46 protein-coding genes and 2 rRNA genes (2 of these 48 only partly in view) are annotated in these 57,671 nt (G+C 71.6%); 35 read left to right on the plus strand and 13 right to left on the minus strand.

Annotated features, from left to right (window positions below; genetic code table 11):
* The 12 genes from FHX82_RS16990 to FHX82_RS17045 all read left to right on the plus strand — a co-directional run.
* Window positions 1–2,478 (plus strand): 23S ribosomal RNA (locus FHX82_RS16990); it begins 633 nt to the left of the window's first position.
* A gap of 100 nt (window positions 2,479–2,578) precedes the next feature.
* Window positions 2,579–2,695, plus strand: a 5S ribosomal RNA gene (gene rrf / locus FHX82_RS16995).
* Window positions 2,696–2,796: 101 nt separating this feature from the next.
* A complete protein-coding gene (locus FHX82_RS37010) occupies window positions 2,797–5,805 on the plus strand; it encodes a hypothetical protein (RefSeq protein WP_229881577.1) in 3,009 nt (1,002 codons plus the stop codon).
* Complete coding sequence (locus FHX82_RS17005; RefSeq protein WP_145939274.1) at window positions 5,802–6,812, plus strand: HAD-IIA family hydrolase; 1,011 nt, start codon at window positions 5,802–5,804, stop codon at window positions 6,810–6,812. Before FHX82_RS37010 ends, FHX82_RS17005 begins: the two co-directional genes overlap by 4 nt.
* 13 nt (window positions 6,813–6,825) lie before the next feature.
* A complete protein-coding gene (locus FHX82_RS17010) occupies window positions 6,826–7,041 on the plus strand; it encodes a hypothetical protein (RefSeq protein ID WP_145939275.1) in 216 nt (71 codons plus the stop codon).
* A 3-nt stretch (window positions 7,042–7,044) separates the two neighbouring features.
* Window positions 7,045–7,854 (plus strand): TlyA family RNA methyltransferase, encoded by an 810-nt coding sequence (locus FHX82_RS17015; RefSeq protein WP_145939276.1) that lies wholly within the window; start codon window positions 7,045–7,047, stop codon window positions 7,852–7,854.
* Window positions 7,851–8,762, plus strand: coding sequence for an NAD kinase (locus FHX82_RS17020; protein WP_145939277.1), 912 nt, complete (start codon window positions 7,851–7,853; stop codon window positions 8,760–8,762). The genes FHX82_RS17015 and FHX82_RS17020 overlap by 4 nt, the downstream gene beginning before the upstream one ends.
* Before the next feature lie 38 nt (window positions 8,763–8,800).
* Window positions 8,801–10,594, plus strand: coding sequence for a DNA repair protein RecN (gene recN / locus FHX82_RS17025; protein WP_183176677.1), 1,794 nt, complete (start codon window positions 8,801–8,803; stop codon window positions 10,592–10,594).
* A gap of 257 nt (window positions 10,595–10,851) precedes the next feature.
* Entirely contained in the window at window positions 10,852–12,036 is a 1,185-nt protein-coding gene (gene steA / locus FHX82_RS17030) for a putative cytokinetic ring protein SteA (protein ID WP_183176678.1), read from the plus strand.
* A complete protein-coding gene (locus FHX82_RS17035) occupies window positions 12,033–12,980 on the plus strand; it encodes a copper transporter (RefSeq protein ID WP_145939169.1) in 948 nt (315 codons plus the stop codon). The genes steA and FHX82_RS17035 overlap by 4 nt, the downstream gene beginning before the upstream one ends.
* A 71-nt stretch (window positions 12,981–13,051) precedes the next feature.
* Window positions 13,052–13,402, plus strand: coding sequence for a nuclear transport factor 2 family protein (locus tag FHX82_RS17040; RefSeq protein WP_229881575.1), 351 nt, complete (start codon window positions 13,052–13,054; stop codon window positions 13,400–13,402).
* A gap of 26 nt (window positions 13,403–13,428) precedes the next feature.
* Window positions 13,429–16,485 (plus strand): UvrD-helicase domain-containing protein, encoded by a 3,057-nt coding sequence (locus tag FHX82_RS17045; protein ID WP_145939168.1) that lies wholly within the window; start codon window positions 13,429–13,431, stop codon window positions 16,483–16,485.
* Here the strand turns inward: FHX82_RS17045 and FHX82_RS17050 are convergent.
* Window positions 16,482–17,522, minus strand: a complete 1,041-nt coding sequence (locus tag FHX82_RS17050) for an SDR family oxidoreductase (RefSeq protein WP_145939167.1) — start codon at window positions 17,520–17,522, stop codon at window positions 16,482–16,484. The genes FHX82_RS17045 and FHX82_RS17050 overlap by 4 nt on opposite strands.
* Window positions 17,523–17,640: 118 nt before the next feature.
* On the opposite strand from FHX82_RS17050, the gene FHX82_RS36555 reads away from it, so the two are divergent.
* Window positions 17,641–18,207: a TetR family transcriptional regulator gene (locus FHX82_RS36555; RefSeq protein WP_145939166.1), complete on the plus strand. Its 567-nt coding sequence runs from the start codon at window positions 17,641–17,643 to the stop codon at window positions 18,205–18,207.
* Window positions 18,208–18,218: 11 nt separating this feature from the next.
* Here the strand turns inward: FHX82_RS36555 and FHX82_RS17060 are convergent, their stop codons facing one another.
* Window positions 18,219–19,061 carry an LLM class flavin-dependent oxidoreductase gene (locus FHX82_RS17060; RefSeq protein ID WP_145939165.1) on the minus strand — a complete coding sequence of 281 codons (843 nt, stop codon included), beginning with the start codon at window positions 19,059–19,061 and terminating at the stop codon, window positions 18,219–18,221.
* A 144-nt stretch (window positions 19,062–19,205) separates the two neighbouring features.
* On the opposite strand from FHX82_RS17060, the gene FHX82_RS17065 reads away from it, so the two are divergent.
* On the plus strand, window positions 19,206–20,051 hold the full coding sequence (locus FHX82_RS17065; RefSeq protein ID WP_145939164.1) for an LLM class flavin-dependent oxidoreductase: 846 nt from the start codon (window positions 19,206–19,208) through the stop codon (window positions 20,049–20,051).
* Here the strand turns inward: FHX82_RS17065 and aroA are convergent.
* Window positions 20,044–21,315 (minus strand): 3-phosphoshikimate 1-carboxyvinyltransferase, encoded by a 1,272-nt coding sequence (aroA, locus tag FHX82_RS17070; RefSeq protein WP_229881574.1) that lies wholly within the window; start codon window positions 21,313–21,315, stop codon window positions 20,044–20,046. The two genes, FHX82_RS17065 and aroA, sit on opposite strands and share 8 nt — an antisense overlap.
* 98 nt (window positions 21,316–21,413) lie before the next feature.
* Between aroA and pyrG the strand changes: the two genes are divergently transcribed.
* The 10 genes from pyrG (at window position 21,414) to FHX82_RS17120 (ending at window position 32,855) form a co-directional block, all read left to right on the plus strand.
* Window positions 21,414–23,111 carry a CTP synthase gene (pyrG, locus tag FHX82_RS17075; protein WP_145939162.1) on the plus strand — a complete coding sequence of 566 codons (1,698 nt, stop codon included), beginning with the start codon at window positions 21,414–21,416 and terminating at the stop codon, window positions 23,109–23,111.
* Window positions 23,108–23,740, plus strand: a complete 633-nt coding sequence (locus FHX82_RS17080) for an NUDIX domain-containing protein (protein WP_145939170.1) — start codon at window positions 23,108–23,110, stop codon at window positions 23,738–23,740. The genes pyrG and FHX82_RS17080 overlap by 4 nt, the downstream gene beginning before the upstream one ends.
* Window positions 23,741–23,803: 63 nt before the next feature.
* Window positions 23,804–24,706 (plus strand): site-specific tyrosine recombinase XerD, encoded by a 903-nt coding sequence (gene xerD, locus FHX82_RS17085; RefSeq protein WP_183176728.1) that lies wholly within the window; start codon window positions 23,804–23,806, stop codon window positions 24,704–24,706.
* 88 nt (window positions 24,707–24,794) lie between these two features.
* Window positions 24,795–25,763: a ParA family protein gene (locus tag FHX82_RS17090; protein WP_145939160.1), complete on the plus strand. Its 969-nt coding sequence runs from the start codon at window positions 24,795–24,797 to the stop codon at window positions 25,761–25,763.
* Complete coding sequence (locus tag FHX82_RS17095) at window positions 25,760–26,158, plus strand: cobyrinic acid a,c-diamide synthase (RefSeq protein ID WP_183176680.1); 399 nt, start codon at window positions 25,760–25,762, stop codon at window positions 26,156–26,158. The genes FHX82_RS17090 and FHX82_RS17095 overlap by 4 nt, the downstream gene beginning before the upstream one ends.
* Window positions 26,155–27,018, plus strand: a complete 864-nt coding sequence (locus tag FHX82_RS17100; RefSeq protein WP_183176681.1) for a segregation and condensation protein A — start codon at window positions 26,155–26,157, stop codon at window positions 27,016–27,018. The genes FHX82_RS17095 and FHX82_RS17100 overlap by 4 nt, the downstream gene beginning before the upstream one ends.
* Window positions 27,019–27,497: 479 nt before the next feature.
* Window positions 27,498–28,208, plus strand: coding sequence for an SMC-Scp complex subunit ScpB (gene scpB, locus FHX82_RS37725; protein WP_145933042.1), 711 nt, complete (start codon window positions 27,498–27,500; stop codon window positions 28,206–28,208).
* Entirely contained in the window at window positions 28,198–28,941 is a 744-nt protein-coding gene (locus FHX82_RS17110) for a pseudouridine synthase (RefSeq protein ID WP_145933021.1), read from the plus strand. Before scpB ends, FHX82_RS17110 begins: the two co-directional genes overlap by 11 nt.
* Before the next feature lie 28 nt (window positions 28,942–28,969).
* A complete protein-coding gene (recQ, locus tag FHX82_RS17115) occupies window positions 28,970–30,787 on the plus strand; it encodes a DNA helicase RecQ (protein WP_145933020.1) in 1,818 nt (605 codons plus the stop codon).
* Window positions 30,788–30,920: 133 nt separating this feature from the next.
* Window positions 30,921–32,855 (plus strand): LamG-like jellyroll fold domain-containing protein, encoded by a 1,935-nt coding sequence (locus FHX82_RS17120; RefSeq protein ID WP_145933019.1) that lies wholly within the window; start codon window positions 30,921–30,923, stop codon window positions 32,853–32,855.
* A gap of 24 nt (window positions 32,856–32,879) precedes the next feature.
* Here the strand turns inward: FHX82_RS17120 and FHX82_RS17125 are convergent, their stop codons facing one another.
* Both FHX82_RS17125 and FHX82_RS17130 read right to left on the minus strand, forming a co-directional pair.
* The gene (locus FHX82_RS17125) at window positions 32,880–34,070 is read right to left on the minus strand and encodes a cation:proton antiporter (RefSeq protein ID WP_145933018.1); all 1,191 of its coding nucleotides are present in this window, start codon (window positions 34,068–34,070) and stop codon (window positions 32,880–32,882) included.
* On the minus strand, window positions 34,071–34,553 hold the full coding sequence (locus FHX82_RS17130; RefSeq protein ID WP_145933017.1) for a cation:proton antiporter regulatory subunit: 483 nt from the start codon (window positions 34,551–34,553) through the stop codon (window positions 34,071–34,073).
* Window positions 34,554–34,686: 133 nt separating this feature from the next.
* Here FHX82_RS17130 and cmk point away from each other — a divergent pair, with 133 nt between their 5' ends.
* The 6 genes from cmk (at window position 34,687) to FHX82_RS17160 (ending at window position 43,485) form a co-directional block, all read left to right on the plus strand.
* Window positions 34,687–35,388, plus strand: coding sequence for a (d)CMP kinase (cmk, locus tag FHX82_RS17135; RefSeq protein ID WP_145933041.1), 702 nt, complete (start codon window positions 34,687–34,689; stop codon window positions 35,386–35,388).
* A complete protein-coding gene (locus FHX82_RS17140; protein WP_145933016.1) occupies window positions 35,385–36,044 on the plus strand; it encodes a lysophospholipid acyltransferase family protein in 660 nt (219 codons plus the stop codon). The genes cmk and FHX82_RS17140 overlap by 4 nt, the downstream gene beginning before the upstream one ends.
* A complete protein-coding gene (gene der / locus FHX82_RS17145; RefSeq protein ID WP_145933015.1) occupies window positions 36,041–37,465 on the plus strand; it encodes a ribosome biogenesis GTPase Der in 1,425 nt (474 codons plus the stop codon). The genes FHX82_RS17140 and der overlap by 4 nt, the downstream gene beginning before the upstream one ends.
* A gap of 120 nt (window positions 37,466–37,585) precedes the next feature.
* A complete protein-coding gene (locus tag FHX82_RS17150) occupies window positions 37,586–41,431 on the plus strand; it encodes a Pls/PosA family non-ribosomal peptide synthetase (RefSeq protein ID WP_145933014.1) in 3,846 nt (1,281 codons plus the stop codon).
* Window positions 41,428–42,696 carry a M1 family metallopeptidase gene (locus FHX82_RS17155; protein WP_229881099.1) on the plus strand — a complete coding sequence of 423 codons (1,269 nt, stop codon included), beginning with the start codon at window positions 41,428–41,430 and terminating at the stop codon, window positions 42,694–42,696. Before FHX82_RS17150 ends, FHX82_RS17155 begins: the two co-directional genes overlap by 4 nt.
* A gap of 111 nt (window positions 42,697–42,807) precedes the next feature.
* Window positions 42,808–43,485, plus strand: a complete 678-nt coding sequence (locus FHX82_RS17160) for a DUF4241 domain-containing protein (RefSeq protein WP_145933013.1) — start codon at window positions 42,808–42,810, stop codon at window positions 43,483–43,485.
* Here the strand turns inward: FHX82_RS17160 and FHX82_RS17165 are convergent.
* From FHX82_RS17165 to FHX82_RS17195, 8 genes are all read right to left on the minus strand, one after another.
* Window positions 43,424–43,681: a formate dehydrogenase subunit delta gene (locus FHX82_RS17165; protein ID WP_145933012.1), complete on the minus strand. Its 258-nt coding sequence runs from the start codon at window positions 43,679–43,681 to the stop codon at window positions 43,424–43,426. The genes FHX82_RS17160 and FHX82_RS17165 overlap by 62 nt on opposite strands.
* Window positions 43,681–46,491, minus strand: a complete 2,811-nt coding sequence (fdhF, locus tag FHX82_RS17170; RefSeq protein ID WP_145933011.1) for a formate dehydrogenase subunit alpha — start codon at window positions 46,489–46,491, stop codon at window positions 43,681–43,683. Before fdhF ends, FHX82_RS17165 begins: the two co-directional genes overlap by 1 nt.
* Window positions 46,488–47,969 (minus strand): formate dehydrogenase beta subunit, encoded by a 1,482-nt coding sequence (locus FHX82_RS17175; RefSeq protein WP_145933010.1) that lies wholly within the window; start codon window positions 47,967–47,969, stop codon window positions 46,488–46,490. Before FHX82_RS17175 ends, fdhF begins: the two co-directional genes overlap by 4 nt.
* Entirely contained in the window at window positions 47,966–48,430 is a 465-nt protein-coding gene (locus tag FHX82_RS17180; RefSeq protein WP_145933009.1) for a formate dehydrogenase subunit gamma, read from the minus strand. The genes FHX82_RS17175 and FHX82_RS17180 overlap by 4 nt, the downstream gene beginning before the upstream one ends.
* A gap of 143 nt (window positions 48,431–48,573) precedes the next feature.
* Entirely contained in the window at window positions 48,574–48,921 is a 348-nt protein-coding gene (locus FHX82_RS36560; protein ID WP_221216135.1) for a hypothetical protein, read from the minus strand.
* Window positions 48,879–49,685, minus strand: a complete 807-nt coding sequence (locus FHX82_RS17185) for a hypothetical protein (RefSeq protein ID WP_221216136.1) — start codon at window positions 49,683–49,685, stop codon at window positions 48,879–48,881. The genes FHX82_RS36560 and FHX82_RS17185 overlap by 43 nt, the downstream gene beginning before the upstream one ends.
* A 92-nt stretch (window positions 49,686–49,777) precedes the next feature.
* Complete coding sequence (locus FHX82_RS17190) at window positions 49,778–50,557, minus strand: NAD-dependent epimerase/dehydratase family protein (RefSeq protein ID WP_145933008.1); 780 nt, start codon at window positions 50,555–50,557, stop codon at window positions 49,778–49,780.
* 19 nt (window positions 50,558–50,576) lie between these two features.
* On the minus strand, window positions 50,577–51,365 hold the full coding sequence (locus FHX82_RS17195) for an IclR family transcriptional regulator (RefSeq protein ID WP_145933007.1): 789 nt from the start codon (window positions 51,363–51,365) through the stop codon (window positions 50,577–50,579).
* Between the two features lie 97 nt (window positions 51,366–51,462).
* On the opposite strand from FHX82_RS17195, the gene FHX82_RS17200 reads away from it, so the two are divergent.
* The 5 genes from FHX82_RS17200 to FHX82_RS17220 form a co-directional block, all read left to right on the plus strand.
* Entirely contained in the window at window positions 51,463–52,536 is a 1,074-nt protein-coding gene (locus FHX82_RS17200) for a hypothetical protein (protein ID WP_145933006.1), read from the plus strand.
* A 202-nt stretch (window positions 52,537–52,738) separates the two neighbouring features.
* On the plus strand, window positions 52,739–54,175 hold the full coding sequence (locus FHX82_RS17205; protein ID WP_145933005.1) for an aldehyde dehydrogenase (NADP(+)): 1,437 nt from the start codon (window positions 52,739–52,741) through the stop codon (window positions 54,173–54,175).
* Between the two features lie 53 nt (window positions 54,176–54,228).
* The gene (locus FHX82_RS17210) at window positions 54,229–54,828 is read left to right on the plus strand and encodes a sulfite oxidase-like oxidoreductase (protein ID WP_145933004.1); all 600 of its coding nucleotides are present in this window, start codon (window positions 54,229–54,231) and stop codon (window positions 54,826–54,828) included.
* Entirely contained in the window at window positions 54,798–55,541 is a 744-nt protein-coding gene (locus FHX82_RS17215; RefSeq protein ID WP_145933003.1) for a ferredoxin reductase, read from the plus strand. Before FHX82_RS17210 ends, FHX82_RS17215 begins: the two co-directional genes overlap by 31 nt.
* 29 nt (window positions 55,542–55,570) lie before the next feature.
* A protein-coding gene (locus tag FHX82_RS17220) for an ATP-binding protein (RefSeq protein ID WP_145933002.1) crosses the window boundary here: on the plus strand, window positions 55,571–57,671 show its 5' portion. It continues 986 nt past the right edge of the window; the window shows 2,101 of its 3,087 coding nt (coding positions 1–2,101); the start codon lies at window positions 55,571–55,573; the stop codon falls past the right edge of the window.

Here is a 57,671-nt window from a genome sequence, read left to right on the forward strand (position 1 = left end):
CCTCTTTGGAGGGGTGTTGGTGATGGCGTGCCTTTTGAAGAATGAGCCTGCGAGTTAGTGCTGCGTGGCGAGGTTAACCCGTGTGGGGTAGCCGTAGCGAAAGCGAGTCTGAACAGGGCGTTCGAGTCGCGTGGTCTAGACCCGAAGCGGAGTGATCTACCCATGGCCAGGCTGAAGCGCCGGTAAGACGGCGTGGAGGGCCGAACCCACCAGGGTTGAAAACCTGGGGGATGAGTTGTGGGTAGGGGTGAAAGGCCAATCAAACTCCGTGATAGCTGGTTCTCCCCGAAATGCATTTAGGTGCAGCGTCGCGTGTTTCCCATCCGGGGTAGAGCTACTGGATGGCCTAGGGGCCTTACCGGGTTACCGAAGTCAACCAAACTCCGAATACGGGTGGGTGAGAGCGTGGCAGTGAGACGGCGGGGGATAAGCTTCGTCGTCGAGAGGGAAACAGCCCAGAACACCGGCTAAGGCCCCGAAGTGTGTGCTCAGTGGGAAAGGATGTGGGATTGCCCAGACAACCAGGAGGTTGGCTTAGAAGCAGCCACCCTTGAAAGAGTGCGTAATAGCTCACTGGTCAAGTGGTCCTGCGCCGACAATGTAGCGGGGCTTAAGCACACCGCCGAAGCCGTGTCACTACAACATTAGGTCTAACGACTGTTGTGGTGGGTAGGGGAGCGTCCTGCGCCCAGTGAAGCCTCAGTGGAAACTAGGGGTGGAGGGTGTGGGAGTGAGAATGCAGGCATGAGTAGCGAATGCAGAGTGAGAACCTCTGCCGCCGGATGACCAAGGGTTCCTGGGTCAAGTTAATCTGCCCAGGGTGAGTCGGGACCTAAGGCGAGGCCGACAGGCGTAGTCGATGGACAACGGGTTGATATTCCCGTACCCGCGTATGTTCGCCCCTGACGAGGCGCATGAGACTAACCACCCAAAGCCATTGAGGCCTTCGGGTTGAGATGGTGGAGCGTGGGACCTGAGTGTGTAGTAGTCAAGCGATGGGGTGACGCAGGAAGGTAGCCCCGCCAGTGAGTGGTTGTACTGGTGTAAGCGTGTAGGCCGAGTGATAGGCAAATCCGTCACTCGTGAAGGCTGAGACGTGATGCGTAGCCGTTGTGGTGAAGTAGGGTGATCCTATGCTGCCGAGAAAAGCCTCTAGCGAGAACATGTGCGGCCCGTACCCCAAACCGACACAGGTGGTCAGGTAGAGAATACTAAGGCGATCGGGTGAACTGTGGTTAAGGAACTCGGCAAAATGCCCCCGTAACTTCGGGAGAAGGGGGGCCGAAGCACCTGAAGCCTCTTGCGGGCTAGGGTGAGTTGGCCGCAGAGACCAGCGGAAAGCGACTGTTTACTAAAAACACAGGTCCATGCGAAGTCGTAAGACGAGGTATATGGACTGACGCCTGCCCGGTGCTGGAACGTTAAGAGGACCGGTTAACCCTTTCGGGGGTGAAGCTGAGAATTTAAGCGCCAGTAAACGGCGGTGGTAACTATAACCATCCTAAGGTAGCGAAATTCCTTGTCGGGTAAGTTCCGACCTGCACGAATGGCGTAACGACTTTCCGGCTGTCTCAACCACAGGCCCGGCGAAATTGCATTACGAGTAAAGATGCTCGTTACGCGCGGCAGGACGGAAAGACCCCGGGACCTTTACTATAGCTTGGTATTGGTTTTCGGTTCGGTTTGTGTAGGATAGGTGGGAGACTGTGAAGCTGGCACGCTAGTGTTGGTGGAGTCGTTGTTGAAATACCACTCTGGCCGGATTGGGAATCTGAACCTCGGACCGTGAGCCGGTTCAGGGACAGTGCCTGGTGGGTAGTTTAACTGGGGCGGTTGCCTCCTAAAGAGTAACGGAGGCGCCCAAAGGTTCCCTCAGCCTGGTTGGCAATCAGGTGTTGAGTGTAAGTGCACAAGGGAGCTTGACTGTGAGACTGACGGGTCGAGCAGGGACGAAAGTCGGGACTAGTGATCCGGCACCTCCTGGTGGAAGGGGTGTCGCTCAACGGATAAAAGGTACCCCGGGGATAACAGGCTGATCTTGCCCAAGAGTCCATATCGACGGCATGGTTTGGCACCTCGATGTCGGCTCGTCGCATCCTGGGGCCGGAGTAGGTCCCAAGGGTTGGGCTGTTCGCCCATTAAAGCGGCACGCGAGCTGGGTTTAGAACGTCGTGAGACAGTTCGGTCCCTATCCGCCGCGCGCGTAGGAGACTTGAGGAAGGCTGTCCCTAGTACGAGAGGACCGGGACGGACGAACCTCTGGTATGCCAGTTGTTCCGCCAGGGGCATGGCTGGTTAGCTACGTTCGGAAGGGATAACCGCTGAAGGCATCTAAGCGGGAAGCCTGTTCCAAGATGAGGTCTCCCACCCCATGTGGGTTAAGGCCCCCGGAAGACGACCGGGTTGATAGGCCAGAAATGGACGCACAGTAATGTGTTTTCGAGTTGACTGGTACTAATAGGCCGAGGACTTGCCCACAAAGCTGCTACGCATCCGCTCTACGGTTCTGAAACACCACACCAGGTGATTCAGGATCAGATAACTGCATGACGGAACATCTGGTGTGTGATCAGAGTGTTTCGGTGGTCATGGCGGTAGGGAAACGCCCGGTCCCATTCCGAACCCGGAAGCTAAGCCTGCCAGCGCCGATGGTACTGCACTCGTGAGGGTGTGGGAGAGTAGGACACCGCCGAACTCCTTTTCCGAAGGGCCCGCTAGGATAGCCGTTTGGCTGCTCCTAGCGGGCCCTTTGTGCATGTTCAAGATCAGATTTTTTCGCAACACGAGGAGGAACAGGTGGCGGAGTTCGGACGGCGCGACGCAGACGAGGGCGCCGCGTCCGATCGCCCGCGACGCCGTGACTCGGGTCCCGACCAGCGCCGCTCCGGCGCTCCGCGTGGTGACAGGCGGGGGTTCGGCAGCGGTGGCTCGGGACAGCACGACCGCGATCGGGGCAACACCGGTCGCCCGCGTTTTCAGGACCGCGACAACGGCCGCGGCGGCCGGGACGACCGCCGGCACTCGGGCAACGAGCGTGGCGGTGACGACCGCCGTTTCTCCCCGCGTGGCGACAACCGCTCCGGCGGCAGGTTCGACGACCGGCGAGGTGACCGTCCCGGCCAGGGCGACCGCCGGTACTCGGGCGGCGAGCGTGGCGGCGATCGGTCCTCGTGGCAGAAGGACCGTGGCGACCGCCCCCGCTGGAACGACGCGCGCGGAGACAAGCCGAGCTGGAACCGCGACCGCCGCGACGACCGCGGTGGCCCCGGTGGAAGCAACCGGCGCTTCGAAGGACGCGACGACAACCGCCGGTCGAGCGACGGCGGGAACCGCTACGGCAACCGTGATGACCGCCGCCCGAACGACCGTGGCGGCGACCGTCGATTTGGTGACCGCGATGACCGCAGGTCCGACAACCGTGATGACCGCCGCCCGAACGACCGCGGCGGCGACCGCCGGTTCGGCGACCGCGAGCAGAACCGCCGGTCCGACAACCGCGATGACCGCCGTCCCAACGATCGCGGTGGCGACCGCCGATTTGGTGACCGCGACGACCGCAGGTCCGACAACCGCAGCGGCGAGCGCCGGTTCGACAATCGGGGCGGCGACCGTCGCTTCGGCAACGACAACCGGTCCGACAATCGGGGCGGCGGCAGCCGGTTCGACAACCGCGACGACCGTCGCTCGGACAATCGTGGCGGGGAACGCCGGTTCGACAACCGTGATGACCGTCGTCCGAACGACCGTGGTGGCGAGCGTCGCTTCGGTGACCGTGACGACCGCCGGTCGGACAGCCGTGGCGGCGGGCGCGGGTTCGGCGACCGCAATGACAATCGGGGCGGAGAGCGCCGGTTCGACAACCGTGATGACCGCCGCCCGAACGACCGGAGCGGGGACCGTCGCTTCGGCGACCGGAACGACCGCGGTAGTGACCGTCGGCCCAACGACCGGGGTGACCGCAAGTTCGGTGATCGCGACAACCGGGGCGGGGAGCGGCGTTTCGACCGCGACGACAACCGCCGGTCCGGTGCCGGCCGTGGAAGTGACGACCGTGGTGGGCGTCGGGAGTACAACAGCCGGAACGACGCTGCTCGCTCGGACCGTCCCCGTGACGACCGTCCTGAGTCGCGTGACGGGGGGCGCAAGTTCGAGCGCGGGCCGCAGCGGTCCTTCCCGTCGAAGCACTCCGACAAGCCACTCGACGACGCTGCCCTGGCGAAGGAACTGCTCGAAGCACCGGAGCTGCCGGAGGACATCGACTTCGAGGACCTCGACGAGGAGGCCCGCCGCGAGCTGCGGACCCTGCCGCGTGGGCTGGCGGAGACCGTCGGCAAGCACCTGGTCGCCGCGGGCGGTCTGATCGACGACGATCCGGAGGCGGCCCTGGAGCACGCCCGGTACGCGAAGGCGAAGGCTTCTCGGGTACCGATCGTGCGGGAGGCGCTCGGGCTGGTCGCCTACCACGCCGGGAACTGGGCGGAGGCGCTGTCGGAGCTGCGGGCGGTGCGCCGGATGACCCGCACCGACACGCATGTCGCCGTGATCGCCGACGCGGAGCGGGCCCTCGGGCGTCCTGAGCGGGCGCTGGACCTCGCCAAGGATGTGGCCGGCAGCAGCCTGCCGAAGGACGTCGAGGTCGAGCTGCGCATCGTCGCGGCGGGGGCGCGCCGGGACATGGGACAGCTCGACGCGGCGGTGGTTTCGCTGCAGGGGCCGGACCTCGACGAGCGCAAGCGTGACCCGTGGAGCGCGCGGCTGTTCTACGCCTACGCGGACAACCTCGCCGCGGCCGGTCGTCAGGAGGAGGCGATCCGCTGGTTCCTCATCGCGGCCGAGGCCGACGAGAACGAGGAGACCGACGCCGCCGACCGCGCCGCCCGCCTGGCCAACGGCGAGGATGACCCCGACGACGGTGCCGAGAACTCCGCCGACGAGGCGTTCGACGACGAGGATTCCGGCGCCGCTGCTGACGCCGACGACCTCGATCTGGACGACGAGGATGACGAGGAAGCCCCCGCACCGCTCGCCGAGGCCGACGACGACCTCGATCTGGATGGGGAAGGCGCCGGGGACGGTGCTGCCGATCTGGATAAGGAAGGCGCCGTTGGTTCGGAGGGGAAAGCCTCCGCAGGCGTGGGCGGTGGCGCCGTCGAAGCGGGCGCGTCCGACGACGCCGACGGTGAGCACAGTGGGCGTGCTGCCGACCTGAGTGCCGGTGCCGACGCCGGGGACGACATCGCCTCCGACATCGACGAGGGGGAGCCCGCGGCCGCCGAAGCCGCGAGCCCCGCTGCCGAAGGTACGAACGCTGGCCAGAACGACGCCACCGTCGCGGCCGCCGAAGGTGCGAAGCCCGCCGAGGGGCCGGAGGCCACCTCCGCTGCCGCAGGGGCGGCGGCCGGCCAGGACGACACCGTCAGCCCCGCGGACGCGGCGACGGCTGCCGAGGCGCGGGAGGCCACCCCTGCTGCCGCAGGGGTCACGGCTGACCAGGACGACACCGTCAGCCCCGCGGACGCGGCGACGGCTGCCGAGGGGCGAGAGGCCACCTCCGCTGTTGCAGGGGCGACGGCCGACCAGGACGACACCGTCACACCCACCGGCGAAGTGTCGACGGCTGCCGAGGCGCGGGAGGCCACCCCTGCTGCCGCAGGGGTGACGGCTGACCAGGACGACACCGCCAGCCCCGCGGACGCGGCGACGGCTGCCGAGGGGCGGGAGGCCACCACCTCCGCCGCCGAAGGTGCGAAAGACGACACCACCACCGAGGGGCGGGGCGGCGTGAAGGGCGACCAGGCCGAATGACCGACGGCGAGGGGCTCGCGGCCGGATACGACGTGTTGCTGTTCGACCTCGACGGCACCGTCTACCACGGCCCTCAGCCGATCCCTGGTGTGGCCGAGGCGATCCGCGGGCTGCGCGCCCGCGGTATCGCCGTCCGGTTCGTCACCAACAACGCCTCCCGCGCACCCGGGGACGTCGCCGCCACGCTTCGTGGCATGGAGATCGACGCCGAGACCGCCGAGGTCAGCACCAGCGCCCAAGCCGCCGCCAAGATCCTCGGCGATCGGCTGCCTCCCGCGGCCCAGGTGCTCGTCGTCGGTGCGCCCGCGCTCGAGGCCGAGGTCCAGGCCGCCGGGCTCACCCCCGTCCGCGAGGTGAGCCCGGACGTCGCCGCCGTCGTGCAGGGGCACTGGACCGAGACCGGCTGGAAGCACCTCGCCGAAGCGTGCCTCGCCATCCGCGCGGGCGCGCTGTGGGTCGCCTCCAACGTCGACGCCACCCTGCCCACCGAGCGCGGCCTGCTGCCCGGCAACGGCTCCATGGTCGCCGCACTCAAGACCGCCACCAACACCGAACCCGTCGTCGCCGGCAAGCCCGAGGCTCCGCTCTTCCACACCGCGACCCAGTCCGCCGGCGCCACGAAACCCCTGGCCATCGGCGACCGGCTCGACACCGACATCGCGGGCGCCAACACCGCGGGCGTCGACTCGCTGCTGGTGCTCACCGGCGTCTCCACCGCCGCCGACGTACTGGCCGCCGTGCCCGCCGAGCGCCCGACGTACCTCGCCGCCGACCTGGGCGCGCTCGACCAGCCCGCCGACGACCTCACCCCCGGTCCGCAGAAGGGCTGGCAGGTCGACGTCGACGGCGACACGCTCGTCGCGTCCGGCAAGGGCTCCTCGGACGCGTACGCGCTGCTGCGCGCGTTGTGTCACGAAGCGTGGCAATCCGGCGTGACCGATGTGCGCGCCCAGGACGATCTTGCCGCGAAAGCGCTGACGGAGCTGGGGCTTCCGTCGTCGCGATGACGGATCCGTTAGCGTGGTGACCGTGCAGCAACAACCCAGCCCGCAGCCCCGCCCGGTGCCCGGGCCGCCGCCCGGTCCGGCTCCGCAGGCGGACCCGCGCGCCCGGATCGACGAGGCCGTGGCGGGGCTCGACAACCTCGACCGGGTGCCGCTCTCCGAGCACGTCGAGCGCTTCGACGCGGTCCACTCCGAGCTCACGGCGGCCCTGTCCAGCATCGACAGGGTTTGACCGATGCCCCGTAGGGCCCGCCTCGACGCCGAACTCGTCCGCCGGGGCCTCGCCCGCTCCCGCGAGCACGCCAGCTCGCTGATCAGCGAGGGCAAGGTGACCGTGCACGGCATGGTCGCGAGCAAACCCGCCACCGGCGTGGAAACCGGCGCCGCGATCGTCGTGCGCGACGGCGACGACCCCAACTGGGCGTCCCGCGGCGCGTACAAGCTGCTCGGCGCGCTGGACGCGTTCGGCGAACAGGGACTGACCGTCGAGGGCAAACGCTGCCTCGACGCCGGCGCCTCCACCGGCGGGTTCACCGACGTCCTGCTGCGTCGCGGTGCGGCCACTGTCGTCGCCGCCGACGTCGGGCGCGGACTGCTCCACTGGCGGCTGCAGACCGACGACCGCGTGCTCGTGCTGGACAAGACCAACGTGCGCAGCCTGACGCCCGAGCAGACCGGCGGCCCCGTCGACCTCGTCGTCGGCGACCTGTCGTTCATCTCGCTGAAGCTCGTGCTGCCCGCGCTCCTCGCGTGCACGCGACCGGAAGCCGACCTGGTGCCGATGATCAAACCGCAGTTCGAGGTCGGCAAGGAACGGCTCGGCAGCGGCGGTGTCGTCCGCGATCCGGAGCTGCGCGTGCAGGCGGTGCTGGAGGTGCTCGCGGCCGCGGCCGAGCTCGGCCTGCACCCCCACGGCGTGGTCGCCAGCCCCCTGCCGGGACCGTCGGGCAACGTGGAGTACTTCGCCTGGCTGCGCCGGGACGAGTCCACAGTGGACAGCGTGGAGCGCTTGGTGCGCAAGGCTGTCGGAGAGGGTCCGCAGTGACCGGCGAGCGCGAGGTACTGCTGGTCGTGCACCCCGACCGCAACGCGACCCGGGACGCCGCCCGCAAGGTCGCGGCCAAGTTCGCGGCCGCGGGCATCGGGCTGCGCGTCACCGAGGAGGAGGTGCGCGACCTCATCGAGCAGGAGGGCGACGCGCCGCTGTGCAAGCTGGTCGCGCCGCACGACCACCCCGCCGCCGGCGCCGAGCTGGTGCTCGTGCTCGGCGGTGACGGCACGCTGCTGCGGGCGGCGGAGATCGCGCGGCCCGCGGGCGTGCCGGTGCTGGGCGTCAACCTCGGCCGGGTCGGGTTCCTCACCGAGGCCGACTCGGACGCGCTCGAAGAGACCGTGCACCAGGTCGTCGACCAGGACTACACGGTCGAGGAACGCATGACCATCGACGTCTCGGTGACCCTCAACGGCGAACCCGTCGCGGAGACGTGGGCGCTCAACGAGGCGAGCGTCGAGAAGAGCTCACGCGAACGGGTGCTCGACGCGCTGATCGAGGTGGACGGGCGACCGGTGTCCTCCTTCGGCTGCGACGGTGTGCTCTGTGCGACTCCGACCGGCTCCACGGCCTACGCGTTCTCCGCGGGCGGCCCGATCATCTGGCCGGACGTCGAGGCGCTGCTGGTCGTCCCGAGCAACGCACACGCGATGTTCGCCCGCCCGCTGGTCGTCTCGCGGGACTCGGTGATCGCCGTCGGCATCGACCCCGACGGCTCGTCCGCGGTGCTGACCTGCGACGGGCTGCGGCACATCGCGTTGCCGAAGGGGGCGCGGGTGCGGGTCGTGGCGGGGCGGGTCCCGGTGCGGCTCGCGCGCCTGTTCCCGGGGCCGTTCACCGACCGGCTGGTGCACAAGTTCGCGCTGCCGGTGAAGAGCTGGCGGGAACGACACCCAGGCTGAACGACAAAATGTCGGTGGGGGCCGCTACGGTGGGTCCCGTGCTGGCCGAGATGCGCATCCAGGGCCTCGGAGTGATCGAGGACGCCCTGCTCGAACTGCACCCGGGATTCACCGTGGTCACCGGCGAGACAGGGGCCGGCAAGACGATGGTGGTCACCGGGTTGCATCTGCTGTCCGGAGGCCGCGCAGAGGCCTCGAAAGTCCGCAACGGCTCCGGGAAGGCCGTCGTCGAAGGCCGTTTCGAGGGCGTGCTGGCCGAACACGTGGCGCGGATCGTCACCGACGCCGGCGGCGAGCCCGACGAGGACGGCAGCCTGCTGACCATGCGGTCGGTGAGCGCCGACGGGCGCTCGCGCGCGCACCTCGGCGGGCGGTCGGTGCCGGTGAGCGTGCTGTCCGACCTGGCCGACCGGTTGCTCGCCGTGCACGGGCAGAACGACCAGTTGCGCCTGCTGCGTCCCGGCGAGCAGCGTGACGTGCTCGACCGGTTCGCCGGCGAGTCGGTCGCCGAGCCCCTGGCGCGCTACCGCGAGGTCCGCGAGGAGTGGCAGTCGGTGGTGCACGAGCTGGCCGAGCGGCAGAGCCGGTCACGGGAGCTGGCGCAGCAGGCCGACCTGCTGCGGCACGGGCTCGACGAGATCGCGGCGGTCGACCCGCAGGCGGGCGAGGACGCGGAGCTGGCCGAGCAGATCAAGCGGCTCGCGGCGGCCGACGAGCTGCGGGCGGCGGCCAGCTGGGCGCAGAACGCGGTTTCGGGTGCGGCGGACGGCGACCCGGACCAGCCGGGCGCGCTCGGTCTCGTGGGGGAGGCGCGGCGGCGGCTCGCGGCCACCGAGGACCCGGTGCTGCGCGACCTCGAACCGCGGCTGGCCGAGGCCGCGGTGCTGCTGTCGGACGTGGGCGCCGAGCTGGGCGGCTACCTCGACGCGCTGGACGCCGACCCGGAGCGGCTGGAGCAGGTGCTCGCCCGGCAGTCGGACCTGAAGAAGCTCACCCGCAAGTACGCGGCGGACGTCGACGGCGTGCTCGCCTGGGCCGAGGACGCGCGCACGCGGCTGGCAGGGATGGACACGTCGGAGGAGGCGCTGGCGGAGCTGGCCGCCCGGCGGGACGAGCTGGCGGCGCGGCTCGCGGAGCACGCGTCGGCGCTGTCGAAGGCGCGGGCGGTGGCGGCGACGGAGCTGGCGGCCGCCGTCACGCAGGAGCTGGCCGGGCTCGCGATGGGGCAGGCGCAGATCGACGTCACCGTGCAGCGGCGCCCCGCCGAGGCCGGAGACGCGGCCGCGCTGGAGGTCGACGGCGAGCGGGTGCACGCGGGCGGCAGCGGCATCGACGAGGTGGAGCTGCTGCTGCGGGCGCACAACGCGGCGCCGCCGCTGCCGGTGCACAAAGCGGCGTCCGGCGGTGAGCTCTCGCGGGTCATGCTGGCCATCGAGGTGGTGCTCGCGCACGCCGACACGGTGCAGACGCTGGTGTTCGACGAGGTCGACGCCGGGGTCGGCGGCCGCGCGGCGGTCGAGATCGGGCGGCGGCTGGCCCGGCTGGCGCGCAGTCACCAGGTGCTGGTGGTGACGCACCTGCCGCAGGTGGCGGCGTTCGCCGACCGGCACCTGGTGGTGGACAAGGGCACCGCGGAGGGGGTCACGCGCAGCGGGGTGAAGACGCTGGAGCAGTCCGAGCGGGTGCTGGAGCTGGCGCGGATGCTCGCCGGGATGGAGGGCACCGAGACGGGCCGGGCACACGCCGAGGAGCTGCTCGCGGTGGCGGAGGCCGACAAGGCGGCCGCCGACCGCGGGAAGAAGAGCGGCGAGGGCCGGAAGCGGAAGAAGTGAGGATTTTCGGCCTGGTGGTGTGAGGCTCCGCGGGGCGGGGAGCCGGAAGCGCGAGAAGTGAGCGATTCCGGTCCGCCGCCGTGACCCTCCGGAGTGGACGGTCGCCCCCGAGTCCCTCGCGAGCGGGATTTTCCCGCCTCCACCTGCGGGTCGGGCCCTCGGGACCAGCGCAAACGGCGCGCCATCACGCTGGGAAACAATCGCCGCTACGGCGTGTTGTCCACGGCAACGGCCGCGGGTTTGTCACTATCGGTGGCATGAAGCTGACCGGACTGCTGACGCGCAACACGGAGACTCTCCCGGGGATCACCGGCGTCGCCCGGGTGGACCGGCGGACCCGGGAGCTTCTGCGCCGTATCGGACCTGGTGACGTCGTGGTGCTCGACCAGCTCGACCTCGACCGGGCGACCGCCGACGCGCTCGTCGAGGCCGAGGTCGCCGCGGTGGTCAACGCGTCGCCGTCGATCTCCGGGCGTTTTCCCAACCTCGGGCCGGAAGTCGTGGTCGGCGCGGGCATCCCGCTGATCGACGGCGTCGGCGGGGAGATCCTGCGCCGCCTCAAGGACGGCACCAAGGTGCGGCTCCACGAAGGCATCGTGTACGTCGGGGAGCGGCGCATCGCGTCCGGCGCCGAGCAGACCCGCGAGAGCATCGCCGACCAGATGATCGAGGCCAAGGCCGGGATGTCCACCCAGCTGGAAGCCTTCTCCGCCAACACGATCGAGTTCCTGCGCCGGGAACGCACGCTGATCCTCGACGGCGTCGGCGTGCCCGAGGTGCGCGTGCCGCTGCGGGACCGGCACGTGCTGGTCGTCGCGCCCGGCAAGGGCCACCTCGCGGACCTCAAGGCGCTCAAGAAGTACATCGCCGAGCACCGGCCCGTGCTGGTCGGCGTGGACGGCGGCGCCGACGCGCTGCGGGAGCTGAAGTACCAGCCGGACATCATCGTCGGCGACCCGACCGGCGTCGACGCCCAAACCCTCAAGTGCGGGGCCGAGGTCGTCGTGCCCGCGCAGCCCGACGGGCACGCGCCGGGTGTCACGCGGATCCAGGACCTGGGCATCGGCGCCGTCACCTTCCCCGCGTCCGGCAACGCCGAGGACCTCGCCCTGCTGCTGGCCGACGCTCACCAGGCGAGCCTGGTCGTCACTGTCGGCTTCCAGGCCACGCTGGCCGAGTTCCTCGACCACGGCCGCTCCGGCTCCAACCCGTCCACGTTCCTCACCCGCCTCAAGCTGGGCACGAAACTCGTGGACGGCAAGGCGGTCGCGGCGCTGCACCGCAGCCGCGTCTCGCTCGGCGCGGTCGTGCTGCTCGTGCTCGCCGCGCTCGTGGTGGTCGCCGTCGCGCTGCTGATGTCCGACGTCGGCAGCGTCTACCTCGACTGGATCCACCACACCTGGCACTCGTTCACCAGCTGGCTCAAGGGGCTTTTCGCGTGATTTCTCTGCGGTACCACATCGTCTCGATCGCGGCGGTGTTCCTCGCGCTCGCCGTCGGCGTGGTGCTCGGGTCGACGGCGCTGAGCGGGTCGTTGCTGTCCGGGCTCTCGAACGAGAAGGGCGAGCTCGCCAGCCAGGTGTCCGACCTGCAGGCACAGCGCACCGACCTGAACGCCCGCCTCGCCGACGCCGACGCGTTCGCCGGGTCGATGGGGCCGAAGGTCGTCGCGGGCGCGCTCGCGCAGCGTTCGGTCGTGCTGGTCACCACCGAGGACGCCAAACCCGCCGACCGCGACGCGCTCAAGCAGCTGATCGGCCAGGCCGGGGCCACCGTCACCGGCGAGCTGCAGCTGACCTCGTCCTTTGTGGACCCGGCGAAGGCGGACCAGCTGCGCCAGCTCGTGACACGTCTGCAGCCGGCCGGTTCGGTGTTCCCGACCGCCGGTGACCCCGGCACGCTCGCCGGGGCGCTCGTGGGCTCGGTGCTGTTGCTGAACAAGGACACCGCGCGGCCGCAGTCGACCCCCGACGAGCTGGCCGCGGCGATCGGAGGGCTCACCGACGGCGGTTTCGTCAAGGCCAGCCCCAGCATCGGGCCGGGGCAGCTGGCCGTGGTGCTCACCAGCGGGCAGGCGGACGGTGACGGTGCGGGCGACAAGGCCGCGACGCTGGCGCGGTTCGCCACGCAGCTGGACCGCTCGGGCGCCGGCACGGTGCTGGCCGGGGACCCCGCGTCGGCCGAGGGCACCGGCGCGGTCGGCGTGGTGCGGGCCGACACCTCCGCGACCTCGATCCTGTCCACTGTGGACAACGTGAACACGGCGGCCGGGCGCATCGCGACGGTGCTGGCGCTGCGCGAGCAGCTCGACGGCGCGGTGGGGCGGTACGGGATCGCGGGCAACGCGCAGGCGCCCGCGCCCGGCGTGAACGCCGCCGGGAGCTGAGCGCGGCAGGGCGCGTCACACCGCCACTGGCGTCCGGCGCCGGGATCGGAGATCACTAGCGTTCCGGCGCTGTGAGCTACCTCTCCGCGCAGGACCGGCGTCAGCGCGCGCACGGCGCCGTGGACCGCCTGCAGCGCTGCCTGCTCGCGCGGGGCTGGTGGAGCCTCGCGGAGATCTTCGCCATCAACGCGGTGCTGGAGTTCCCCCGGTCGACCCTGCGGGGCCGCGACGAGATCCGGGAACACCTGTTCGCCCGCGACGTCCGGCTCCCCGCGCTGGAGGCCCGGTTCCGGCACGAGACGGCCGACCCGGACGTGCTGGTCGTCGAGTGGCTGGCCGGCGACCACCGCTGGGCCGACGTCGTCCGCGTCGGGGCCGGGGGCATCGAGGTCCTGCGTTCCTACGGGCACCCCCTGGCCTAGAAAGCGCTCTCTGGCAGGATGCCGCGGTGCGCTTTGTTGCCGACCTGCACATCCACTCGAAGTACAGCCGCGCGTGCAGCAAGGACTGCGACCTCGAACACCTGACGTGGTGGGCGCGCCGCAAGGGCATCACCCTCGTCGGCACCGGTGACTTCACCCATCCGGCGTGGTTCGAGCACCTGCGGGAGAACCTCGAACCCGCCGAGCCCGGCCTGTTCCGGCTCCGGGAGGACCTCGACGCCGACATCCGGCGGCGGCTGCCCCCGGCGTGCTCCGCGAGCGAGGTCCGGTTCCTGCTGTCGGTCGAGATCTCGACGATCTACAAGCGGGCCGAGCGCACCCGCAAGGTGCACCACCTGGTCTATGTGCCGGACTTCGAGGCCGCCGAGAAGTTCAACGCCAAGCTCGGGCGCATCGGCAACCTCGGGTCCGACGGCCGCCCGATCCTCGGGCTCGACTCACGCGACCTGCTGGAGATCACGCTGGAGAGCGGCGAGGGGTCCTACCTCGTGCCCGCGCACGTGTGGACGCCGTGGTTCGCGGTGCTCGGGTCGAAGTCCGGGTTCGACGCGATCGAGGACTGCTACGCCGACCTCGCCGACCACGTGTTCGCGCTCGAAACCGGGTTGTCGAGCGACCCCGAGATGAACTGGCGGATCTCCGGGCTCGACAAGTACCGGCTGGTCAGCAACTCCGACGCGCACTCGCCGCCGATGCTCGGGCGCGAGGCGACCGTGTTCGACACCGGGCTGGACTACTTCGCCGTCAAGCGCGCGCTGGAGACCGGGCGCGGGCACGCCGGCTCGATCGAGTTCTTCCCCGAGGAGGGGAAGTACCACGTGGACGGGCACCGCAAGTGCGGCGTCCGGATGGAGCCGGAGGAGACGCGGGCGCACGGCGGGCTGTGCCCGGAGTGCGGCAAGCCGCTGACCGTCGGCGTGCTCAGCCGCGTCGAGGACCTGGCCGACCGGCCGGAGGCGGTGCGGCCCGAGGGTGCCGCGGAGTTCCGCAGCCTCGTGCCGCTGCCGGAGATCATGAGCGAGATCCTCGGTGTCGGCCCGAAGAGCAAGAAGGTGCTCGGGGAGATCGACAAGCTCACCGCGGAGTTCGGGCCGGAGCTGGGCATCCTGCAGGACGTGCCGGCCGAGGACCTGCGGACGCGCTCACCGTTGCTGGGGGAGGCCGTCGAGCGGCTGCGCCGGGGCGAGGTGATCCGCGACGGCGAGTACGGCGTGATCCGGCTGTTCGAGCCCGCGGAGCTGAAGCAGTCGACGACGATCGGGTTGTTCGACGAGGGGCTGTTCGCGGCTGCCGAGGAGCCCGCGAAGAAGCCCGCGCGGAAACCGGTTCCGGCGCCTGTCGCGGAAACCGTCGCGCCACACCGGAAGGCGGCAGGGAGTTCGCTGCTCGACGGGCTCGATCCCGACCAGCGGGCCGCGGCGGGCAGCGATGGCGGGCCGCTGCTCATCGTCGCGGGACCGGGCACCGGCAAGACCCGGACGCTGACCCACCGCCTCGCGCACCTGGTGTCCGAGCGGGACGTGCCGCCGCGGCAGTGCCTGGCGATCACCTTCACGCGGCGGGCGGCGGAGGAGATGGCGGAGCGGCTGACCGCGCTCGTGCCGGATCACGCTCCGGAGCTGATCATCGCCACGTTTCACTCGCTGGGCGTACGGATCCTGCGTGAGCAGCACGAACGGGTGGGCCTGAGCGCAGACTTCGGCATCGCCGACTCCGCGCGGCAGTTGGCCGTTCTCGCCGAGGTCACCGGTGACGAACCCGGTGCTCGCCGGGCGCTGGCGGAGCTGTCGCGCAGCCGCCGCACCGGCACGCCGGACGAGCTCGCCGAGCGCTACACGAAAGCCTTGCGGCAGCAGGATCTCGTGGACTTCGACGACCTCGTGGCGTTGCCGGTCGCGTTGCTGGAGGCCGACGCGGAACTGGTCGCCGCCTACCGCGAGCGGTACCGGTGGATCGCGGTCGACGAGTACCAGGACGTGGACGAGCAGCAGTACCGGCTGCTGCGGCTGCTCGCGCCGCCGGACGGCAACCTGACCGCGATCGGTGACCCGGACCAGGCGATCTACCGGTTCCGGGGGGCGGACGTCGGGTTCTTCCTGCGGTTCCGGCAGGACTTCGCGGGCGCGCGGACGGTGCAGCTGACCCGGAACTACCGCTCGAACCCGCACATCCTCGACGCCGCGTTGCGGGCGATCGAGCCGGGCACGCTCGTGCCCGGCCGCGAGCTGCACCCGATGGGGGAGCACGGGAACGCGCGGGTCGGCGTGCACCACGCGGCGGACGAGCGGGCCGAAGGCGCGTTCGTCGCGCGCACCATCGACCAGCTGCTCGGCGGCGCGTCGTTTCACTCGCTCGACAGCGGCCGCGTGGTCACCGAGGGCACGCAGGGGCTCGGGTTCTCCGACTTCGCGGTGCTGTACCGGACGGACCGGCAGGCACGGGCGGTGATGGACGCGCTCACCCAGGCGGGTCTGCCGTTCCAGAAGCGGTCACACGATCGGCTGGCCGAGCGTCCCGGCGTGGAGGAGATCCTCGCCGAGCTCGCGTACGCGGGCGGGACCGTGCTGGACCGGGTCCGGCGCGCGGCGGACGTGGTGCTCGGGCGCGGCGCGGAGGAGGCCGAGATCCACACCGCGGTGGACCTGCTGAAGCCGCTGGCGCGGGAGTGCGGCGACGACCTGGCGCGGTTCCGGACCGAGCTGTCGCTGGGGATCGAGGTGGACACGTGGGACCCGCGGGCCGACCGCGTGTCGCTGCTGACCCTGCACGCGGCGAAGGGGCTGGAGTTCCCGGTGGTGTTCGTCGTCGGCTGCGAGGACGGGCTGCTGCCGCTGCGGTGGCCGGGCGCCGAACCGGACGCGGAGGAACTGGCGGAGGAGCGGCGGCTGCTGTTCGTCGGGATCACGCGCGCGCAGCAGCACCTGTACCTGAGCCACGCGGCCTCCCGCGCCGGGCGGCCGGCTTCCGTGTCCCGCTTCCTGGCCGACGTCGGCGACGGCGTGGAGCGGGTCGGGGAGGCACCGAAGGCCCGGCGACGGGAGACGCAGCTGCGGTTGCTCTAGCTCCTGGCTCGTGGCCGATCCCGCTCCGCGGCGCCCTGCCTGAGCAGGCTCTCGGCGCTGTCCACGATCGTCTCCTCGAGGGGCCGCGCCTGCCAGCCGAGCAGGCGGTGTGCCTTCCCGGCGTTCGTCTTCTTGACCTTGCCCAGCTCGGAGACGTACGCACGCAGTGCCGGGTCGGCCCGTGCGGCGACGCGCACCACCAGGTTCGGCAGCTGGCGGGTGGGCACCCGCACGCCCAGGCGGTCCCGTAGCACGCGTGCCAGGTCGGCGATCCACACCGGTTCGCCCGCCAGCGCGAGGAACCGTTCAGCCCGGGCGGCGGGATCGGTCATCGCCCGCACGTGGAGGTCGGCCAGGTCCCGCACGTCGACCAGGCCGAACGACAGGCGGGGGAGTGCGGGCATTTCCCGCCGCAGCAGGCGCTGCAGGAGCAGCATCGAGGTCGGCATGCCGGAGCCGAGCAGCGGCCCGAGGATGCCGGCCGGATTGACGACCGCGAGCTCGAGGGACTCACCGGACACGAACTCCCACGCCGCGCGCTCGGCGAGCGTCTTGGACTTGACGTAGGCGGTCGTGGCCGGGTCGCTGAGATCGGTCCAGTCCTGTTCGGTCAACGCCCGGTCGAGCCGGGGGTGACCGTAGCCGATCGCGGCGAAGGACGAAGTCAGCACGACCCGCCGCACGCCCGCGTCCCGGGCGGCACGCAGGACCCGGAGCGTCCCGTCCCGCGCGGGGACGATCAGGTCGTTCTCGTCAGCGGGCATGGCCGCGGGGTAGGGGGACGCGACGTGCAGGACGTACGCGCAACCCTCCACCGCCGCGGCCCAGCCCTCGTCGGAGGTCAGGTCGGCGACCGCGAAACCCAGCGCGTCACCTGGGTCCACCCCGCCCGCCCGCACCATCGCGCGGACCTCCTGCTCGCGGCCGGCCGAACGCACGGTCGTCCGCACGGGGTGGCCTGCCTGGAGCAACCGCAGCACGCAGTACGCCCCGAGGAAACCGGAACCTCCGGTCACCAGCACGGTCTCGCCGCTCATGGTCCTCACACTCCCGGCTTGATGAAACATCGAAGTCTCATGATGAGACATCAATGTATCGCCGGAGGACGTCGTCGTCAAGACAGCGTTGTCTCATCCTGCTACTCTGATGTCCACCATGGATTCGTCTGCCAGCAGGAACTCACCGCGTTTCGACCGGGTCTCCGGGGCGATCCTCGACGCCGCGGCCCGCGTCTTCCACGAGGAGGGCGCCGGGGCGAACCTCGCCGCCGTCGCGTCGGCCGCCGGTGTCAGCCGCGCCACGCTCTACCGTTACTACGCCAACCGTGAAGCGCTGCTCGACGCTCTCGTCGCCGACGCGGTCGCCGATGCCGCCCGGCGGCTCGCGGACGCGGGACTCGAGCGCGTGGGCGTCGAAGAGGCGATCGAGCGGACCGTGCGCGCGCTGGTGTCCGTCGGCGACCGCTACGCCGTGCTCGTCAGTGACCACGCGACCTTGAAAGCCGCCGACGACCAGCTCGCCGCCACGGTGCAGGAGGTTCTCGCGCGGGGGATCGGAACCGGCGTGCTGCGGCGCGACCTTTCCGCGGGGACCCACTACGTGTTCCTCGCCGGTGCCGTCCTGAACGCCATCAAGCTCACCCAGGTGCACGGCCTGGGGCTGGAGGAGGCCAGCGCCGTCGCCGCGAGCTTCTTCCTCGACGGCGCCCGGGCACGCGACTAGCCTCCGCCGGCTCAGGTTCCCGCGAGTGCCTCGACGACCGGGACCGCCTGCTCCAGGGCCCTGGCGTTGATCGTCACGTAGGAGACGCCGAACTCGTCACGGCGGCGCTTCAGCGTGTCGACCGCCGTGCGGGTGTCGCCGGTGAGCACGGAAACGTGCTGGTTGCCCGCGGTCCGCTCGGGGTCGATGCCGAAGTTGCGCAGCCAGGGGGTGACCGGGCCGTCGCCGACGTGGAACACGTTCACGCTCAGCTCCAGATCGTCGAACCGCGCGCCGGCCGCCTCGCGGACCACGCGCAGCTTCTCGCCCAGCTGGGACTCCGACCCGGCGTGCACGGCCAGGATCTCGGCCCGCTCCGCGCCGGTCCGCAGCAGCCGCTCGCCGGTGCCGGCGATCATGATCGGCGGGCGGGGACGCTGGACCGGCTGCCACCCCTCGACCTCCCCGAGCAGCCGCTCGACCGTGTCGATCACCGTCCCCACCTGGCGGACCCGCTCACCGGGGGTGCCCCACGGCAGGCCCAGGATCCGCGCACCGGCGTCCGCGTCCGGCCGTCCCGCGCCGAGGCCGAGCTCGAACCGGCCGTCCGACAACTGGTCCAGACCTGACGTCTGCTGTGCGATCTCGCCCGGGGTGTGCAGCGGCACCGCGGTCACGAAGGTGCCCAGCCGCAGCTGTTCCGTGACCGCCGCGGCGGCACCGAGCGCCGTGAACGACGAGTGGGACCCGACCCCGTCGGGCACGAGCAGGGTCGAAAAACCGAGATCCTCGGCGCGACGGGCGAGCGCGGCCCACTCGGCGACCGATCCGCGTGGCACGGCGACCAGTCCGAAGCGGAAAACCCTTGGCGACACGGAACTCTCCTTTGCTAGCGTGGTGATCACTCCACTGAACCACGCTCCAGGGAAGGACGCCGCAAGACGGAGCGCCCGCGGGAGGCGGGACGAGGAAGGGGCGGCACGACAACCCGTCCTGCTCGAAAACAGGGGAGTTTCCACATGTCCGTAGGCCTCGGCCTGCCCATCGCCCGTCCCGAAGCACTGCTCACCTGGGCTCGTCGCGCCGACGAGGGCCCGTTCACCACACTGGGCCTGCTCGACCGGCTCACGTACGACAACCCGGAACCGCTGGTCACCCTCGCGACGCTCGCCGGGGCGACCAACCGCGTCCGGCTGCAGACGGAGGTGCTGCTCGCCCCGCTGCGCGAACCCGTCCTGCTCGCCAAGCAGGCCGCGACACTCGACCGGCTTTCCGGCGGCCGGTTCACCCTGGGCCTCGGCGTCGGGGGCCGCGCCGACGAGTTCGACCTCGTGGGCGCCGACCTGCGCACGCGCGGGCGGCGGCTCGACGAACAGATGAAGATCCTGCGCGACGTCTGGGCCGGAGGGCCGGTCGGCCCCGCACCCGCGCGCGAAGGCGGTCCCGAGGTGTTGTTCGGCGCTTTCGCCGAAGCGGCTCTCGACCGTGTCGCGCGCTGGGGCGACGGGTTCCTGTGCGCGGCACCGATCGCCTGGGCAGGACGGCTGTTCGACCACGTCCGCACGTCCTGGGCCGACGCCGGGCGCGCCGGGCAGCCGAAGATGGTGGCACAGGTCAACGTCGCACTCGGCAGTGAGTCGGCAGTGGACGAAGCGAAGGCGGCGATCCTGGACTACTACCGCTTCGCTGGTGACCTCGCGGCGCAGAACGCCGAGCGGATGCTCACCACACCCGCCGCGATCCGCCAGGCCGTCGAGGAGTTCACCGCGCTCGGCGCCGACGAGGTGATGCTGTACTGCTGGTCGCCCGTCCCGGACCAGGTGCACCGCCTCGCGGACGCCGTCGGCGGCAGTCGGGTCAGCTGAGCATCTCCTGCCAGGCGGCGGTGAAGCCGGGGAAGGTCTTGCCCACCGTGGCCGGGTTCTCGACCTCGACGCCCGGCACGCGCAGGCCCAGTACCGCCGCCGCCATCACCAGGCGGTGGTCCTCGTACGTGCGGAACACCCCGCCATGCATCGGGGCCGGGGTGATCACCAGGCCGTCATCCGTTTCGGTGACTCCCGCGCCCAGCGCCGACAGCTCCGTGGCGAGCGCGGCGAGCCGGTCGGTCTCGTGGCCCCGCAGGTGCGCCACGCCCGAGATCACCGACGGCCCGTCGGCGAAGCACAGCAGCGCCGCGACCACCGGGGTCAGCTCGCCCACCTCGTGCAGGTCGAGCCGCGCGCCGCGGATCTCACCCGTTCCGGTCACGGTCAGGCCGTTCGCGTCCAGGTCCGCCCGCTGGCCCAGCTCGACCACGAGGCTCCGCAGCCAGTCACCGGGCTGGGTGGTGCGCTCCGGCCAGCCCTCGATCCGCACCGTGCCGCCCGCGAGGGCCGCCGCGGCGACGAACGGCGCCGCTGTCGACAGGTCCGGCTCCACCGCGTACTCCGGGCAGTTCAGCTCCGCCGGGGGCACGTGGAACTCCACCCCCGACCGCTCCGGCGCAGCACCGAAGCGGCGCAGCAGGTCCAGCGTCATCGCGATGTGCGGCTCGCTCGGCGGCGCGTCCCCGACCAGGCGCACCGTCACCCCCGACTCGAACGACGGCCCGGCCAGCAGCAACGCCGACAGGAACTGGCTCGACGCGCTGGAGTCCAGCTCCACCTTGCCGCCCGCGATGCCGCCGCGCCCGCGCACGGTGAACGGCGGCGCGCCGCGCCCGTCGTCGTCGATGTCCACGCCCAGCTCCGACAGCGCCCGCAGCAGCGGGGCGATCGGGCGGCGGCGGATGGCCTCGTCGCCGTCGAACAGCACCGGCCGCGAACCCAGGCCCGCCAGCGCGGGCGTGAACCGCGCGACCGTGCCCGCGTTGCCGAGCACCACCGACGCTGGTTCCGTGCCCTCGGGCGCCAGCGGCGAGACCAGCACGTCGTCCCCTTGCGGCTCGACCCGGCCGCCGAGCGCGGCCAGCGCGCCCTGCATCAGCCGCGCGTCGCGGGAGTCCAGCGGCCTGCGCACGAGCGTCGGCCCGGTGGACAGCGCCGCGAGCACGAAGGCCCGGTTGGTGATCGACTTCGACCCGGGGACGCGGACTTCCGCGTCCAGCGGGCCGGTGGCGGTGGGGGCGGTCCAGGTGTTTCCCGACACGACTGGTGTCTCTCCTTCGGGCCTCGGTGCTGCTGACATCGAACTACGTCGGCGAGGCCACGACGCGGGCGGGTCCCGGTGCGATAAGGTGGAAGCCCGTGGGACTTCAGCCGCGGACAGCCAAATACGTCTTTGTCACCGGAGGCGTCGCCTCCTCCCTGGGTAAGGGACTCACGGCCTCGAGCCTGGGTCAACTCCTTACCGCTCGTGGCCTCCGGGTCACGATGCAGAAGCTCGACCCCTACCTCAACGTCGACCCGGGTACGATGAACCCGTTCCAGCACGGCGAGGTGTTCGTGACCGAGGACGGGGCCGAGACCGACCTCGACATCGGGCACTACGAGCGGTTCCTCGACCGCGACCTGTCCGGGCGGGCGAACGTCACCACGGGCCAGGTCTACTCCGAGGTCATCGCCAAGGAGCGGCGCGGTGAGTACCTCGGCGACACCGTCCAGGTCATCCCGCACATCACCGACGAGATCAAGCGGCGCATCATGGCCGTCGCCGAGTCCGACGGCACCGGGCAGCGGCCCGACGTGGTGATCACCGAGGTCGGCGGCACGGTCGGCGACATCGAGTCCCTGCCCTTCCTCGAAGCCTGCCGCCAGGTGCGCCACGAGATCGGCCGCGACGACTGCTTCTTCCTGCACGTGTCGCTCGTGCCCTACCTCGCGCCGTCCGGCGAGCTGAAGACCAAGCCCACCCAGCACTCCGTGGCCGCGCTGCGCAACATCGGCATCCAGCCCGACGCGCTGGTGTGCCGGGCCGACCGCGACCTGCCCGACGACCTCAAGCGCAAGATCGGGCTGATGTGCGACGTCGACACCGAGGCCGTCATCGCGTGCCCCGACGCGTCGTCGATCTACGACATCCCAAAGGTGCTGCACCGCGAGGCGCTCGACGCGTACGTCGTGCGCCGGCTGGACCTGCCGTTCCGCGACGTCGACTGGACGGTGTGGGGCGACCTGCTCGACCGCGTGCACAACCCGGCCGAGACCGTGCGCGTCGCGCTGGTGGGCAAGTACATCGATCTGCCCGACGCCTACCTGTCGGTCACCGAGGCGCTGCGCGCGGGCGGTTTCGCCAACCACGCCAAGGTCGAGATCAAGTGGGTCGCCTCCGACCTCGCCACCACGCCCGCGGGCGCCGCGCAGGTGCTGTCCGATGTGGACGGTGTGCTGATCCCCGGCGGGTTCGGCGTGCGCGGCATCGAGGGCAAGCTCGGCGCCATCACCTACGCCCGCACGCGCGGCATCCCGGTGCTGGGGCTGTGCCTGGGCCTGCAGTGCATGGTGATCGAGGCGGCCCGCAACCTCGCGGGCATCGAGGACGCCAACTCCGCGGAGTTCGACGAGGGCACCAAGCACGCGGTGATCTCCACGATGGCCGACCAGAAGGACGTCATCGCGGGCGAGCGCGACATGGGCGGCACGATGCGCCTCGGCGCGTACCCGGCGAAGCTGAAGCCGGGCTCGCAGGTGGCCAGGGCCTACGGCAGCACGGAGGTGTCCGAGCGGCACCGGCACCGCTACGAGGTCAACAACTTCTACCGCGACCAGCTGGCGAAGGCGGGCCTGGTGTTCTCCGGCACCTCCCCGGACGACCGGCTCGTGGAGTTCGTCGAGCTGCCCGCGGACGTGCACCCGTTCTTCGTCGGCACGCAGGCGCACCCCGAGCTCAAGAGCCGCCCGACCAGGCCGCACCCGCTGTTCGACGCGTTCATCGCCGCCGCCGTGAAGTACCGCACCGCCGACCGGCTGCCGGTCGAGCTGCCCGAGCCGTCGGGCGTGCGCTGATGGCGCCCGGGGAGCACGACTTCGAGGTGGTGTCCTCTCAGGACGTCCACATCGGACACGTCGTGGCGCTGCGGGTGGACGACGTGCGGATGCCGGGTGGCTCGCTCGCCAAGCGGGAGGTGGTCGAGCACCTGGGCGCGGTCGCGATCTGCGCGCTCGACGACGACGGCGCGGTGACGCTGATCCACCAGTACCGGCATCCGCTGGGCCGGCGCATCTGGGAGCTGCCCGCTGGGCTGCTCGACGAGGACGGCGAGGCCCCGGTGGACGCGGCGCGGCGCGAGCTGGTCGAGGAGGCCGGGATCGAGGCGCGGCGCTGGGAGACGCTGGTCGACGTCGCCGCCTCGCCGGGTTTCACCGACGAGGTCGTGCGCGTGTTCCTCGCCCGCGACGTGTCCGAAGTGGACCGCGCGGAGCTGGGGCACGACGACGAGGAGGCCGACCTCGTGGTGCACAAGGTGCCGCTCGCCGAGGCCGTGCGGATGGCGCTGGCCGGGGAGCTGCTCAACGGTGCCACGGTCGCCGGGGTGCTCGCCGCGCACGCGGTGCTCACCGGTGCGGCGCAGACGCGGCCCGCCGACGCGGAGTGGCGCGACCGGCCGCGGACGTTCGCGAAGCGCTCGCGGTAGTCGTTCCGCTACCGCGGCGTCGAGGCTAGGGTGACGCGCGTGGCGGAAACCCCGGTGGCACAGGTGATCGCGGCCTACCTCGATCACCTGGCGGTCGAGCGGGGGACCGCCCGCAACACGCTGGACAGCTACGCGCGCGACCTGCGCCGCTACGCAGCCCACCTGGAGCGCCTCGGCGTCGCCGACTTCCGGCGGATCACCGAGGCCGAGGTGACGGGCTTCGGCGCCGCGCTGCGCGAGGGCGACGACGAGCACCCCCCGCTCGCCGCGTCCTCCGCCGCGCGGGCGCTCGTCGCCGTGCGCGGGCTGCACCGCTTCGCGCACGTCGACGGGCTGACCGACGACGACCCGGCCCGCGAGGTCCGCCCGCCCGCCGCGGCGAAGCGGCTGCCCAAGGCGTTGCCGGTGGACGACGTGCTGCGGCTGCTCGACATGCCCGCGGCCGACGGCGAACGCCCGTTGCGCGACCGTGCGCTGCTCGAACTGCTGTACTCCACCGGCGCCCGGATCTCCGAGGCCGTCGGGCTCGACCTCGACGACGTCGACCGCGGCGAGCGCACCGTCCTGCTCGACGGCAAGGGCGGCAAGCAGCGGCTGGTGCCGATCGGCAAGCCCGCCGTGGAAGCGCTGGAGGCGTACCTCGTGCGCGCCCGACCCGTGCTCGCGGCGCGAGGACACGGGACGGCGGCGCTGTTCCTCAACGCACGCGGCACCCGGCTGTCGCGGCAGAGCGCGTGGCAGGTGCTCAAGACGAACGCCGAGCGCGCCGGGCTTTCCGCCAGCGTGTCACCCCACACGCTGCGTCACTCCTTCGCCACCCACCTGCTGGAAGGCGGCGCGGACGTGCGGGTGGTCCAGGAGCTGCTCGGACACGCTTCGGTGACCACGACGCAGGTCTACACCCTGGTCACGGTGAACACTCTCCGTGAGATATATGCTACGGCTCATCCTCGGGCGCTCGGGTGAAGCCGATCGATCTCGGCGAGCCGCTTTGGCGACAATCGCCGCGCGCAATAGGCTTCAGCCGACCCGTCGAACGAGGAGTTTTCGCGATATGTCGACAGAGCAGCAGCCGGACAGAACGGTAGCGGCGAAGTCGGCGGCCGCGAACCTCGATCAGCTCAAGATTGCGACAGAGGGAGAGCCCGAGGCTGTGGACACGGCCGTGCAGCCCGGCAAGGTGAACGGGAAGCCCCAGGTGGGCCCCACCGGCAGACCGTGGCGGGAGATACCGGACCCGCCGCTGCTGGACAAGCACGGTCCCGCGACCGTGCTCGCGATGTGCAACCAGAAAGGCGGGGTCGGCAAGACCACCTCGACGATCAACCTCGGCGCGGCGCTGGCCGAGTACGGCCGCCGCGTGCTGCTCGTGGACTTCGACCCGCAGGGTGCCCTGTCGGTCGGCCTCGGCGTGCAGCCGCACGAGCTGGACCGCACCGTCTACAACGCGATCATGGAACGCGCGGTGAAGGCGGACGACGTGCTGCGCCACACCAACGTCGAGGGCATGGACCTGCTGCCGAGCAACATCGACCTGTCGGCCGCCGAGGTGCAGCTCGTGGCCGAGGTCGGGCGCGAACACACGTTGCTCCGGGTCCTGCAACCGGTGCTGGAGGGCTACGACTATGTTCTGGTCGACTGCCAGCCATCGCTCGGGTTGCTCACGGTGAACGCCCTCACGGCCGCCGACGGCGTGATCATCCCACTGGAGTGCGAGTTCTTCAGCCTGCGTGGCGTGGCTTTGTTGATCGACACGATCGAGAAGGTACGCGAACGCTTGAACCCCAAACTGGACATCACCGGCATCCTCGCCACCATGTTCGACCCCAGAACGCTGCACTCGAGAGAGGTCATGGCGCGGGTCGTGGAGGCGTTCGGCGACACCGTGTTCGACACGGTGATCAACCGGACCGTGCGGTTCCCCGAGACCACCGTGGCCGGGGAACCGATCACCACGTGGGCTCCCAAGTCCGCCGGTGCCATGGCGTACCGCTCACTGGCCCGCGAGGTGATCGCTCGGTGAGCAGGCGAGCCTCCCTCCCCGGGGCTTCGGAACTCTTCCGCCTGACCAGCAGTCCCGCGCTCGAGCCCGTCCCCAGCCCCGCCCCCGCGCCGGAACCCCCGCCGGCCGATCCCCAGCGCGACCAGCTCGGCCGCGCCGCGACCCGCCGCGGCTCCGGCCGGCAGAAGCACGACTCGAAGATCACGGTGTACGTCTCCGGTGACGAGCTGGTCGCGATGGAGCAGGCGCGGCTCGCGCTGCGGGCCCAGCACGGCCTGGTCATCGACCGCGGGCGCCTCGTGCGCGAGGCGGTCGCGGTGCTGCTCGCCGACTTCGAGCAGCACGGACCGGACTCGGTGCTGGTGCAGCGGCTGCGGGAGCACGAATTCGACGGCGAGGAAGCCACCGGGTCGTGACCAGTCCAGGGGAACCGGCTCAGGCTGCTGAGCCGGAGCCCGGGGCCGAAGAAGGCCCGGCCGCGAAGTTCAAGGTGCGCCTGTCGAACTTCGAGGGACCCTTCGACCTGCTGCTGCAGCTGATCTCGCAGCACCAGCTCGACGTCACCGAGGTCGCGCTGCACCAGGTCACCGACGACTTCATCGCGTACACCCGCGCGCTGGGGACCGGCTGGGACCTGGACGAGACCACGGAGTTCCTCGTCGTGGCGGCGACGCTGCTCGACCTCAAGGCCGCGCGGCTGCTGCCCGCGGCCGAGGTCGAGGACGAGGAGGACCTGGCGCTGCTGGAGGCGCGGGACCTGCTGTTCGCGCGGATCCTGCAGTACCGGGCGTACAAGCAGGTCGCCGAGCTGTTCGGCGAGCTGGAGGCCGGGGCGCTGCGCCGGTACCCGCGTTCGGTGACGATGGAGGAGCGTTTCCTCGGGCTGCTGCCCGAGGTCATGCTGGGTGTGAGCCCGGAGAAGTTCCGGGAGATCGCGCTGGCGGTGTTCCGGCCCAAGCCGCCGCCCACGGTGTCGCTCGACCACCTGCACATGGGGCGGGTGTCGGTGCGGGAGCACGCGGCGGTGCTGCGGCTTCGCCTTGCCGAGGCCGGGACGGCTACGTTCGGTGAGCTGGTGTCGGACTGCGAGCACACCATCGAGGTGGTGGCCCGGTTCCTGGCGCTGCTGGAGCTGTACCGGGAGTCCTCGGTGCAGTTCGAGCAGGAAGAGGCGCTCGGGGCGCTCACCGTGCGGTGGACGGGCGGGTCGGTCGAGCGGGCGGTGGAGGAAGCCGAGGCCGACCGGGCCCGCGCAGAGGAAGAGGAGTACGGGTGAACCCGGAGGAACGACCGGTCGACCTGGACGCGCTCAGCGCGCCTGAGGTTTCGGTGCCCGGTGAGGGTGAGGTGCCTGAGGTGGTGCCGGCTGAGGCTGAGGCCGGGATTTCCGCGGCTGAGGTGGCTGAGATGGCCGCCGGGAGCGGTGAGGCCGGGGCCGAGGCGGCGCCGGGCGGGGCTGAGGCCGAGGAGACGGTGGCTGAGGAGGGGTGGACCGAGCCCGAGGTGGCTGAGGCCGCGCCGGTTTCGGCTGAGGCTGGACTTGGTTCGGCTGAGGGTGGGCTCGATTCCGCTGAGACTGCCGAGGCTGGTGAGGCTGCCGAAGTGGCCGAGCCTGGCGAAGGCGCCGTGGCGAGCGAGGTCGCTGAGGCTGGGCCTGCCGACGAGCCCGCCGACGCCGCCGAGTCGGAGGACACCGCCACCGCCGCGGCCGACACCGCCGAAGCCGAAGCGGCCGACGCGGCCGACTCCGCCGACGTGGCCGAGGGCGCCGAAGCGGCCGACACCGCCGCCACCGCCACCGTCGACGCGGCTGACGCCACCGCCACCGTCGACGCCGCCGCCGACGCGACCGACTCCGCCCAAGCCGCCGACGCGGCTGATGAGGAGGACACCTCCTTCGCGCTCGACCGGTCGCTGCCGGACGTCAGCGAGGAGTCCACGCTGGTCTCGGCGCTGGAGGCGCTGCTGCTGGTCGTCGACTCGCCGGCCAGCGAGGAGTCGCTCGCGGAGGCGCTCGACCAGTCCGTCTCGCGCGTCACGCAGACCCTGCGCAGCATGTCCGAACGCCTCACCGAACGCGGCAGCGGCATCGACCTGCGCCGGGTCGGCGAGGGGTGGCGGTTCTTCACCCGTGACACCTACGCGCCGTTCGTCGAGAAGCTCCTGCTCGACGGGCAGCGTTCCAAGCTCACCCGCGCCGCGCTGGAAACGCTCGCCGTGATCGCCTACCGGCAGCCTGTCACCCGGTCGCGTGTCGCGGCGGTGCGCGGGGTGAATGTCGACGGGGTGATCCGTACCCTGGTCGCCCGTGGTCTGATCGAGGAGGCGGGCACCGACCCGGAGACGGGTGGCACGCTGTACATCACCACGGAGTTGTTCCTCGAGCGGCTCGGGCTCCCGTCGTTGAACGACCTGCCCCCGATCGCCCCGTTGCTACCGGAAGTGGACGCGATCGATGACATCTGACGAACTCCCCGACGGCGTGCGCCTGCAGAAGGTGCTGGCCAAGGCGGGCGTGGCCTCGCGGCGCGCGGCCGAAGAACTGATCGTGCAGGGCCGGGTGAGCGTCGACGGCAAGACCGTGCGCGAGCTCGGCCGGCGCGTGGACCCCGACAACGCGGTGATCCACGTCGACGGCACCCGCGTGATCGTGCGCGAGGACCTCGTGTACTACGCGCTGAACAAACCCAAGGGCGTGCACAGCACGATGACCGACGACCAGGGCCGCCCCTGCGTCGGGGACTACGTGCGCCACCGCGCCGAGCGGCTGTTCCACGTCGGGCGCCTCGACGCCGAGACCGAGGGCCTGCTGCTGCTCACCAACGACGGCGACCTCGCCCACCGGCTGATGCACCCGTCGTTCCACGTGCCCAAGACGTACCTCGCCGAGGTCGACGGACTGGTGGCGCGTGGGCTGGGCAAGCAGCTGCGCGCGGGCGTCGAGCTGGAGGACGGGCCGGTCAAGGTGGACGCCTTCCGGGTCAAGGACATGCAGGCCGGGCGGTCGCTGGTCGAGGTCGTGCTGCACGAGGGCCGCAAGCACATCGTGCGGCGGCTGCTGGCCGAGGTCGGGCACCCGGTGCGCAAGCTCGTCCGCACCGCCGTCGGCGACGTGCAGCTGGGCAACCCCAAGCCGGGCGCGCTGCGCAGGCTCACCCGCGAAGAGGTGGGCAGCCTCTACCGCGCCGTCGAGCTGTGATGTCACCCCTCGCCGCTACCATCGCGGGGTGACTTCCACCGAAACCGACGCACTCGGCGTGCTGCGGCGCGTCTTCGGCTACGACTCCTTCCGGGGCGAGCAGGAGGCGATCGTCGAGCACGTCATCGCCGGTGGCGACGCGCTCGTGCTCATGCCGACCGGCGGTGGCAAGTCGCTGTGCTACCAGATCCCGTCACTGGTGCGGCCCGGGGTCGGCGTGGTCGTCTCGCCGCTGATCGCGCTGATGCAGGACCAGGTGGACGCGCTGCGGGCGCTGGGCGTGCGGGCCGGGTTCCTCAACTCGACGCAGGACCACCAGCAGCGCCGCGAGACCGAGCAGGCGTTCCTCGCCGGTGAGCTGGACCTGCTGTACCTCGCGCCGGAGCGGCTGCGGCTGGAGTCGACCACCGAGCTGCTCGGCCGCGGGAAGGTCGCGTTGTTCGCGATCGACGAGGCGCACTGCGTGTCGCAGTGGGGCCACGACTTCCGGCCGGACTACCTCGCGCTGTCCGAGCTGCACGAGCGCTGGCCCGACATCCCGCGCATCGCGCTGACGGCCACGGCCACGAAGGCGACCCACGCGGAGATCGCGTCCCGGCTCAACCTGGGCGAGGCGCGGCACTTCGTCGCGAGCTTCGACCGGCCGAACATCCAGTACCGGATCGCGCCGAAGAACAACCCGCAGAAGCAGCTGCTGGAGCTGCTGCGCACCGAGCACGCCGGAGACGCGGGCATCGTGTACTGCCTGTCGCGGGCGTCGGTGGAGAAGACCGCGGAGTTCCTGTCGCAGAACGGGATTCCGGCCGTGCCCTACCACGCGGGGCTCGACTCGCGCACCCGCGCGAAGAACCAGGCCCGGTTCCTGCGCGAGGACGGGCTGGTCGTCGTGGCCACCATCGCGTTCGGGATGGGCATCGACAAGCCGGACGTGCGGTTCGTCGCGCACCTCGACCTGCCGAAGTCGGTGGAGGGGTACTACCAGGAGACGGGACGTGCGGGCCGCGACGGGCTGCCGTCGACGGCGTGGCTCGCCTACGGGCTGCAGGACGTGGTGCAGCAGCGCAAGATGATCGAGACGTCCGAGGGCGACGCGGCGCACCGGCGCCGCCTGAGCACGCACCTCGACGCGATGCTGGCGCTGTGCGAGACGGTCGAGTGCCGCCGCGTGCAGCTGCTGAACTACTTCGGGCAGCAGGGCGAGCCGTGCGGCAACTGCGACACGTGCCTGGCACCGCCGGAGTCCTGGGACGGCACGGTCGCCGCGCAGAAACTACTGTCCACCGTGTACCGATTGCAGCACGAGCGGCGGCAGAAGTTCGGCGCCGGGCAGGTCATCGACATCCTCCTGGGCAAGCAGACGCCGAAGGTGCAGCAGCACCGGCACGACGAGCTGACCGTGTTCGGCGTGGGCACCGAGCTGTCCGAGGGCGAGTGGCGCGGCGTCGTGCGGCAGCTGCTGGCGCAGGGGCTGCTCGCCGTCGAAGGCGACTACGGCACGCTGGTGCTGACCGAGGCGAGCGGCGACGTGCTCGGCCGCAAGCGCGAGGTCCGGCTGCGCCGCGAGCCCAAGCGGGAGCCGAAGGCGGCGCGTACCGCGAAGAAGGCCGCGGCGGCGGTGGAGATGCCCGCCGAGGCGGCGCCGGTGTTCGAGCGCCTGCGGGCCTGGCGCGGGGAGACGGCGAAGAACCAGGGCGTGCCAGCATACGTCATCTTCCACGACGCCACGCTGCGGCAGATCGCCACCGAGCGACCGTCCACTTTGGCGGGACTCGGCAGTGTCAGCGGCGTGGGCGAGAACAAGCTGGCCAAGTACGGCGAGCAGATCCTCGAGGTGCTGGGGCAGTAGTCCCTTTTGTGGCGGTAAGACCGGGTGTCCTGGTCATGTACCTGATCAACTCCCGTCACCTGCTGTTCGCGCCTGCTTGGCCCTCCGGGAATAGCGTCCGAGCGCTGATTTCCTTACCCCCGAGGGGACGACCATGTGCACTTCCCACGACAGCGGTGACGCGGCCAGAACAGGCCAGAACCGCCGTACCTTCCTGCGCGCCGCCGGACTCGCCGGCGCCGGGGCGGCAGCCCTCGGCCCGCTCACCGCGGCGCCCGCCACCGCTGCGGAGAGTTCCGGAGCGGGCCGCTGGCAGCCGGACCCGGCGAGCCGCCAGTTCACCCTCGCGGTCATGCCCGACACCCAGTTCCTGTACTGGGGCAGCCAGAACAGCGTGAACTCCGCGCCGCAGATCGAGTCGTTCCGCTACGTCATCGAGAACAGCGGTGCGGAGTCGGGGATGAACATCGTCTTCATGGCGCACCTCGGCGACCTGACGGAGGACGCCGACGCGTCGTCGTTCCAGGAGGTCGGCAAGGCGTTCGAGGTGCTGGACTCCAATGGTGTCGCCTACAGCGTGCTGGCGGGCAACCACGACGTGTCCGGGGACGACACCCGCGGCTCCACGCCGTACCTGCAGACCATGGGCCCGCAGCGGTTCCGGCGCTCGAAGACGTTCGCCGGCGCGGACGCCACCGGCTACAACACGGCGCACATCTTCCAGGCCGCGGGCCAGGAGTGGCTGTTGCTGGCGCTGGACTGGCGCACCTCCGCGCAGGGCTTCGCGTGGGCGAAGCAGGTGGTCAAGGACCACCCGAAGCTGCCGGTGATCCTGACCACGCACGACATCGTCTACTCCACCTACGACGACAACGTGTACCCGTACGCCTCCGGCGACCCGGAGAACAACGCCGAGTTCTCCGACTACGGGCGGCAGGTCTGGGACGAGCTGATCAACGACAACGACCAGATCTTCCTGACCCTCAACGGCCACTACTGGCCGCCGGGCCGCACCACGCGGCAGAACGCCGCGGGCCACGACGTCCACCTGCACATCACGAACTACCAGAACCGCTACTTCGGCGGCGCCGGAATGCTGCGGCTCTACCACTTCGACGTCGACCGCAACACGATCGACGTCGAGACGGTCGCGCCGTGGATCCTGGCCCAGGACCCGGAGAAGCGGAACCGGCTCGCCGCGCTCGAAGCGAAGCTCACCACGCCCGTCGACGACTTCTCGATGGCGATCGACTTCGACCAGCGGTTCTCCGGCTTCATCCCGGTGCCGTCCCGCCCGGCGCGGCCCGCGAACAAGCTCGTGGTGCCCGGCACACTGGCCTACTGGCGCTTCGACGGCGGCGGTGCGGATGGCAAGCCGGTCGCCGCGGGCCAGACCGTGCGCGACCTGTCCGGGCAGGGCAACGACCTGACGCTCGCCACCGTCGCGGGCAGCGCCGCCGACGCGCTGACCTGGTCCAGCGACCACCACCCCGACCAGCCGGCGCACGCGAGCCTCCGGTTCGCCGGCGGCAAGAACCCGCTGCACGGCGCGTACCTGAGCACGGGCCCGAAGGCGCCGCTGAACACCGAGACGTTCGCGCGCGGCTACACCGTCGAGGCGTTCGTGAAGATCCCGCTGGACTGGGACGCCACCAACAACGGCTGGATGTCGCTGCTCAGCCGCTGGGGCGAGGCCGGGAAGGCGGGCAAGAGCGGCCGCAACACCGACCCGCAGGAGCCGGTGGTCCAGTTCAGCATCTCCAACAACGGCCGTGAGCCGCAGTTCAACTGCTACCCGCTGAACCAGACCTACCCGACCACCAACTGGGGGCACGGGCTGGTCGAGGACACGTGGTGGCACCTGGCGGTGGTCAACGACGGCAGGCACACGGTGCTGTACGTGGAAAGCTGCCCGGTCGTCGACAACCCGTCCACCCTCTCGGTGGGCATGGCGTCGCTCGGGCTGCCGTGGATGCTCGGCGGGCACTCGTACGGCGGTGCCGTGGACCAGGTCTTCCACGGCTGGATCGGCGACGTCCGCATCGTGAACCGTCCACTGCGGACGGACGAGTTCCTGACCGGGAAGTAGCCCGAAGCGACCCGCACGGAGGCGTCAGCTCGCGGTCGCCGCCTCCGTGCGGGTCGCCTTGCGCTGCAACGCCTTCGCGATCGGCTCGACGATGCGGGCGGCCGTCGGGCCGAGGATGGCCATCAGCAGCACGTACGCCGTCGCGAGCGCGGCCAGCTGGTCGGTCACCGCGCCCGCCGTCACGGCCAGGCCGGCGATGACGATCGAGAACTCGCCGCGCGCCACCAGGGCGGCCCCGGCGCGGGCGCGGCCCAGCCTGCCGACGCCCTGCCGTCGCGCGGCCCACCAGCCGGTGCCCACCTTCGTCGCCGTCGTGACGACCGCCAGCACCACCGCCCAGCCCAGCACGGGCGGGATCGACGCCGGGTTGGTGTTGAGCCCGAACACCACGAAGAACACCGCGGCGAACAGGTCCCGCAGCGGCTCCAGCAGGTGCGTCGCGTTCTCCGCCGTGGACCCGGAGATCGCGATGCCCAGCAGGAACGCGCCCACCGCGGCGGACACCTGCATCGCGGACGCCAGCCCCGCCACCAGCAGCGCCGCGCCCAGCACCTTGAGCAGGAACACCTCGCGGTCGTCGGAGTCGACGATCGCCGAGACGTAGCGGCCGAACTTCAGCGCGATCACCAGCACGACGGTGATCACCAGCAGCGAGATGCCGACCGCCTCCATCCCGCCGAGCAGGCTCACCCCGCCCAGCACGGCGGTGAGGATCGGCAGGTACAGCGCCATCGCCAGGTCCTCGAACACCAGGATCGACAGCACCACCGGCGTCTCCCGGTTACCGAGCCGCCCCAGGTCGCCGAGGACCTTCGCGATGATCCCGGAGGAGGAGATGTAGGTCACGCCCGCCATCACCATGGCACCGACCACGCCCCACCCCAGCAGCAGCGCGACGAGTGCCCCCGGCGCGGCGTTCAGGACGATGTCCAGCACGCCCGCCAGCCACGACCGTTTCAGGCCGGTGAACAGCTCCGCCGCCGAGTACTCCAGGCCCAGCAGCAACAACAGCAGCACCACCCCGATCTCGCTGGCGAGGTGGGTGAAGCCGCCGATGTCCTGCAGCGGGATGAGGCCGCCCTGCCCGAAGGCCAGGCCGCCCAGCAGGTAGAGCGGGATGGGCGACATGCCGATGCGCCCGGCGAGCCTGCCGAGCACGCCGAGGACGAAGAAGACGCCGCCGAGTTCGATGAGGGATAGCGCGGTGTGGTCCATTTATCCGTTCTTCAAGATCTTCTGGGCGTTCTCGAGGCCTTCGGCGGTGCCGACGGTCACGAGCAGGTCGCCCGCGGTGAACGTGAACTCCGGGGTGGGGGACGGGTGCACCTGCCCGGCGCGCATCACCGCGACCACGGACACGCCGGTCCGGGTGCGCAGCGCGGTGTCGCCGAGCGTGCGGCCGTCGAACGGGGAGTTCGACTTGATGGGCAGCTGCCGCGTGTTGATGCCGGGCACCTCGCGGTGCTCCTCGGTCAGCTGCGCGACCAGCTGCGGCGCGCCCAGCAGGTTGGCCAGCGCGCCCGCCTCGTCGACGGTCAGGGGCAGCGAGGCCAGGCAGGCGTCGGGGTCGTCGGACTTGGACACGATCAGCTCGATCTGCCCGTCCCGGTGGGTCACGACGCCGACCCGCCGTCCGTTGCGGATGGCGAAGTCCTTGCGCACCCCGATGCCGGGCAGGGGAGTCACTTCCACGTTCACGGGATTCCACGCTACCGGTTTTGCCCGGTTCGGCCCGGTGCGGGAACGCGCGGCCCTGCCAGGCAGAATGGCAGCGGCGGATTGACGGCTTCGGGACGCGAGGAGAGCAGTGGTGGCGGGAGCCCTACGTGGTGTGGTCGCGCTGGACGGACCATCCGGGACGGGGAAGACCACCGTCGCGCGCAAGCTCGCCCAGCGCCTGAGCGCCGGCTACCTCGACACCGGCGCGATGTACCGGGTGGTCACGCTCGCCGTGCTGCGGGCGGGGACGGACCCGGCGGACGCCGGGGCCGTCACCGAGGTCGCGCGCGGCGCGGAGTTCACCATCGGCACCGATCCCGGGCGGCCGAGCGTCGCGCTGGGCGGGGAGGACGTGTCGGCCGAGATCCGCGGCGCGGACATCACCCACGCGGTGTCACCCGTTTCGGCGGTGCCGCAGGTGCGTGAGCTGCTCGTCGCCCGCCAGCGCCGGATCATCGACGAGGTGCTGGCCGAGGTCGGCGGCATCGTCGTCGAGGGCCGCGACATCGGCACCGTGGTGGCGCCGGACGCGCCGCTGAAGGTGTACCTCACCGCGTCCCCGGAGATCCGGGCCGCGCGGCGCAGCGCGCAGGACACCGCCGCGGGGCGGGAGAGCAGCCACGCCGACGCGCGCGCCTCGGTGGACCGGCGCGACCGGCTGGACTCCAGCCGCGCCGCCTCGCCGCTGCGCGCCGCCGAGGACGCGGTGCACCTGGACACCTCGGAGCTGGAGATTGACCAGGTGCTCGTCGCCTTGTGCGAGCTGGCGGGCCACCGCGGGCTGCTCGACTGCGCGGCGGAGGCCACGCGGTGAGTGCCGCGGGCCTGCCCGAGGGTGCCTCGCCCGTGCTGCACGACCTGTGCCGCGCCGTGGGCAAGGTGCTGTTCCGGCCCGCGTTCCGCGTCCGCGTGCGCGGGCGGGAGCGCGTGCCGCGCACCGGGCCGGTGCTGCTGATCGCCAACCACAGCTCGATGCTCGAACCGCAGCTCATCTTCGGAATGCTGCCGAGGCGTTCGGTGTTCCTCGTCAAGGAGGAGATGTTCACCGGGGCTGTCGGAGGGTTCCTCCGGCGGATCGGCCAGGTGCCGGTCCGCCGGGGTGAACCCGACCGGGCGCCGCTGCTGACCACCGCGCGGATCCTGCGTGAGGGCGGGCTGATCGGCGTGTTCCCGGAGGGCACCCGCGGGGACGGCGACGTGGTGAGCGCCGAGCCCGGCGCGGCCTGGCTGCTGCGTGGCACCGACGCGGTGGTGCTGCCGGTCGCGGTCCGCGGCACCCGGCGGCCGCCGGGGGCGAAGCGCCGGTTCCGGCCCCGGGTGGACGTGCTGGTCGGCGAGCCGTTCCGGGTCGAGGTCGGCAAGGGGCGGGCCGGGCTGGCCGAAGCCACCGAGAAACTGCGCGGCGAGCTCGCCGCGCTCGTGCGCGAGCTGGATGCGCAGCGCGCGAAGACGGAGAAAGCGAAGACATGACAGAGGTAGACGGGGCCGACGGCTCCTGGTCGGACGAGGCCGAATTCGCCGCGCTCGACTCACAGGTCGACGGCACCGCCGAAGACGAAGAGGCTCTGCTCGCCCAGCCGGTGCTGGCCGTGGTCGGGCGGCCCAACGTGGGCAAGTCCACCCTGGTCAACCGCATCCTGGGGCGGCGCGAGGCCGTCGTGCAGGACGTGCCGGGCGTGACCAGGGACAGGGTGGCCTACGACGCGCTGTGGAACGGCCGCCGGTTCACCGTGGTGGACACGGGCGGCTGGGAGCCGGGCGCGAGCGGGATGCAGGGCGCGATCGCGGCGCAGGCCGAGATGGCGATGGCGACGGCGGACGCCGTGCTGCTCGTCGTGGACGCCTCGGTCGGCGCGACCACCACCGACGAGGCCGTGGCGAAGGTGCTGCGCCGCTCGAAGCGGCCGGTGCTGCTGGCCGCGAACAAGGTCGACGACAACCGCCTGATGCCCGATGTCGCCTCCCTGTGGTCGCTGGGCCTCGGTGAGCCGATGCCGGTCAGCGCGCTGCACGGACGCAGCTCGGGCGACCTGCTCGACGCGATCGTCAAGGCGCTGCCCGAGGCGCCGCGCGACGGCGAGCGGACCGCGGGCCCGCGCCGGGTGGCGCTGGTCGGCAAGCCGAACGTGGGCAAGTCGAGCCTGCTCAACAAGCTCACCGGCGAGGAGCGCTCGGTCGTCGACTCGGTCGCGGGCACCACCGTCGACCCGGTCGACTCGCTGGTCGAGCTGGACGGGCAGACGTGGCGGTTCGTGGACACCGCGGGGCTGCGCAAGCGCGTGCACACCGCGAGCGGCACCGAGTACTACGCGTCGCTGCGCACCAAGGCCGCGATCGACGCCGCCGAGGTCGTGATCGTGCTGCTCGACGCCAGCGAGCCGCTGTCCGAACAGGACCTGCGGGTGCTGACCATGGTCGTGGAGGCCGGGCGCGCGTGCGTGCTGGCGTTCAACAAGTGGGACCTCGTGGACGAGGACCGGCGCCACCAGCTGGAGAAGGAGCTGGACCGCGGGCTGGTGCGGGTGCCGTGGGCGCAGCGGGTGAACATCTCCGCGCTCACCGGGCGTTCGGTGCGCAAGCTCGCCCCGGCGCTGCGCACCGCGCTGGAGTCGTGGGACCGCCGCGTGTCCACCGGTCAGCTCAACAGCTGGCTTTCGGAGCTCATCGCGGCCACGCCGCCGCCCGTGCGGGGCGGCAAGCAGCCGAAGGTGCTGTTCGCGACGCAGGCCGGCATCCGCCCGCCGACGCTCGTGCTGTTCACCACGGGCTTCCTGGAGGCGAGTTACCGGCGGTTCATCGAACGGAAGTTCCGTGAGCGGTTCGGCTTCGAGGGCAGCCCGGTGCGCATCAACGTGCGGGTGCGGGAGAAGAAGCCGCGCAAGGGCAAGTGATCGAGTTCTCGATACTGCACCGCGATCTCCAGTTCACCTTCCGGTAAACTAGAAGGTCGCACCGGGCGCCTCACCGTACGAGAGCAAGCCCGACTTGTTCCGAAAGGTGAGTGACGGGCCTTGCTGCCTGTGCTGGAAACGACCCTGCCCGCGATCGAGGATTCCCGGCCGAAGGCCCTGTTCTGGACCGGTCTCCCCGCGGGCGAGCGCACCCTGCTCGACGTGTTCGCCGAGACCGTGGCGCGCCATCCCGGCGCTCCCGCGCTCGACGACGGCGAGCAGGTGCTCAGCTACCGCAGGCTGGCCGAGGAGGTCGAGGTCGTCCGGCAGCGGCTCGCCGATGCCGGGGTGGGCGTGGGTGACCGCGTCGGGGTGCGCATCTCGTCCGGCACCGCCGAGCTGTACGTCGCGATCCTCGCCGTGCTCGCCGCCGGTGCCGCGTACGTGCCGGTGGACGCCGACGACCCGGACGAGCGCGCGGAGCTGGTGTTCGGCGAGGCGGGCGTCTGCGCGGTGCTCAGCGACGGCGGCACGCTGACGCCGTTCGCCGAGCCCGCCGGACGGCCGGGCGTGCCCGGGCCCGCCGACGACGCGTGGATCATCTTCACCTCCGGTTCGACCGGGAAACCCAAGGGAGTGGCGGTCAGCCACGCGTCCGCGGCGGCCTTTGTGGACGCCGAGGCCGGGCTGTTCCTCACCGAGGAACCACTCGGCCCCGGCGACCGCGTGCTGGCCGGGCTGTCGGTCGCGTTCGACGCCTCGTGCGAGGAGATGTGGCTGGCCTGGCGGCACGGCGCGTGCCTGGTACCCGCGCCGCGGTCGCTCGTGCGCACCGGTGTCGACCTCGGGCCGTGGCTCGTCGCGCAGCGCATCACGATCGTCTCGACCGTGCCGACGCTCGCCGCGCTGTGGCCCGCGGACGCGCTGGAGGACGTCCGGCTGCTCATCTTCGGGGGCGAGGCGTGCCCGCCCGAGCTGGCCGAGCGCGTCGCCGTCGAGGGCCGCGAGGTGTGGAACACCTACGGCCCCACCGAGGCGACCGTCGTCGCGTGCGCCGCGCCGCTGACCGGCGACGGGCCGGTGCGGATCGGCCTGCCGCTGGCGGGCTGGCAGCTCGCGGTGGTCGACGAGCACGACGAGCCGGTCCCGATGGGGGAGACCGGGCAGCTCGTGATCGGCGGGGTGGGCCTCGCCCGCTACCTCGACCCGGCCAAGGACGCCGAGAAGTACGCCCCGCTGCCCGCGCTGGGCTGGCAGCGCGCCTACCGCAGCGGTGACCTCGTACGGGCGGAGCCGGAGGGGCTGCTGTTCCTGGGCCGCGCCGACGAGCAGATCAAGCTGGGTGGCCGCCGGATCGAGCTGGGCGAGGTGGACGCCGCGCTGCAGGCGCTGCCCGGCGTCGCCGGTGCGGCCGCCGCGATCCGCACCACCCGGGCGGGTAACCAGGTCCTCGTCGGGTACGTCGTGCCTTCGGGTGAGTTCGACGTGGACAGCGCCGCGGCGTTGTTGCGTGACCGGCTGCCGGCCGCGCTCGTGCCGTTGCTCGCGGTGGTCGACGACCTGCCGACCCGCACGTCCGGCAAGGTGGACCGGGCCGCGCTGCCGTGGCCGCTGTCCACTGTGGACGCCCAGGAGCTGACCGCGACAGAGCGGTGGCTCGCCGAGGGCTGGTCGGAGATCCTGGGTGTCGCGCCGTCGGACGCGGACGCGGACTTCTTCACCCACGGCGGTGGCAGCCTCACCGCGGCGCAGCTGATCGCGCGCATCCGCACCCGGCACCCGCAGGTGTCGGTCAACGACATCTACCAGCACCCGACGCTGGGTGAGCTGGCCGCGCTGCTCGACGGGCTGGACGCGACGGAGGTCGCGCGCCGCGACGTCGAGCCGACGCCGCGGCGCGCGGGCCTGGTGCAGGCGCTGCTCGCGGTGCCGCTGCTGACGCTCGCCGGGCTCCGCTGGACGGCGGTGCTCGCGGGCCTGTCCACCGTGCTGTCGCTGACCGGCGCCGCGTGGGCGCCCGCGCTGCCGTGGTGGGGCCTGGCCGCGGCGTGGCTGCTGCTGTTCAGCCCGGCCGGGCGGATCGCGGTCGCCGCCGGTGGCGCGCGGCTGCTGCTGCGCGGTGTCACGCCGGGCAGCTATCCCCGCGGCGGCAGTGTCCACTTGCGACTGTGGGCGGCGGAGAAGCTCGCCGACGTCAGCGGAGCCAGCAGCGTCGCGGGCGCCTCCTGGATGACGCACTACGCGAAGGCGCTGGGCGCCAAGGTGGCCAAGGACGTCGACCTGCACTCGCCGCCGCCGGTCACGGGCCTGCTCAAGCTCGGCCGCGGCGCGGCGATCGAACCCGAGGTCGACCTGTCCGGCCACTGGGTCGACGGCGACCTCGTGCACATCGGCAAGATCCGCGTCGGCGCGGGCGCCCGGGTCGGTGCCCGCAGCACGCTGTTCCCCGGCACGCGGATCGGCAAGGGCGCGGAGATCGCCGCCGGTTCGACCGTGCGTGACGCCGTGCCCGCCGGGCAGCGCTGGGCGGGCGCGCCCGCGGTGCGCTCGGGCAAGGGTGCGCTGCGCTGGCCGTCGAGCCGCCCGCCGCGGTCCCGCCACTGGGCCTGGACCTACGGGCTGACCTCGCTTCTGCTGGGCCTGCTGCCCGCGATCGCGGCGCTGCCGGGGATCGTGCTGCTCACCCACGCCGCGCCTTCGGTGCCGGTCGTGCTCGCCTTCGTCCCGCTCGCGACCGTCGTCTACTTCGTGTCGTACGCGCTGCTGGTGCTGGTGAGCGTGCGGGCGCTGGGCGTCGGCATGGCCGAGGGCTACCACCCGGTGCACGGGCGGATGGCGTGGCAGGTGTGGGCCACCGAGCGACTGATGGACATGGCGCGCACCGCGCTGTTCCCCTTGTACGCCAGCCTGTTCACGCCGGTGTGGCTGCGCCTGCTCGGCGCGAAGGTCGGCCGTGACGTCGAGGCGTCGACCGTGCTGGCACTGCCGCGCATGACGCAGGTGGACGACGGCGCGTTCCTCGCCGACGACACCATGGTCGCCACCTACGAGCTGGGGCACGGCTGGCTGCACGTCGCGCCCGCGCGCATCGGCAAGCAGGCGTTCCTCGGCAACTCCGGCATGGCCGCGCCGGGCCGCGCGGTGCCCAAGCGCGGCCTGGTCGGCGTGCTGTCCTCGGCGCCGCGCAAGGCGAAGAAGGGCTCCTCGTACCTCGGCATGCCGCCGATGCCGCTGCGCCGCGCGGTGGAGTCCGGCGACGTCGCCCGCACCTACCGGCCGCCGCTGCGGCTCAAGGTGGCGCGGGCCGCGGTCGAGCTGTGCCGGATCGTGCCCGTGATGTGCGCGGTGGCGCTGGCGGTGCTGGTGCTCCTGGTCCTCGGCGCGGTCTGGACGTCGGTGGGCCTGTGGGCGGCCGCGCTGCTGTCCGGCGCGGTGCTGCTCGGCGCGGGCCTGGTCGCGGCGGGGCTCGCGACGGCGGTGAAATGGCTGCTGGTGGGCCGGTTCCGTACCGTCGACCATCCACTGTGGAGCTCGTTCGTGTGGCGCAACGAGCTGGCCGACACGTTCGTCGAGGCGCTGGCCGTGCCTTGGCTCATCGGCTGGGCCGGCGGCACGCCGCTGCTGACGGGGTGGCTGCGCACGATGGGCGCGCGCATCGGGCGCGGCGTGTGGCTGGAGACGTACTGGCTGCCGGAGGCGGACCTGGTACGGCTCGGCGACGGCGCGACGATCAACCGCGGCTGTGTCGTGCAGACGCACCTGTTCCACGACCGGATCATGAGCATGAGCGAGGTGAGCCTGGACGAGGGCGCGACCCTCGGCCCGCACGGCATCGTGCTGCCCGGCGCCACCATCGGCGCCCGCACCACCGTCGGCCCGGGGTCCCTGGTGACCCGCGGCGACGAGGTGCCCGCGGACACGCGCTGGCTCGGCAACCCGATTTCGGCCTGGGGGCGCCGGGTTTGAGGAGCGCACTGACCACGCACGGCAACGACGGGTACCGCGTCCGGCACTACGACCTGGAGCTGGACTACAAGGTGGGCCCGAACCGGGTGTCGGCGCGGGCGAAGATCACCGCGGTCGCGCCGCAGCCGCTGTCCCGGTTCGCCCTGGACCTGTCCGGGTTCAAGATCGGCGCGGTGCTCGTCGACGGGCGGCCCGCGAAGTTCGGCCGCAGCGGCGTCAAGCTGGCGGTCCGGCCCGCGAAGCCGGTGAGCGGCGAGTTCACCGTCGAGATCCGGTACTCGGGCAACCCGAAGCCGGTCGGCGGCCGGTGGGGTGACATCGGCTGGGACGAGCTGACCGACGGCGCGCTCGTCGCGAGCCAGCCCATCGGCGCCCCGTCGTGGTTCCCGTGCAACGACCACCCGGCGGACAAGGCGGCGTACCGGGTCACGGTCACCACATCGTCGGCGTACGCGGTGGTGGTGACCGGGGACCTGGTGTCCCGGCAGACGCGCGCGAGCACCACCACGTGGGTGTACGAGCGCCGGGAGCCGACGTCGACGTACCTGATGAGTGTCCAGATCGGACGGTACGAGGACCTGGCGCTGCCGGAGTCGCAACGGCTCGCCGTGCCGCGTTCGCTCGTCACCGCGGCCCGCTACGACTTCGCGCGGCAGCCGGAGATGGCGGCGTTGTTCTCCCGCCTGTTCGGGCCCTACCCGTTCCGCGAGTACGTCGTCGTGGTCACCGACGACGACCTCGACGACCCGATCGAGGCGCAGGGAATGGCCGTCTTCGGGCGCAACCACGTCGACGGGAGGCGGACCCACGAGCGGCTGGTGGCGCACGAGCTGGCGCACCAGTGGTTCGGCAACAGCCTGACCATCGCCGACTGGCGGCACATCTGGCTCAACGAGGGCTTCGCGACGTACGCGGAATGGCTGTGGTCCGAGTTCTCCGGCGGCCCGTCGGCCGCGGCGCTGGCCACGCAGTGGCGGGAACGGCTGGAGTCGCTGCCGGAGGACGTTGTCATCGGCAACCCCGGCGAGGCGAACCTGTTCGACGAGCGCGTGTACAAGCGCGGTGCGCTGACGCTGCACGCCTTGCGGGGTTCGGTGGGGGACGCGAAGTTCTTCGAGCTGCTGAAGTCCTGGGCGGAGGAGCACCGGCACGGCACGGTGACGACGGAAGAGTTCGTCGCGCACGCCGACGCCGTGTCGGGGCAGGCGTTGCGTGGGCTGTTCACCGCGTGGCTGGAGCGACCCGCGTTGCCGCCGCGGATCTGAGCGGTGAGGGATTCCCCCCGCTTCCGGTGCGCCACGGCCGGAACCGAGGGGCGCGCCACCGTGCGCGGGTAGTTTCGCGGTCCTCCAGAACTCATTTCCCGAGGAGTGTTCATGCCTCTGCCCGTGCCCGACTTCAACCAGGTCTTCGCCCCCGGAGCGCGTCACGAGGGTCGCGGCGGGGACGTCGCGACCGTCCGCCTGCGCCGGGAGACCTCGCTGTGGCTGCCGTCCGGGCGGGTGGTCGCCTGCGAACCGTTCGGGTTCGACCCCGGCGACACCGGTTTCACCCAGCAGGTGCCGCCGGGCGAGTACCCGGTGGAGCTGGTGATCGCCGACTTCCACGGCGCGCAGCGCGACTACGACGTGGTCGCGGCCATCAAGCTGGTGATCCGGGACGAGCCCGCCGTCCACTGGGAGATGGCGGTGTCCGGCGACCAGGACGTCTCCGAGCTGGGTGACGACGAGTTCTTCGGCTACCCCGTCGACGGCGGTACCGGGGGCTTCGTGGACGCGGCGAGCATCGCGACCTTCGGCGAGGACTACATCGACCGCATCATGATGTCGCTGGACACCAGGGAAGAGGACTACACCGCGCCCTGCACGGTGACCGACGAGGAGGGCCGCGTGGTCGTGGTGTCGTGCTCCTCCGGCGACGGGGACGGGTACTACCCGACCTGGGTCGGCCGCACCGCCGACGGCGAAATCGCCTGCTTCCTCACCGACTTCTTCATCCTGACCGACGACGAGGACGAGGAGGAACCGTCTCCGGCCGAGCCGGCTCAGGTCTGAGCAGCGCCACGGCCGCGAGCGCGAGCGGGTCCAGCTCGTCCGGCGCCGCGGCGGCCTGCGCGAGCAGGTCCGCGCGCATCCGCGGATCCCAGAACTGCCGGATGTGCGCCGCGATCGCCGCCGCGGCGCGCTCCGGCCGCTGGTGTCCGAACTGGACCGCGATCTCGTTCGCGAGCCGCACCTGGGGCGAGTCCATCAGTCCACCGGCACCGGAACCGCCCCGGCCGTCGCGGCCGACGGCACGTGCGGGGTCTTCAGTCCTATTTGGACTGCGGTGACCTTGTACTCCGGGCAGTTCGTGGCCCAGTCGGAGTTCTCCGTGGTCACCACGTTCGCGCCCGTGACGGGGTGGTGGAACGTGGTGTAGACGACGCCCACCGGCATCCGGTCGGACAGCAGCGCGTGCAGCGACGTCTCACCCACGCGGCTGGACAGCGTCACCTCGTCGCCGTCGCGGATGCCCCGGACCTCCGCGTCGTGCGGGTGGATCTCCAGCACGTCCTCGGGATGCCACGCGACGTTCGCCGTGCGGCGGGTCTGCGCGCCGACGTTGTACTGCGACAGGATCCGGCCGGTGGTCAGGATCAGCGGGAACTTCCGTGTGCTGCGCTCGCTCGTCGGCACGAACGGCGTCGGCACGAACCGGCCCTTGCCGCGCACGAACCCGTCCACGTGCATGATCGGCGTGCCCTCGGGCGCCTTGTCGTTGCACGGCCACTGCACGCTGCCGAGCCGGTCGAGCTTCTCGAACGACACCCCGGCGAAGGTCGGCGTGACCGCGGCGATCTCCGCCATGATCTCCCGCGGGTGCCCGTACGCCATCGGATAGCCCATCGCGTCCGCGATCTCGCAGACGATCTCCCACTCGTGCTTGCCGGACTTCGGCTTCATCACCGGGCGCACCCGGTTGATGCGGCGCTCGGCGTTGGTGAACGTGCCGTCCTTCTCCAGGAACGACGTGCCCGGCAGGAACACGTGCGCGAACTTCGCGGTCTCGTTGAGGAACAGGTCCTGCACCACCACCAGGTCCATCGCCCGCAGCGCCGCGGTGACGTGCCGGGTGTTCGGATCGGACTGCGCGATGTCCTCGCCCTGCACGAACAACGCGCGGAACGAGCCGTCGATGGCCGCGTCGAACATGTTCGGGATGCGCAGCCCCGGCTCGGCCAGCAGCTCGCGCCCCCACAGGTCCTCGAACACCGTGCGCACGGCGTCGTCGGAGATGTGCCGGTAGCCGGACAGCTCGTGCGGGAACGAGCCCATGTCGCACGAGCCCTGCACGTTGTTCTGCCCGCGCAACGGGTTCACGCCGACGCCCTCGCGGCCGATGTTGCCCGTGGCCATCGCGAGGTTCGCCATGCCCATGACCATCGTTGAACCCTGGCTGTGCTCGGTGACGCCGAGACCGTAGTAGATCGCCGCGTTGCCCGCGGTGGCGTAGAGCCTTGCGGCTGCCCGGAGTTCCTGCGCGGGCACTCCGGTGATCCCCTCGGTCGCCTCGGGGCTGTTCTCCTGGCGGGCGATGAACTCGGCCCACTGGTCGAACTCCTCGCAGCGTTCGTCCACAAAGGACCTATCGACGAGGCCTTCGGTGACCGCCACGTGGGCGAGCGCGTTGACCAGTGCGACGTTCGTGCCGGGCGCCAGCTGCAGGTGGTGCGTGGCCTCGATGTGCGGGGTGCGCACGAGGTCGATGCGGCGCGGGTCGATGACGATCAGCTTCGCGCCCTCGCGCAGCCGCCGCTTCATCCGTGACGCGAACACCGGGTGCCCGTCGGTCGGGTTCGCGCCGATCACCACGAGCACGTCGGCCTTCGCGACGGAGCGGAAGTCCTGCGTGCCCGCGGAGGTGCCGAACGTCTGCTTGAGGCCGTAGCCGGTGGGGGAGTGGCAGACGCGGGCGCACGTGTCGACGTTGTTGTTGCCGAACGCCGCGCGCACCATCTTCTGCACCACGTAGACCTCTTCGTTGGTGCAGCGGGACGACGTGATGCCACCGATCGCGCCGACGCCGTGGCGGGCCTGGATTTCCCGCATCCGGCCGGCGACGTGGGCGATCGCGGTGTCCCAGCCCACCACGCGCCATTCGTCGTCGATCGACTCGCGGAGCATGGGCTGTAGCTGCCGGTCGGGGTGGGTGGCGTAGCCGAACGCGAACCGGCCCTTCACGCACGAGTGCCCCTCGTTCGCGCCGCCGTCCTTGTAGGGCACCATGCGCACCAGCTCGTCGCCGCGCAGCTCGGCCTTGAAGGAGCAGCCGACGCCGCAGTACGCGCAGGTGGTGAGCACCGTACGGCCGGGCATCCCGAGGTCCACAACGGACTTTTCTTCGAGAGTCGCCGTCGGGCACGCCTGGACGCACGCCCCGCACGACACGCATTCGGAGTCCAGGAACAGCTCCCCGGCGCTGGCGGCCACTTTGGACCCGAACCCGCGACCCTCGATGGTCAGCGCCAGCGTGCCCTGGATCTCGTCGCACGCGCGGACGCAGCGGGAGCACGCGATGCACTTCGACGGATCGAAGTCGAAGTACGGGTTGCTCGTGTCCTTCTCCTGCCCGAGGTGGTTCGCGCCCTCGTAGCCGTAGCGGACCTGCCGGAGCCCGACCGCGCCGGACATGTCCTGCAGCTCGCAGTCGCCGTTCGCCGCACACGTCAGGCAGTCCAGCGGGTGGTCGGAGATGTACAGCTCCATCACGCCCTGGCGCAGCTTCTCCAGCCGCGGCGTCTGCGTGCGCACCCGCATGCCCTCGGCGACGGGCGTGGTGCACGACGCGGGCGTGCCCTTGCGGCCGTCGATCTCCACCAGGCACAGGCGGCACGACCCGAACGCCTCCAGGCTGTCGGTCGCGCACAGCTTGGGGATCTCGATGCCGCTCAGCGCGGCGGCACGCAGGACCGACGTGCCTTCGGGCACGGTGACGGGCAGGCCGTCGACCTCGACGGCGACGGTGGCCGGGCCCGCCTTCGCCGGGGTGCCGAAGTCCGGTTCCTTGAGCAGGCTCATGCGAAGTCCTCCGGGAAGTGCAGCAGCGCGCTGCGCACGGGGTTGGGGGTGAGGCCGCCCATCGCGCACAGGGAGCCGTCGGTCATGAGTTCACACAGGTCGTTCAGCAGCGCGAGGTTGCCGTCGACGTCCTGCCCGGCGACGATCCGGTCGATCACCTCGACCCCGCGCACCGAGCCGACGCGGCACGGCGTGCACTTGCCGCACGACTCCTCGGCGCAGAATTCCATCGCGAAACGGGCCATCTTCGCCATGTCCACGGTGTCGTCGAACACCACGATGCCGCCGTGCCCGAGCATCGCGCCCGCGGCCGCGAACGCCTCGTAGTCCATGGGCAGATCCAGTCGCGTGGCGGGCAGGTAGGCGCCGAGCGGGCCGCCGACCTGCACCGCGCGCACGGGACGGCCGGAACGGGTGCCACCTCCGTAGTCCTGCACCAGCTCGCCGAGCGTGATGCCGAAGGCGGTTTCGAAGATCCCGCCGCGCGCGATGTTGCCGGCCAGCTGGAAGACCTGGGTGCCCCGGGAACGGCCCGTGCCGAGGTCGCGGTAGCTCGTGGCGCCGTCCGCGAGGATGGCGGGGACGGACGCCAGGGTGAGCACGTTGTTCACGACGGTCGGCTTGCCGAACAGGCCGGTGATCGCGGGAATGGGCGGTTTCGCGCGGACCATGCCGCGTTTGCCCTCCAGGCTTTCCAGCATCGACGTCTCTTCGCCGCAGATGTACGCGCCCGCTCCGACGCGGACGAAGAGGTCGAAGCTCAGGCCGGTGCCCAGGATGTTCTTCCCCAGCCAGCCCGCTTTCCTGGCTTCGCCGATGGCCTGCGTCATCGTGCGGACGGCGTCGGGATATTCGGAGCGGACGTAGAGGTAGCCCTCGGCGGCGCCGACCGCGTACGCGGCGATCGTCATGCCCTCGATGAGCGTGAAGGGGTCGCCCTCCATGAGCATCCGGTCGGCGAACGTGCCGCTGTCGCCCTCGTCGGCGTTGCAGCAGACGAACTTCTGGGCGTCCGGGGTCTCGGCGACCGTTTTCCACTTGATTCCGGCGGGAAAGCCCGCACCACCGCGGCCGCGCAGGCCGGATTCGGTGACTTCCTCGATGGTGTGCGCGGGTGGTTGAGAAAGCGCTTTCCGCAACCCCGCGAGCCCGCCGTGTGTCTCGTAGTCCGTTGTGGACAGTGGGTCGACGACGCCGACCCGCTTGAAGCACAGCCGGGTCTGGGCGCGCAGCCACGGCAGGTCCTCGACGAGTCCCTGGCAGAGTTCCTCGTTCCGGAGGATTTCCGGGGCCGCGTCGGGGGTGACGGGCCCGTAGCCGACGCGGCCTTCCGGTGTCTCCACTTCGACGAACGGTTCGAGCCACAACATGCCGCGGGAACCGGTGCGCACCACGGTGGCGTGGGGTTCGAGCGCCGCGGCGACGGCGTCCGCGCCGACGGAGCGGGCGGCCGAGTCACCGGGGACGTAGACCTTCATCGGGCCGCCGTTTCCGTCGCGAGGACCGTGTCGAGCCGGGCGGGGTCGAGGTGCCCGTAGAGGCGGCCGTTGACCTGCGCGGCGGGGCCGAGGGCGCAGTTGCCGAGGCAGAAGACCTGCTGGAGGGTGACCTCGCCGTCGGCGGTGGTCTGGCCGAGCTTGATGCCGAGGACCTGTTCGGCGTGGGCGACGAGCCGCTCGGCGCCCACGGACTGGCACGCCTCGGCGCGGCACAGGCGGACGGTGGTGCGCCCGGCGGGCTCGGCGCGGAAGTCGGCGTAGAACGAGACGACCCCGTGCACCTCCGCGCGGGAGAGGTTCAGCTCGGCGGCCAGGAGGGGGACGATCTCCTGGTCCACGCAGCTGAACTCGGCCTGGACGGCGTGCAGGACCGGCAGGAGCGCGCCCCGTTCCGCCCGGTGCGCGGCCACGATCGCCCGCACTCGCTCCGCTGCGTCCATCGCGTCGCCTCCATACTGTATGCAGCAACGGTACGACGAGAGCCGCGGGAAGGGAAGCCCCTTCGCCGGGCCGCGTCCGTGGAGTGTCTTGCGGGTCCCGGCGGCGATCGGCGGGTTTTCGTCGAGCGGAAGGGGAATCGCCGTCAGTGGAAGTACGCGTAGTCCTCCACCCAGTGGAAGCCCCGGCTGCGCAGGGGAAAGCTGTTCGGATCCACGCGGTCGAGGGTGATGGCGACCGGGTGGTCCCGCAGTTGGCCGGACAACAGCAGCCGGTCCGGGGTGGGGCGCTCGATGCGCAACTGCGCGAACGGCGGCCCGCTCGCGGCGAGCGTCAGCTCTCCCTGGGAGACGCGGGCACGCACGGGCACGAGATCCCCGTTCATCCGCTGGTAGGTCGCCGCCGTCCCGTCGTCGAAAACGAGCCGCTGCCAACGGTTTTCGTCGGTGGTCAGCGGCTGCACCGGTTGCCCGTCGAGGGTGAAGTCACGCACGTCCCAGATCCCGTACAGCTCGGATCCGCGGCTGTCGAGCTGCAGCTGCCAGCTCTCCCACCGGCCGGAAGCGACGCCCAGCACGACCCAGACGCAGACGGCCACCGGGAGCCAGCGTGCGAGGGGCACAGCAGCAGGTGCGCGGAAAGCAGCTTCTCCGGCACGTCGAACGTCAGGTTCAGCAGGACGACCTGAGCCATGCTCGCCACGCTCAACGCAGCCCCCAGCACGAGGGTGCGGGGCACGAACAGGAGCAGTCCCGCCACGGCTTCCACCGCGCCGAGCGCGATCTCGTACGGGTACGAGCTGCTGACCTGCATCTGCGTGGGCAGCACCTTGGCGAACCCGTACAACAACAGCTGCCCGCCCAGGCACACCCGCAGGAACAGCACGAACCACGCGTGCAGCCGGGGATGGGAGGCACGGCGGTCGAACGCCGTCCACACCGCGGCGACCACCACCGCCACCACCAGGAGGCAGCACACCAGCACCCAGATGGCGGTCTGGTCGCCGGCGCTGGAATCCCGGTGCACCACCGCGTCGACGCCGAAGAACGTCCTGCCCACCCAGCCGGTGACGGGATCCGTGAGTGACCTGAGCCCCGCCACGACGTCCCTGCGTGCCCACTGCGCCAGCGGGCCCAGTAGCGGTATCGGGACCGGTGCGACGAGCAGGCAGAACAGGACGGAATAGCCGGCGCAGAACCGGAATGCGACCCGCGTCGCCGAATTCCAGCCTCTTTTCCCGGAAACGTCAACGGCCACGAACGCCCCCAGAAGCGTGCGGTCACGATGGCAGCCGTTGCGACGCTAGTGACGCCTTTTCCGCTCCGTCAACGATTCGCCGTTGGACGCCCTTAGTTCGGCACTCCCAGTGGGGCCGTGGTGAACGGGCCGCCCACGTAGCGCGCCGCGTCGCCCGTCGGGGCCGGGTCGGTCAGTTCCGCGGCGAACTTCTCCGCGTCGTCCAGTGAGCGGTAGCCCAGGGCCTCCGCTTCGGCGAGGGAATAGATGCGCCGCGTGTTGTTCGAAACTCCCCAGATGACCCGGTAGCCTGGCGACGGGAACGTCAGGCACGCCTCGAACAACCGGCCCGCATCGTCCGGCGACAGCCACGTCGTCAGGCCCCGCACGCCCGGCGGCCGCTCGAAGCACGAACCGATCCGCACGCAGATCACGTCCATGCCGAACCGCGAGTGGTACAGACTGCCCAGCGCCTCGATCGCCGCCTTGCTGACGCCGTAGAACGTGTCCGGCCGCGTCGTCGACTCCGCCGGCAGCGCCTCCGTCACCTGCCGGAAGCCGACCGCGTGGTTGCTCGACGCCAGGATCACCCGCGGCACCCCGGCCTGCTGCGCCGCCTCCAGCACCACCTGCGAGCCGTTGATGTTGACGTCCAGCGTCTCGGCCCACGAGTTCTCGCGGCTGTGCCCGCCCAGGTGGATCACCGCGTCCACGTCCCGGCAGGCCGAAGCCATCAGCTCCCGGTCGGTCACCGAACCGGTCAGCACCTCGTCCCCGCCGTCCGGCTCCGGCGGCGTCACGTCGAGCAGCCGCAGCTCACGGCCGTCCCGCCGCAGCCGGGGGCGCAGGATGGTGGCGACGCCGCCCGCGGCGCCGGTGATCAGTACGCGCATCCTCTTCCTTCCCAGGGATCTAACGGATTCCGGCCCGGCGCAGCTGCTGCCCGAGCTCCGCCGCGGCCTCCGCGAGCAGCTCGCCCACCTGCCGCGCCTCCTCGTCGCTGACCTGCCCGACCGGGAGCGAACAGCTCATCGCGTCCGTGCCCGGAATGCGGTACGGCACCACCGCCGCGACGCACCGCACGCCCGGCGTGCCCTCCTCGACCTCCCACGCGAACCCGCGCCGCCGCGTCGCCTCGCACTCGGCGAACAGCGCGTCGAGCGACGTGATCGTCCGCGGCGTCAAGCCCGGCAGCTCCCCGGGGAACAGCGCCGCGATCTCGTCCTGCGTCAGCTCCGACAGCAGCGCCTTGCCCAGCGCCGTCGCGTGCGCGGGCAGTGTCCGGCCCACGCGGGACACGAGGTGCGTGGAATGCCGCGACTCCCGCGTTTCGAGGTACACGACCTCGGTGCCGTTGCGCCGCGCGTAGTGCGCCGTGAACCCCGTGCGCTCGCGGATCGACTCCAGCGCCTGCGTCGCGAAGGGGATCGCCGGGTCGCGGTCGAGGTATGCCGTGCCGCAGATCAGCGCGCGCACGCCGAGCCGGTAGCGGGCCGTGCCGGGATCGGCCTCCAGCCAGCCGGCCTCGTACAGCGTGCGCAGCAACCCGTGCAGGCTGGAGCGGGGGAACCCGGTGCGGGCGTGCAGGTCCGACAGCGACAGCCAGGCGTCCTGCTCGGCGAAGGTCTCCAGGAGCTCGACCGTGCGCCGCGCGGACTTCACGCCCGCGGGCTCCGCCCCCGCCGCTGCCGGTTCCGCCATGGATCCCCCTCCGTTGACTTGTGACTCCGCTCATACTAGCGTTTCCGGACGGCGTTCGCATCAGCGAAATCGTTCATGAATGTGAATTGGAGGCAGGATGCGCGTCGTCGCGTACGCGTACCCGTGGGACGTCGCCACTCCCGGCTTCGTCGACCGCGTGCGGGAGCTGGGTGTGGACGAGGTGGCCGTCGCCGTCTCCTACCACTCCGCCCGCGCGGCGACGCCGTGGTCTCACACGGGTACCGCCGTGTACGCGCGCCATGCCGCCTTCTACCGTCCGGTGCGCGAAGGCGTGTGGGGGAAGCTCACGCCGGGCGTGCCGGACTGGACCGCTTCGCCGGACAGTGCGGGCGAAGCGGTCTCAGTGCTCAACGACGCCGGGATTCCGGCGGCCGCGTGGCTCGTGCTGACCCACAACTCCCTGCTGGGGCAACGCTTTCCCGAGCTGACCGTGCGGAACTGCTTCGGCGAGCGCTATCCGTGGGCGCTGTGTCCGTCGCACGAGGAGGTCCGCGCGTACGCGGCGACGCTCGTCGAGGAGGCGCTGGCCGGGCTCGACGTGTCCTCGGTGATCCTCGAAGCGTGCGGCCAGCTCGGCGCCGTGCACCAGTGCAGTCACGAGAAGACCGGCGCCGTGTGGTCGCCCGCGGTGGCGCGGCTGCTGTCGGTCTGCTGCTGCGACGCCTGTGGGCTTGCCGACAGCTTCCGCGACGACGTCCTCCGGCTGCTGGCCACCGGTGACCTCACGACCGCCGACGACCCGGCACTGCGCGCGGAACTGCTGGAGCCGCGGCAGAAGGCGACCGACCTGTTGCGCCATGCGGTTCTGGCGAAGATCTCCGCCCCCGTCACGCTGCACGCCGACCTCGATCCGTGGGCAACCGGCGCCCTTCCCGGGCTGACGCCGGGCGCCGCCGAAGAGGTCGCCACCGTGGTGCTGCCGTGCTGGCAGCCGGGCGAGGGCCTCGTCGCGGAAGCCCGGACTCGACTACCGTCGAAGGTGGGAATCGGCGCGTACGTCACCGCGTTGGGACCGGCGCCGGACCTGCGCGCGTACGTGGCAAGGCTTCGCGACGCGGGCGCGGACCAGGTGCACCTGTACCACCTCGGGCTCGCCGGGCCCGCTCGGTGGGCCGAACTCCACGGCGCCGTGGCGTCGGCCAGGGCCTAGGTATGTTTGAGGAGTGGCCTGCTTTGCGGTGCGGGTGGCGGAACCTCAGCCGCCTTCTCGCTCCGGGATCTCTCACTCATGAATGCCAATTCACCACGTTCGAGCTGTCCTCGCGAGAAGGCGGCTGAGAACCCGCGGCGGTGCCGGTTGGCGGCCCACCGCAAGCGGCTCCGCCGCTTGAAAAGCTTGAAGGAAGGGAAGCATGGACACCGAGAACACCGAACTGGACCGCATCCTCGCCGCGGCGGCGCAGGCCGCGCCGGAGCTCGCGGAGTCGACCCCCGCGCAGCGGGCGGAGTGGCTGGCGGCGGTCGCCGACGCCCTCGCCGCGGCCGGTTCGGAGCTGGTTCCGCTCGCGGCACGCGAGACCCACCTGCCCGAGGCCCCGCGGCTCAAGGGCGAGCTGGCCCGCACCACGTTCCAGCTGCGCCTGTTCGGCGAGGTCCTGCGGGACGGCGCCTTCCTCGGCGCCACGGTGGACCACGCCGACCCCGACTGGCCGATGGGGCCGCGCCCCGACATCCGCCGCACGGTCGTGCCCATCGGGCCGACGCTCGTGTTCGCGGCCAGCAACTTCCCGTTCGCGTTCAGCGTCGCGGGTGGCGACACCGCGTCCGCGCTCGCGGCCGGCTGCCCCGTCGTTCTCAAGGCGCACCCCGGGCACCCCGAGCTGTCGGCGAAGACCGGTCGCATCGTGCGTGAGGCGCTGCTCGCCGCGGGTGCTCCGGACGGCGTCTTCGACGTGATCTTCGGCGTCGAGCCCGGCGTCACCGCGCTGAAGGACCCCCGCATCGCCGCCGCGTCCTTCACCGGCTCGGTGCCCGGCGGGCGTGCGTTGTTCGACATCGCCGTGTCGCGGCCCACGCCGATCCCGTTCTACGGCGAGCTGGGCAGCGTGAACCCGGTCGTCGTCACGCCGGGCGCGGTGCGCGAGCGCGGCGAGGAGGTCGCGAAGGGCTACGTCGGCTCGTTCACCCTCGGCGCCGGGCAGTTCTGCACCAAGCCCGGCCTGCTGTTCCTGCCCGAGGGCCACGGGCTGGACGCCACGCTGGCCGAGGCGGCCGGGGCCGTCGCGGCGCAGACCCTGCTGACCGACCGCATCGGCGAGGGCTACCAGTCCGGCGTGGCGCGGCTCAAGGAGCAGGCGGGCGTCACGGTGCTCGCCGCCGGTGACCCGCTCGCGCCGACGCTGCTGTCGGTCAAGGCCGCGGACTTCCTCAAGGCCGACGAGGTGCTGCGCAACGAGTGCTTCGGCCCGTCCTCGATCGTCGTCACCTACTCGGGGCAGGACGAGCTGCTCGGCGTGCTCGGCGAGCTGGAGCCGGGGCTGACCGCGACGCTGCAGGCGGAGGAGTCCGAGGCCGAGGACGTGCGCCCGCTGCTGCCCGCGCTGACGCGCCTGGCCGGCCGCCTGCTGTGGAACGACTGGCCCACCGGCGTCACGGTCAGCTGGGCCCAGCAGCACGGCGGCCCGTACCCGGCCACCACCGCGCCGACCACCACGTCGGTGGGCACGGCCGCGATCGAGCGGTTCCTGCGTCCCGTGGCGTGGCAGGGCTTCCCGGACGCGCTCCTGCCGCCGCCGCTGCAGGAGGCCAACCCCTGGCAGCTGCCCCGCCGCGTCGACGGCAAGCGCTGACGGATCGGTCACTCCGCGGAAGCCCGGGCCTTTCCCTCTGATTGACTGTCCTCATGGGAATCGTCACCCCGGGCTTCCGCGGCCGCCGCCGCGATCCCGACATCGAGCTGCCGCCGGGGCAGTACCTGACCGAGGACTTCCCGGTGCTCTCGATCGGCCCCACGCCGCGCGTGTCCACCGAGACGTGGGAGTTCACGATCACCGCCGAGGACGGCACGGTGCACCAGTGGACGTGGGAGGAGTTCCTCGCGCTGCCCAGCGAGACCCCGACGCTGGACATCCACTGCGTCACCAAGTGGTCGAAGCTGGGCACCACCTGGCGCGGCGTCTCGATCGACACGCTGCTGGAGGACGTGGACACCGCGGCCGACTACGTGGTGGCGCACTCCTACGACGGCTACACCACGAACCTGCCGCTGGAAGACCTGCTCGACGGCCGCGCGTGGGTCGCCTACGAGTTCGACGGCGACGGGCTGGAGCCCGAGCACGGCGGCCCCGCCCGGCTGCTGGTGCCGCACCTGTACTTCTGGAAGTCCGCGAAGTGGGTGCACAACCTGGAGCTGACCCTGTCCGATGAGCCCGGCTTCTGGGAGGCCGGTGGCTACCACAACTACGGGGACCCATGGCGCGAGCAGCGGTATCAGGGCGACTGACCTGGCGGGTCGCGCGGCTGGCGCAGGTGCGCGACGAGACGCCCTCGGCGCGCACGCTCGTGCTCGACGTGCCGGGCTGGCCGGGGCACCTGGCCGGGCAGCACGCCGACGTGCGGCTGACCGCCGAAGACGGCTACACCGCCCAGCGCAGCTACTCGCTCGCCGCGCCCGCCGACGGCGAGCGGATCGAACTGACCGTGCAGCGCGTGGGTGACGGCGAGGTGTCGCCGTTCCTGACGGAGGTCTTCTCCGTCGGCGACCCGGTGGAGGTGCGTGGTCCGATCGGCGGCTGGTTCGTGTGGCGGCCGGCCGATCCCGAGCCCGTGCTGCTGGTCGCGGGCGGTTCGGGCATCGTGCCGCTGATGGCGATGATCCGGGCGCGCCGGGCGGCCGGGGCGCCGACCCCGTTCCGGCTGCTGTACTCCGTGCGCTCGCCCCGCGAGGTCTTCTACGCCGACGAGCTGCGGGCGGCGGCGCTCAGCGGCGTCGAAGTGTCCTTTGTGTACACGCGCGAGGCGCCGGAGGGCTGGGCGGGTGAACCGCACCGGATCGGGATCGCGGACGTCAACAGCCACGGCTGGCCGGCGTCGTTCGAGCCCGCGTGCTTCGTCTGCGGCCCCACGGGCTTCGTGGAGACGGTGTCGGACGTGCTGCTCGCGCTGGGGCACGACCCGCGCCGGGTGAAGACGGAGCGGTTCGGACCCACGGGATAACGGCGATCTTGCGGTAGCGTCAGGGGGCGATGCCCCACAGACGAAACGGTCATCTCATTGGGCGGGAGCACCCGGCGGCGGTGCTGCGTGCGGAGTTCGACCGGGCCAGGGAGAGTCACGGCGGCCTCGTGCTGGTCACCGGTGAGGCCGGGATCGGCAAGACCGCGCTCGTGACGGAAGCCGCCGACGAAGCCCGCCGCCACGGTGTCCTCGTGCTCAGCGGTGCTTGCTGGGACTCCGCGAGCGCCCCCGGCTTCTGGCCGTGGGTGCAGGTCGTGCGCGCGCTGCGCCGCAGCGTGCCGCCGGGCGAGTGGGCCGCGGCCCAGCGCGCGGCGGGCGCCGAGCTGGCCGTGCTGCTCGGGGAGGCGCCGGGCAGCGCGCCGGTCGAGCCGTTCCGGCTGTTCGACGCGGTCACCACGGCGCTGGTCTCGGTGTCGCAGCTGCGCCCGGTCGCCGTGGTGCTCGACGACCTGCACGCCGCGGACCCGGCGTCGCTGAAGCTGTGCGAGTTCGCCGCGCGCCACACCTGGTTCGAGCGGCTGGTGCTGGTCGGCACCTACCGGGACGACGAGGTGGAGGCGGCCGAGCACCCGTTGCGGCCGTTGCTGACGTCGTTGCCCGCCAAGGCCCGCACGGTGAGCCTGACCGGGCTGAGCCCCGACGAGGTGGGCCACCTCATGACGCGCACCGCGGGACGCGAGCCCGGCGCCCGGCTGGCCGCGGCGGTCCACCGGCGCACCGGCGGCAACCCGTTCTTCGTCGAGCAGGCGGCCCGGCTGTGGGCGGGCGGCCGTTCGGTGACCGCGATCGCGCCGGGAGTCCGGGAGACCGTGCGCCGCCGGCTGTCCCTGCTGCCGGACGCGGTGGTGCGGCTGCTGGGTGACGCCGCGGTGCTGGGCCCGGAGTTCGACCGGCAGGTGCTCGCCGCCTCCGCCGGGCTCGCGCTGCCGCGCGTGGAACAGCTGCTGGACCAGGCCGTGGCCGCGCGGCTCGTCGTCGCCGCCGGAAACGGCCGCTTCGGCTTCGTGCACGACCTCGTCCGCGAGACGCTCTACGCGTCGCTGGACGACGCGGGGGAGCGGCACGCCGCGGTCGTGCGGGCGCTCGACCGCTCGCCCGAGCTGGCGGGCCGGGTGTTCCCCGCGGACCTCGCCCGCCACGGCCTTCTCGCCGGGAACCGGCTCGAACCCGGCCGCGCGGTCGACCTCCTGCTGGTGGCCGCGCGGGACGCGGCGCGGCGCATGGCCGCCGACGAGGCCATCGCCCACTACCGGCGCGCCCTCGACGGTACCGGCGAGCCGCACCGCCGGGTCGTGATCGCGTTGAAGCTCGGCGCCCAGCTGCACCACGCCGGGGACCGGGACGAGGCGTGGGAGGTCCTGCGCTCCGCCGCCACGTCCGCGCGGGAGCTCGGCGAGCCCGCGCTGCTCACCCGCGCCGCGCTGACGCTGCACCGCATCGGCGACGCGGGCGAGCAGGCGGAGCTCAAGCTCGGCCTGCTCACCGAGGCGCATCGCAGGCTGTTCGCCGCGGAGGGCGAGCGGCCGCCGGAGCAGCTGGTGCGCGAGCTGACCGGGCACCTGACCGTGCTCGCCCGGCGCGGCGGCGACGACGAGGTGCTGGGTTTCAGCCTGTGGACGCTGCACGATGCGATCTGGGGGCCGGGCACGGCGGCCGAGCGCCAGACGCTCGCCGAGGAGCTGGCCGTGATCGGGCGGCGCAGCGCGGATCCCGAGATGGAGCAGCACGCGGCGTCCCTGCGCTGGGCCGCGTTGCTGGAGCAGGGCGATCCGCGGTGTTTCGCGCAGTTGGACGAGTTCGTCGCGATGGCCGAGCGCGAGGGCGGGCCGCCGGCGCGGATCAGCGCGTACGTCGACCGGAGCATCACCGCCACGCTGACGGGTGAGTTCGAGCAGGCGGAGGTCTGCCACGACGAGGCGATGCGCCTGGTGCCCGCCGACGAACGCCATCGGTACGCCTTCGTCACGGAACACCTGTGGTGGGCGCGGACGTTGCTGCGGGGCCGCTTCGACGAGCTGGAGCGACTCTCCCAGGACTTCGACCACCCGTTTCCGCGGCTGATCGAGGCCGTCACGGCGGTGCAGCGGGGCGATCTCGGGGTGGCGGTGC

This window comes from Amycolatopsis bartoniae (genome assembly GCF_014191255.1).
Taxonomy (GTDB): domain Bacteria; phylum Actinomycetota; class Actinomycetes; order Mycobacteriales; family Pseudonocardiaceae; genus Amycolatopsis_E; species Amycolatopsis_E bartoniae.

Excerpts from the sequence above, each read along its gene's own strand:
- FHX82_RS17005 (WP_145939274.1), top strand. The coding sequence starts at position 5,802 with ATGACCGACGGCGAGGGGCTCGCGGCCGGATACGACGTGTTGCTGTTC.
- FHX82_RS17015 (WP_145939276.1), top strand. The coding sequence starts at position 7,045 with ATGCCCCGTAGGGCCCGCCTCGACGCCGAACTCGTCCGCCGGGGCCTC.
- steA (WP_183176678.1), top strand. The coding sequence starts at position 10,852 with ATGAAGCTGACCGGACTGCTGACGCGCAACACGGAGACTCTCCCGGGG.
- FHX82_RS17050 (WP_145939167.1), bottom strand. The coding sequence starts at position 17,522 with ATGAGCGGCGAGACCGTGCTGGTGACCGGAGGTTCCGGTTTCCTCGGG.
- FHX82_RS36555 (WP_145939166.1), top strand. The coding sequence starts at position 17,641 with ATGGATTCGTCTGCCAGCAGGAACTCACCGCGTTTCGACCGGGTCTCC.
- FHX82_RS17065 (WP_145939164.1), top strand. The coding sequence starts at position 19,206 with ATGTCCGTAGGCCTCGGCCTGCCCATCGCCCGTCCCGAAGCACTGCTC.
- FHX82_RS17090 (WP_145939160.1), top strand. The coding sequence starts at position 24,795 with ATGTCGACAGAGCAGCAGCCGGACAGAACGGTAGCGGCGAAGTCGGCG.
- FHX82_RS17110 (WP_145933021.1), top strand. The coding sequence starts at position 28,198 with ATGACATCTGACGAACTCCCCGACGGCGTGCGCCTGCAGAAGGTGCTG.
- FHX82_RS17120 (WP_145933019.1), top strand. The coding sequence starts at position 30,921 with ATGTGCACTTCCCACGACAGCGGTGACGCGGCCAGAACAGGCCAGAAC.
- FHX82_RS17125 (WP_145933018.1), bottom strand. The coding sequence starts at position 34,070 with ATGGACCACACCGCGCTATCCCTCATCGAACTCGGCGGCGTCTTCTTC.
- der (WP_145933015.1), top strand. The coding sequence starts at position 36,041 with ATGACAGAGGTAGACGGGGCCGACGGCTCCTGGTCGGACGAGGCCGAA.
- FHX82_RS17160 (WP_145933013.1), top strand. The coding sequence starts at position 42,808 with ATGCCTCTGCCCGTGCCCGACTTCAACCAGGTCTTCGCCCCCGGAGCG.
- FHX82_RS17165 (WP_145933012.1), bottom strand. The coding sequence starts at position 43,681 with ATGGACTCGCCCCAGGTGCGGCTCGCGAACGAGATCGCGGTCCAGTTC.
- fdhF (WP_145933011.1), bottom strand. The coding sequence starts at position 46,491 with ATGAGCCTGCTCAAGGAACCGGACTTCGGCACCCCGGCGAAGGCGGGC.
- FHX82_RS17175 (WP_145933010.1), bottom strand. The coding sequence starts at position 47,969 with ATGAAGGTCTACGTCCCCGGTGACTCGGCCGCCCGCTCCGTCGGCGCG.
- FHX82_RS17180 (WP_145933009.1), bottom strand. The coding sequence starts at position 48,430 with ATGGACGCAGCGGAGCGAGTGCGGGCGATCGTGGCCGCGCACCGGGCG.
- FHX82_RS17190 (WP_145933008.1), bottom strand. The coding sequence starts at position 50,557 with ATGCGCGTACTGATCACCGGCGCCGCGGGCGGCGTCGCCACCATCCTG.
- FHX82_RS17195 (WP_145933007.1), bottom strand. The coding sequence starts at position 51,365 with ATGGCGGAACCGGCAGCGGCGGGGGCGGAGCCCGCGGGCGTGAAGTCC.
- FHX82_RS17200 (WP_145933006.1), top strand. The coding sequence starts at position 51,463 with ATGCGCGTCGTCGCGTACGCGTACCCGTGGGACGTCGCCACTCCCGGC.
- FHX82_RS17205 (WP_145933005.1), top strand. The coding sequence starts at position 52,739 with ATGGACACCGAGAACACCGAACTGGACCGCATCCTCGCCGCGGCGGCG.
- FHX82_RS17210 (WP_145933004.1), top strand. The coding sequence starts at position 54,229 with ATGGGAATCGTCACCCCGGGCTTCCGCGGCCGCCGCCGCGATCCCGAC.
- FHX82_RS17215 (WP_145933003.1), top strand. The coding sequence starts at position 54,798 with ATGGCGCGAGCAGCGGTATCAGGGCGACTGACCTGGCGGGTCGCGCGG.